The organism is Providencia sp. PROV202 (assembly GCF_028479565.1).
Classification (GTDB): Bacteria; Pseudomonadota; Gammaproteobacteria; order Enterobacterales; family Enterobacteriaceae; genus Providencia; species Providencia zhijiangensis.
In genome coordinates this window covers 1-57,671 of sequence record NZ_JAMPNV010000017.1, presented here as the reverse complement: position 1 = coordinate 57,671, position 57,671 = coordinate 1, and the positions used below count along the sequence as shown (strand labels likewise).

Genomic DNA, 57,671 nt, shown 5'->3' with positions numbered 1-57,671 from the left:
GGAACGGGAAACCACTTTATTGAGCTGTGTTTGGATGAGCAAGACCGCGTTTGGGTGATGCTACATAGCGGGTCTCGCGGTGTGGGAAATGCGATTGGTAACTTGTTTATTACCTTAGCGCAAAAAGATATGCAGCAGCATATCGCCAACTTACCAGACCGTGATTTGGCGTACTTCCAAGAAGGAAGCCAATATTTTAACGACTATATGGAAGCCGTAGGTTGGGCGCAGGATTTTGCTCGCCATAACCGTGAAGTGATGATGCACCGCGTACTGGAAGCGCTATCGAAAGAAATCACCAAACCGTTTATGACCCAGCAAGAAGCGGTAAACTGCCACCATAACTATGTGCAGAAAGAGCAACATTTTGGTGAAGAGATCCTAGTAACCCGAAAAGGGGCGGTATCTGCCCAAAAAGGACAAATGGGGATCATTCCAGGTTCAATGGGAGCCAAAAGCTTTATTGTTCGCGGCCTTGGAAATGAAGAGAGTTTTTGCTCATGTAGCCACGGCGCAGGACGTGTAATGAGCCGAACAGAAGCTAAAAAACGTTTTTCAGTGAGCGACCAAAAGATAGCGACGGCGCATGTTGAATGTCGAAAAGATAGCGATGTAATTGATGAAATTCCAATGGCTTATAAAGACATTGATGCAGTTATGGCAGCCCAATCGTCGCTAGTAGAAATTGTGCATACGCTACGCCAAGTGGTGTGTGTGAAGGGGTAATTTTCCCCAATTAGGCGTTCAAATGGAAAATAGCTGCATGGAAAAAATAAGTGATGGCGTATCCATGCTTATGCAAGAAAGGATACGTGAAACATTAAGCGAGATAGAACGCACTCACCAAATCAAAATATTATTTGCCTGTGAATCCGGTAGTCGTGGTTGGGGATTTGCCTCGCAAGACAGCGATTATGATGTGCGCTTTATCTATGTGCATTCACTTGAGTGGTACCTAACACTCGATAGAAAACGTGATGTGATAGAAAAGCCGATTGATGACGAGCTAGATGTATCGGGTTGGGAATTATCAAAAGCCTTAAAACTGATGCGTAATTCCAACCCCGCATTAATTGAATGGTTACAATCACCGATTGTTTATCATAAAGATGAGGGCTTTTTTACTCAGTTAGCATCTCTGGCTGAACAATTTTACTCGCCGTTAAAAGCGCGTTATCACTACCTTTCTATCAGTAAAAGGAACTTACACTCTGATTTTAAGGGCGAAGAAGTGAGATTAAAAAAATACTTTTATATCTTACGATCAGTATTAGCCTTGCGATGGATAGAGAACCATAAAAATATGCCACCGATGGCTTTTAGTGATTTAGTCGCAGCATGTGTTAGCCAAAAGGATGTATTAGCAGAAATTAATACGCTGCTAGAGATAAAAGGTCGAGGCAAAGAAAGCCTTTATGGTGCGCGCAGACCCGCTATTGATGCATTAATCCAAGAAACGATAGACAACATGGAACGCTACCAATTTCCAGAGCCGTCTTGTAGAGATAGTCGCCTGTTAGATGCGTTCTTACAGAAAACCATCTTAGAATTTAGTGCTAAATAGCATTTTTCGTTATCAAACAAAGGGCATCGATTTCGATGCCCTTTTCACTATTCCACACTATTTATCGCCAATTCTCACTTTTCACCACGGAATATTTCCCGGCACCGAGCAAAGCAATCGCCAGCGCACTTACAAAGAAATAAACGATACTCTCAATCGCCCATGCCCCTGTTTTATCCAGTAAAAACGTTTTATCTAATCCCACCATTAACCATGCAACAACCATCGTGAACGCCACTAATAACGCAGATGGCCGGGTTAAAATACCCAACACAATAAAAATAGGGGCAACCACTTCACCCAAAATTGTGCCGTAAGCAATAAATTCAGGTAAACCATAAGAGGCTAACAACCCTTTGATGCCACTCGCACCTGTTAGCAACTTGCTCATTCCGTGAAATAGCATTAACCCACCCACCGCTAAGCGCAACAGCAATTTTCCTGCGTCTTCATGTGACAAACAACGATTGAAAAGTCCGACCATTTTGCACCCCATCTCTCTACGTTATGTTACTTATCATTATGGTTCAAAAATCAGAAATGAGAATTGTTTTAATTTTCATTTTATTCATCTATATCAAGGTAATTTTAGTTATTTTTAATCCACTATTTCTTATTCAAAAATAGCGTTTATGCTCTCTTTTTTTGAACTAATTTTTTGAACCCCCACAACTCAATGTGCAGTTAAATTGAAAAACATCCCATCAAAAATTAACCACATAATTAACAATGCTAATCACTCAATAAATTTTTAATTAATTAAACAAAAATATTCGAAAAAAATAATACTCCTTTTGCTTGTTTAAACATTGAAGATAAATAAAAACAAAAAATTCCAGAATAAAAATAAAATATAAAAAAACCAAGAAATAAAATCTTCCTTATATTATCTATACTTAACTAAGTAGCATCACTCATTACAAGCAAAAAAACAGTACATAATATAATTAAAAATAAAAAATTCAGATTTTTAATCTGAAAATTTAAAATCATTGGCTTTATAAACCTAAGAATTCCACTTTACATATCTTGAAGATCTTTAAACCTTGTCTAAGCTTAAAAAGCTAGCCAATTCTGGTTAGCGAAAAAAATCACTTATTTTAATTAATCGAGAACCTCGATGGGGTTAATTATGCCTAGACATATACTTTCTCTATCAATACTGTCCTTATCCGTATTATCTGGCTCAGTAATTGCTGCCACAAATAGCCCTGGAGGTATTATTTCTTTCTCCGGTGCAATTAGTGATACTACCTGTACGATTAATGGTAATAACAGCGCTGATATGTCGATTGCTTTAGATCCGATTATATCTTCTGATGCAGGAACAACGGCAAGTACCGTTATTACAAAAAACCAAAAAGCCTTTGGGCTTACCTTTTCAAACTGTGCAATTGTTGGTGGAGGTACACCAGCAGGAACATTAAAACTTCACTTCTCTTCAAGTAATATTTCGCCTTCAGGCCTGTATTTAATGAATACAACAGTGAACGAAAATGATCCGGCCGTTGCTCGTAACGTGGGTTTTAGCTTGTCACAGACTGGATCACCAACCGTTGCTATTCCATTAAATACGACCTTTGATACTCAGTTAACCGCAGCCAATACCACTTCAGCTGCGGGTGCAACATTGAACTTAATTGCTAGCTACTACAAAACAAATGCGACTGCCGCATCTGTCGGTGCGCTGCAATCAAACGTTGTTTATACCGTTTCATATCTATAACAATAAACTCAAGCTAGGTTCCTCTGAACCTAGCTTTTAGTGAGAATTTATTATGAAAATAAAATTATTATTCTTACTTCTTTTATTATTTTCTAAAGAAACATTTTCAAACGTTATTATTACAGGAACAAGAATTATATATCCTGAAGATGCACAAAGCATGTCCGTGCAATTAACTAATAACAGTAAAACACCGTCATTAGTTCAATCTTGGATTGATGATGGCAATATAAATTCAACGCCTGAAAATTCAGATGCACCGTTTTATCTTTATCCTCCTATTATCAAAATAGAGGGTTTGCAAGGTCAACAATTAAAAATTAAAAAAACAGATAGAAAACTTCCAGATAATATTGAAAGTGTTTTTTATTTAAATGTCCTAGATATTCCTAAAGCGCCAGATTCAATGAAAGGAAAAAATGTCATTCAATTAGCGGCGCGTTCAAGAATAAAATTATTTTATCGACCTAAGGGATTAACTGAATCACCTGAAAATATCACGGACAATATTAATTACCAGCTAAATAATAACGGTATTGTCGTGAATAATAATTCCCAATACCACTTTACAATTGCTGCTATTACAACGCCTGAAGATAAAAAAACAGCGCTTGTTGATTCAGAGATGGTTCCACCCCACACATCCAAAACACTGCCGTTAAAAAAGCAGTTAAAAGGTAACAATCTTATTCTGACATATGTTGATGATTATGGTGTTTTCAAATCTAAAAACCTTCAGCTTTAACAGAAGAAACCATCATGAAAAAAGAAAATTATCTCTACATCCTTATTTTAATAGGGCTACAGACTTATCTAAAAAATGCATTTGCAGATGAATTTGATACCTCCCTTTTGGTGGGTGAATCTGCAAAAGGAGATATTTCTCGTTTCTATTCTGATGGACAAATTCCAGCGGGCAAACAGCTTGCGGACATCTATGTTAATCAGGTTTGGAAAGGACAGTTTGACATCAATGTTGAAGATAATGGGAAGCAAATCAGCATTGCGCAAAGTGATGTCCCTAAGCTCGGCTTAAAAACCACGCCTAACCAAACAGAGAAGACTGAGGCTAACGCATATGTTCAACTCAATTCACTGGCACCCAACCTACATTACCAATTTAAAATCAGTGATTTGCGACTAAACATTACTGTTCCACAAGTGTCGATTAAACAATCTGAATCTGGTTATGTTGATCCCAGCTTGTGGCAACATGGCGTACCAGCCATTATTTTTGCTTATAATACAAACTATTACAGTTATAAAGAGAAGAAACACGAGAAGAGAAATAATGAAAATTTCTATGCCACCCTCAACTCGGGTGTCAATTTAGGTGCATGGCAATTTCGTGATGAATCAAGCTATCGCTATTCATCCCATGGCTCGCAAAAATGGCGCAATAACACCCGTTATGTATACCGCCCAATCAGCCAGATTAATTCAGGGCTGAAGGCAGGCGATTTTTATACACCAACGGCGCTATTTAATAGCATCCGTATGCGAGGTGTAATGCTCGCAACCGAAATAGGCATGTTGCCGAATTCAAGCCAAAACTTTGTGCCTATTATTCGAGGCGTCGCACAAACCAACGCCTTAGTCACCGTTTATCAAAATGGGTACTTGGTCTATCAAGAAAACGTGCCGCCAGGAGAGTTCGCGTTTAACGATATTCAACCTAGCGCGGGAAGCGGTGATTTATTGGTGGTCATACAAGAGGCTGATGGTCGAAAAGAGTCATTTTCTGTTCCCTACTCCGCCGTGCTAGACATGCTCAAAGAGGGTGTTTCCAACTATAATGTTCTTGCTGGGCAAGCAAAAATCGACAATACCTCATACCAACCTAAATTTATTCAAGGTGAATATCATTACGGCTTGAATAACTTAGTGACGCTCTATTCAGGCGCTCTGCTCAGTGAAAAATATTACTCCGCCGTCATTGGGAGTGGTTGGAACTTTCGCTTTGGTGCTATCTCCGCGGACATCACTCACGCCAAAACTAAATTGGATAGCGGAGATAAGAGTGGTCAAAGCTATCGTTTAACCTACAGTAAATTTATTGATGCCACCTCGACCAGTTTAACTCTCGCAACATACCGCTATTCTACCAGTGGCTACTATAGCTTTGTTGATTCAATTTACTCCCATGATAACTACAAAGCGTGGCAGCGATATCAAGACGAAAATGCCAACCAAATTGGCAATAATAATAGCAATTCCGATCTCTCGCTAAGTAACTTCGATGCCTTACGAGGCTCACGGGCGAAAAATACCTTCACCGTTAACTTGAATCAGCAACTTGGCGACGACTATGGCTCTGTTTTTGTTTCTGGAACCCATCGTGATTACTGGAACACTCACGGCAGTAGCCGAGAATACCAAGTCGGTTATGCCAACAACTACAACGATATCTCCTACAGCGTATCCGTATCACGCATGCGTAACTATGATAATGACGAAGAAACCCGCATTTATATGAATATCAGCGTTCCCATTAGCCTATTTGAAAAACGCGCTAACGTGAGCTTAGGTAGCTATTTTACTGACTCTCACTATGAACAAACAGCCTTGAGTGTCAGTGGCATCGCGGGGAAAAATAACCAAATTAATTACACCGTGACAGGTACGAATCAGTCTGGGGGCAATAATGTCCTCGGTGGAAATATCACCTATAAACACCCTTACACCACATTATCCGGTTCTTATACCGAAGCGAATGATTATCGTCAGGCAGGGTTAGGTGCCCGAGGTACCTTGGTTGCTATCCCTAACCATATCGCCTTATCGGGTGATACCGGAGATACCTACACCATCATTGATGCCCCAATGGCTAATAATATGATGGTCAATGACGATAAAACCACGCTAACCAATCAGCGCGGTGTGGTGCTCGTGACCAACAGCACCCCTTATCGCGCTAACTCTTATACCCTGTCTGATACCGAAAACACGGCTGGCGCTGAAGTGCTCGGAAATATGGCAAACATCAGCCCGTACCAAGGCGCAGTTAACTACATCAAGTTAGAAACAGACACTCGACAAACCTTTATTTTACGTGGTGAAAAAACGGATGGTCATAGCCTGCCATTCGGGACAGAAGTCGTCGATCCACAACAGCAAAGTATTGGATATGTAGGGCAATCTGGCGTGCTGTACCTTAAGAGTGAACAGCTACCTTCAGCCTTGCACATCAAGCTGAAAGGGGAAAAAGAGTGCGTGATCCATCAACCGGTTAACACGATGGATAAAGGTAAAAACCGCTGTCAATAAAGGAACATCCAATGAAAAAAACCACATTGGCACTATTATTTTCAAGTTTACTTGCCGTCAGCCAGTATGCTTCAGCCAATTGTCGACAAGCGACAACCGTCACGGCGACCCCTATTACGTTTGATTTATCAAACGATTTAACTAGCTCATCGACTGTCGTAACCAAAGACTCTCGAACCATATTTTCCGGCACATTTACTTGTACCAATAATGGATTACTCCCTAATGTCGTTGGCATTGCCTCACCATTTCAAGGTCGAAAAGCGACCGTGGGATTTAATGGAGGTAAACAATTAGTCGAAGTGACCGTCACCAAATTAGAAAAAAACAATGTGTCAAACTTGTCCCCCGGTACCCACAATGCCAATGAACTCAATGTAAATTTCACCATGCAATTTACCCTTGTGACCGTCAAACCGAGCACGAACTATATTGAAATTGCAGGAAGCAGCACAACCATTAACCCCGTTGTTTTTGCTTCGGATGCATCCACTTTAGGTCTTGTACAATGGCTTCTTGATGTGGTGGCTAGACTCCTCGCATTTTTACTTGGACTCAATTGGACCACTCAACCTGATGATATCTACTTGCAACCCGTTCAAGTCATCTATAACCCCATTACCACCACGTGTAACTTTGCTAACCAAGGATTAGTGGTCACGCTACCCCCGGTCAGCATCAGTACCGTCAAATCAGCAACACGCGCAGGTTATACGCCCTTTAACCTCAACTTCACTTGCAGTGATTTTCTGGCGGGAGGCAACGCATCAAGGGATATCAATATTTTCTTATCCAGCAGCAGCTTACTCGCAACAGATAAAACCACCATGAATAACACCGCCAATCAAGGTGCCGCAGGTGTAGGTTTTCGATTAGTCACTGCAAGTAATCCCACCACCCCAATTACCCTCTCCGATAGCGTGGCTGCACAAAATACCGCAACGTCTATTTTCACTGTGGCAAAAGGTAGTCCTATTTCCCCATCATTTACCCTCAACATGGGGGCTTACTATTACCCTTATACCCCTGCTATCGTGACGCAAGGCCCTGTATCCAGCACCGCAACGGTGGTCATGTCTTATAATTAGAAGGATGAAAAAATGCGACATATTCAAGGGATTATTTACAGTTTAATGTTGATCTTTCTCAGCTCACAGACGCACGCGAGCTTAATACTCAAAAAAACGCGTTTGATTTACTTAAGCGACCAAAAATCTGCCAATATTCAAACCATTAATGACAGTGAACAAGCAAGCTTAGTACAGAGTTGGGTTGATGAGGGCAATATCCATTCCACCCCTGAAACAACAGAGGCGCCGTTTATTGTGACGCCGCCGGTGACCAAAATCGCCGCTCATGATGGCGCGCAATTACGGATTCGATTTATTGGTGGGAATTTACCACAAGATAGAGAATCTGTTTTTTACCTGAATGTACTTGATATTTCGCCAAAACCTCAAAATAAAGAAGGAATGAATATTATTCAGTTAGCGCTACAAATTCGTATCAAAGTTTTTTATCGACCCGCAGCGCTTGCCAGTGGCGTAGAGTCATTTATCAATAACGTGAGTGCCTTACATTCCGAGAATCAGCTTTCGATTAAAAACCCTACCCCTTATTTTTTGAATATTTCACAGCTCTATTATGAAAATAGCCAAAATACCCCCATCGCGAAAAGCGTTATGATCCCACCGTATTCAACTGAAAAGCTAGAAGGGAGTCATCGGCAAAATGGTAAACTTATTGCGGTGTATATCAATGATCAAGGCAGCTTAGTCACCCATGCTTTAAGCGTAAATTAGATAACCGAACCTATCTGGCTCGGTTATTCATTTTTTAAATATGGATCGTATAAAAACAGTAACGCAGCATAAATTCCGCAATCAGCGCACAAACACAACCCACCACAAGAACATAGTGGCTACGTCCAATCAGAACGCCCTGTCCCTCCCCTTTAATTCGGTAAAATGCCCCCATGCCGATAGCCACAATGGCAATAAACCCAACCACCCAACTGGCTAAACGCAGTGACCAAATCTGTTGATAAGCATTAATTGAATCAATGGGAAAAGTGATGGATTCATTGGTGTAAGCGGTTTCCAGCAAATAGTTTTCGTAAAATGGTTGATAAATCAAACGAACTACTAAGCTCACGCCCACCACCATCAATAATGCGAGCGCCCTATTTTGACCTCGATCTTTCAGTAGAAAGCTAGCCAGTAAATAGTAGCCTGCCGCCCCTAGGGTCAACATCGCCCCATAAAACATCAGGTAGGTATTGTCATTCATCCACACTAACATGGAGGTATAACGGTAAATCGACCCCATCGCATACACATCACACAGTCCCGCGATAATCGCCATCCCCAGTAACCCGTAGGACAGCCGTTTTTTAAACCACATCCACAAAAAAGTGAGGCCCAAGAACGTAAAGTAAGTCGCCGTAAAAACCACTTCACGACTGAGCCAAGAGGAGAAAATGTTTAATAACGAATTGGGTGCATTGAGCGGCACCCCCAAGTGTGTAATGGAGGATAGCAACCCCACACCCGCCAGCACACAAGCGATAAACAAATAGCGCAACAGAAAGCTCGAAGGAATATTTCCACCAAGAGTCGTCGCCAATCTTTTTGCACAAATCCCCAGCATCACGCTTAACCCGATAGAGGCTTGCATCAGCAAGGTAAATATTAATAGTGGCCATTCATTCATTTTTTCGCTCCATGGATCGCTGTATGACGCCCCGCCCCTTGGTGCGGGTGGATCACTAAATTGGGATGAGTAATGGATGAGTCTGGCAGCCCTTTCACATCCGCTTGCGAGCCAAAGCGCTCGCGCAGCTCATCAATAGGGCCAAACTGAATTGCACCGAGTGGGCACGTCGCCACACATACGGGAGTCTGCCCTTGCAGTTGTAAATCAATACAGAAATCGCACTTGGACATTTGCTTGGTTTCAGGATTCATCTGCGGCGCACCATAGGGGCACGACCACGCACAAGTTCCGCAACCCACACATTTATCCGTATCGACCATCACGATGCCATCCCCTTCACGCTTATGCATGGCAGTAGTTGGGCAATTTTTTACGCACATTGGGTCGGCGCAGTGGTTACACGAGATAGACAGGGTGTAGGCGAACACGTTGTTCTCCCAACTGCCGCAGCCATTTTCGGTAAATTCTCCGCCCGTGATTTCATAAACCCGACGAAATTTACGTCCAACTTCGAGATTATTTTTATCTTTGCAGGAAACCTGACACGCTTTGCATCCTGAGCAGCGCGCCGAATCAATATAAAACCCGAGTTGTTTGTCACTCACTGCGGGATAAACGTGGAATTTACTCATGCTTTTGCTACCTCAACCAATAAGGTTTGATGGGCATTACCGTGCGCCATTGCTGTACTGCGTGCAGATGTTAAAACGTTGGCACATCCCCCTTGATCGACACCATTTTCATCTGGCTGCCACCATGCTCCCGCTTGCAATGCCACTACTCCCGGCATAATCCGCGACGTGATTTTGACAGGCACCATCGTGATACCTCGATCGTTATGCACCTTCACGCGATCGTCCTCTGTAATTTGGCGGCGTTTCGCGTCGATCGGGTTGATCCACAACTCTTGGCGCTGCACTTCTTGCAACCATGGGTTCGCAAACTGAGTGGAGTTCGCGCGGTTGCGCCCTTTCCACGTAATCAATTGCAGCGGATATTTCTGTGTTAGAGCATCTTCAGGGCCTTCAATCGCAGGCACATAATGGGAGAGCGCTGGAATATCGCTATCATTGCGGTCATACAGACGTTTCGAGAAAATCTCGATTTTGCCCGATGGGGTTTCAAACGGGTTATTGGCCAAGTCTTTAATGTTTTTCTCAAATGCCACATGCCCTGTATGAGGTTTATGCTTCAGAAGATGGCGACGTTTAACCAGCAATTCATCAAAAGTGGGAATGCCATCTTCAGGGCGTTTTTCATGGGCATCATTCACTAGATGCTCAATCCACTGCTTTTCCGTACGTCCTTCACTGAATTTTTCACCCACACCTAATTTGTTTGCCACATCCCAGAGCCACTCATAATCACTGCGACGTTCAAATTCAGGCTCCGCGACCTTTTCAGACAGAATAATGTAGTTCCCTGTGCCCCATGTCCCGCCAACATTCCAACGTTCTAAAAAGCTGGTTTCAGGCAGTAAAATGTCGGCATATTTGGCGCTTGGGGTCATATACAGATCGCTGTAAACGATAAACTCAACCTTGTTTTCATCCTCCAGCACTTTGGCGGCATGGCGAATATCGGGGTTCTGGTTCGTCATGTAATTTCCCGCAAGGGAAAAAATCATTTTGATTTCGGTATCCAGTTTTTCTGCATTTTTTAAGCCGTTATCTGGCATGACTAGACTGGCATCCTCACAGGCTTGTACCCAGTTGGTGATATTAATTTTCGCTTTAACTGGGTTTTCAAACAGGCTGGGACCCGCCAATGTTTTACGAAGATCAGGCGTCACGGCCATGCCATAACCAGCAGCCCACCCCCCTTTCACACCGACGTTTCCCGTAATAGTTGCCAGCAATGTCGCACCACGCGCAGAGCGCTCCCCACAAATATGACGCTGCGGTCCCCAACCTTGCATTAGGGCTGCGGGTTTGGTTGTGGCATATTCACGGGCAAGCTGGCGAATGGTTTGTGCAGGCACTTTGGTAATGGGTTCCGCCCATTCAGGGGTTTTCACCACGCCATCTTTTTTCCCCATCAAGTAGGAGACTAAGGATTCATGCTCCGGTACTCCATCAGGCATTTGATGCTCATCAAAGCCAACGGTGTAAGTATCGATAAATGTCTGATCATGCAGACCTTCGCTGATGATCACGTACATCATGGCATCCATCATCGCGTTATCGGTGGTCGGTAAAATCGGGATCCACTGATCCGCCAGCGAAGAGGCAGTATCGGAATAGCGCGGATCCACCACAATAAACTTGGTGCCATTTTTCTTCATTTTTTGGAAGTAATGGTTGGTGTGCCCGAAAATAGTCTCATTCGGGTTATGCCCCCATAAAATCACCAATGGGGTCTCTTCCAATGTATCTAATGTACTGCCGCTCGCCGAGGTGCCATAAGTGTAGGGTGTCACTGCCATAGTGTTACCGTTACTGACGGAGTGGTAATTTTCCAGAAATCCTCCCGTCAAATTAAACAGGCGGCGTAGCATATTCGCCCCTGAGAAAATGCCGCCCGTCACCCCAGTACTTAAGCTCACAAAGCGTGATGCAGGGCCATATTGCTGGTTAATTCGCTGCATATTTTCAGCGATAAGCGTGGTGGCTTCTTCCCAGCTAATTCGTTCGAAATGCCCTTCACCACGTTTGCCCACGCGCTTCATTGGGTATTTTAAGCGGTTCGGATGGTAGACAAATTTGCGATAGCTGCGCCCACGCACACAGGCACGCATAATCGGCATCTCTTCATCAAGGTCGCTATCGGGACGTGTGCTGATGCGCGTAACAACCCCCTGTTTAACGTGGGCGCGAATATCACATTTCCCGCCGCAGTCAAAACTGCTGCATGTGGAAACCACTCGCTCACCGTCATTTGGCAAGGTGGTTGTCGGAATAATATTGGGGTTTTCTGGTGTTGAAGCAGCCGTATTCGTGGCAATAAATGGGACAGCCATGAGCGCAGAGCTGCCTTGAATAAACCGACGACGGGTTAATGATTCAATCAGATGTTCACTCTGATCATTATAATTTTTCATGATAACTCTACCTCTGGCATACATTAGGTTGCCGCGATAGCGTAAACATTTCCCACTGAGCCAACTTTTGAAAAACCGCCAAAGGCATTGGAATTTCAGCCAACCGCGTGAAACATGTGGTTATATCAATAAATTTTGCCTATATTCAGAAAATAATTCGTTATGTTTGAATTTCAGCCAATGAACGACGGTAACCAAAATTACGATGAGAAATATTCCACTAAGTACCATTGATAGTGTCGCCCGGAATGTTATCGCACTTGCGACGGACTACTTACCCAACGTGCTATTGGATTCTCATAAGCACCGCCGCGCTCAATTCTTATATGGTGCAACGGGGCTAATTGAGGTGAGCACTGAAGATGGTGAGTGGGTTATTCCCCCCGACAGCGGCGTTTGGATCCCAGAGAATACGGCACATGAAACACGGATGCTGAATGTCAGCACCCGCAGTTTATATATCGAACCTGCGGCAGCGCCCCGCCAAGGCAATCGATGCGAAGTTTTGCGCGTCACGCCTTTACTTCGCCAATTGTTATTAGAAGCGGTTGATGTGCCACTGGAATATGATCTTAACGGACGCGATGGATCATTGATGCAGTTAATCCTCCATGAAGTGGCACGCGCCGAGCCGCTGCCATTCTTTGCCCCTATCCCGCGAGATGAAAGCCTCGCTGCCCTGTGCCGCGAATTTTTAAAATCACCGCAAATTACCTCGCTTCCCCAAGAATGGGCTGCAAAGTTGCACAAAAGCGACCGTTCATTTAGCCGCTTTTTTGGGGCGCAAACGGGTTTGTCATTTTCAGATTGGCGACAACAAGCCTGCTTACTGAGTGCCATTAGCCAGATTTCAGCGGGTAAATCGATCACGGAAGTGGCGTTTGATCTGGGCTATAGCAATGTGGGTTCGTTCTCCACCATGTTTAAAAAATGGCTTGGACAAACCCCATCGAGTTTTATTCAGCGTATTGAGTCCTAACCTTAATCCAAGGTGGCAATCAGCCATGCAGAACCGTGATAGTCACCCGCTTGGGCATTTTCCCCTTGTAGGTGGCTACTGATTTCGAACTCTTTCATACTATGAATTTCGGCTTTGATCTCTTTGCCAGATTGCCCTGTTTCAAGATCCGTAATCAACAGTGAGCTGTAGATCGTATCATTCGCCTCATTTTTCATCGGTAAGCGCTTTTGTGGATCGTCATCTTGTGTGTAATCCAAACGTAAATTCACTTTTGTGGAGGATTGAAAGAGACAATTGTAAGTGACTTGACCACTAGCACGATTGTCATATTGCAGGCTGTTTAATTGCCCATGGCGTAGGTTCAGTATCCCTTTTTCCCCGCTGCTGGTACTGGATGTGCATTTTGCACCGATATTAATTTGCGAAGCCGCCAAGCGTAATGGCACAGAAGATTCGTGAAGCGGCCAACTATCATAAGGGGGGGCCACTTTCGGGTTGGTAAATGCACGCACGTAACCCGCTAATGGCATTTCACTAATAATCAACTGCCCATCGATAATTTGCTCTTTGATATAAAACGTCATGGTGATAGGAAAATGGTTATCAAACCTTGGGACATCAAATGTCGTATCCGCGTCAGACATTGAGCACACACCTGAGCTGCGGTTCGTCCATTCCATCATGTCGGCTTGCACTGTCATCACGAGGTTGGCATTCAACCGATACGCTTTGAGTCCTGCAATTGAAAACCCCGTTTCAGGCACATACATAAATAATCGATGAAACGCATTTGCTGGCAGAATTTGCGTACTCGTACTTCCCCAGCGGCGCCCGACACACTTCACTAACCCAGTCGGTTCCGCAAGGTTACTATCCACCACAAAAGGCTCCCCAACTTGATAGTAATTTTGACCGTCTGACCCCCTATCAGGGTGATCCGCCAGCGTGCTGCTGTTATTCACGCGTATGGTGTAACCCGTATTAGCATCGATAATTTGTGCCGCATAATCCGCATGAGCTATCATCGCCGACAGTATTCCACCGACTAAACAACCTACCCGCACGATGGATTTAATTTTCAACATATTGCTGTTCCCATTAGTGATAAGTGACTGAGATCATCATTGCCGACGTGAATCTTCCCGCAGGTAATTGGCTGAGTGGTCGTGTATTCACCAACTTTGCTTGAAGATTCATACGGTGCTCCGTCGCACTGATAGGTTGTGGCGTGATGGTTTGTAATTGATTGAGTTCTAAAGGAAATGTCAGACCATCTGTAATATCAAAAAAATCGATCCCCAACCCTTTTGCGCTGGTGGATAAAATTTGCCGACCTTGGTACTCCTCTGTTCCATAGCCTTTTGGATTGAGTAGCACCGACAGTGTTTTTCTCCCTGAGCACCCACTGATATACACCGGAAAATCTTTGGTTAACGAAATCTCCAGCGCGCCATTAATTTCAACCACCCCAAAATTAATTTGTAGCGGCGAATCGTTATTTTCACTGCGTACGTGGCAAGCAGGGTCAACCATTGTCGCCACGACATCCACAAGCACATCCCCATAAACCACCGGTGAGACAAATAACAGTAAACCCCACCAATACTTTCTGATTTTATTGATTTGCTTCACTATTTATACTCCACAGAAAACGTCGCCCAACCGGAGAACTGCCCTGTACTGACGTAGCCATTAGGGGGCTTTCGCGCCACTACACCAAAAGATAAAGACTGCTCATCATTCACCACTGCAACGCTGCCTACATCGATCGGCTCATCCCAAGCAATGGGTTTATCTTCACTATCCATAATCCCCAGCACCACGCCGCTATCGCCTTGAGTAATAAGGTAGTTATCCCCATCAATATTCACTAACTGCGTCCCATGCCACGTTACCTTAATAAGTTTTCCTAGCTCTGCACGCCGGCAATGGTCGATTTCAATGGTAAATGGCGTGATAGCGCTGATCTCCCCCTGATTAAGAGACTGCATGCGTAAATCTTCTAATGGGATCTCTTTTTTGACGGATCCGGCACTTACTTTGCAAGAGCGGTGCACTAACTCCCCGCTAAACTCCACATCCAGAAATTGCGCATTACCTTGAGTCGAAAAGCTCCAAAAAAGGGGCGCCATCAGCCACCAAAGCAGGGTTAGCTTACTCATAACTCACCTCCAGTCGCAGTGGGTGTGCTTTATCAATCACAGAAGGGAGCTGAACGGAGTTATTTCCATCAATAAGTCCCACGGGGTAACGCACCGTTTCTTCCCCCGTTAAGGCATCCACCACCCGCAAAAGTGCGGGAGTTTTTGCTCCATTCTTATTTTCACTAAATGCAACCCCAGCACCGCAGTGGGTCAATTTCAACATTTTCCCCACCTCTAAACTGCATGGCGCATTGAATAACGTGGCATTCACCAAAAACCACCCCGCATGGGAAGATTCATAATGGGATTCAGTAGGTGGCACGCTGCCTAAAAATTCCTCGCCTTGCCCCCAAGCACTTACGGTCATTGTGATAATCCCGATAACTAACCGGATAATATTCATCCACGTTCTCCCCCTTTTATGCCTTGGTTCCATTACTGTTCCCCGGAGACCGTGCAGGTGTCTCCTTGGCAACGAAATGCCAGTGTTGGCTTGCCACCATAGTCATTGATGTAGGTTAAATACGGCGTTGTCAGTGTGTGGCTGTTGATATCGAATGTGGATTTTGGGGCGACCATCACAACTTCGAAAGCGCTCTCTTCCGACTGTTTTTTGCTATTCCCCACCCCAATCACCGTTAAATTAAACGGCGTGGTGTTATTCAAACGGTAGCCTTTGGCCGTTTTTTGCAACGTAATGTTGTGCGCCCATTTAGTTTGAGCAGCTTCGAGGATTTTTTCAGGGCGATAAAACAGTTTGACGCGGGATTGCAGGGCGATTTGCAGTGTATTTTCTTCCGTGGATTTCGGCGGAACTTCACGCAAATTGAAATAGAAAACGGACTCTCTATCATCGGGTAATTGGCTTAATAACGGCGTTTTGCTCAAACGCACTAAACTGTGGCTATTGGCTTCTACGCGCTGTAACGGTGGTGTGGCAAGGATTGCGCCTTGAGTCAATTTTTTACCTTGAAGATCTTCAATCCAACTTTGTGCTAAATAGGCTTCTTCAGGATTATCATTCGCGATGCGCACATTAATAGAGTTTTCATTGCCCGGAAAAACAATTCGCGTTCTATCCAGAGTCACCGCGCTATAAGAGACTTGTGGAATTCCAATAAGCATGCTTATCAATGCTGCGGAAATAAATTTAAAATTAAGCATAATCAACCTCATAGATTAAAGATAATAAAAATTTCGTTATTTTTGGCATGCCGATTATTTTTGACATGGCAGTAACAGCATTGAGGAAGGGCTACTTAATGAGTCAGGCAAAGTTAACTGGCACTGTTTTTGGTTGCGCCAATACACCCATAACGCCGCATTTTTCTCGATACCCACCAACCAAGTCACCCCATCTTCTCCAACTATCCCTAGCTCTTGATTCGCTTCATTACGCACACTGGCGCCAAACGGTGGTTTTTTGCCATTTTGTAAGGTAATCACCGAGAAGAGTTTTTCCCCTTTCATCACGGGGAAGCTTCGATAGCCAATCGCACCTTTTGTAAGCGTGATATCGCTGGTGGCACTGAGTGCTTCAATGTTGTCCGGTAATTTACTGGTATTAATGGAAGCCGAGGATTTACGGTAACTATTCACATTCGGGATCACCGCCAAACCAAAGCGGTTAGTTTTTGTAATGCCATTATTCAGCGGAACTCCGCCAATATCCGAGGTTTCCACCATTAAGCGAGTATCACCATGGGCGGAGCGATGCAGCGCTGCTCCCTTGCCTGTTATCGTGAGCCCGCTGTTAATCGATGCCCCGACACTGCGGTATTGATGTGGGACATAGCTGCCATTGATGGACACGTTGGCATCCGAGAGATCACGGGAATAAAAGCCGCTCAAGCTCGTTTGGCTATCCACATCTTGTCCGTGGTTATACCCCATCGTTAGGCTGTAATTATCCCTATCCCCATAACCGCTATATCCCACATTATGGTTATATTGATTCTTTTTATTGGAACGAGAGTACAGCTCAGAAAACGTTAGGCTATGCCCGCTGTACAGCGGGATCGTTAAGTAGAGGTTAATGGCATCATCTTCATAACCATTACTCCGCTCCGTTCGTGTCGCAGAGATAGCAATATTGCCGCTATATTGGGAAAGAGAAGGAAAATTAAGGCTTGTATTAGCGTATAAACCGTACTGGGTTTGCGGGTCATCCTGCCAGTAAGTGCTGTATTGGTAATTTAATGAGATGTTGAAATCATCAAAGTATTTATTTAAATAGACTTGGTAATTTTCCTTGGTCGCTCGCGGGGAGTGCCCAGTTCTGCTCTCATCCATATATTGCATCAGCGTTCGATACTCTTTATCAGCGAAACGGTAGCCCGCAAAGGTAATATCGGTACGGAGATCCTCGAATGACTTCGCATAATTGAAGCGATAAGAACGCCCCTGTAAGTGGCCTTTATCGTCATCGGAATAATCAGCAAAAGATTGGGTAATATCCACCGCGACCGCCCCGAAAGAGAACAGGTCACGCCCAATCCCTAAAGCCGCACTTTGGTAATAGGCATTAAGCTGCGTTCCCCCATATAGCGACCATGCATTTGATACACCGTATGACAATTCACCACTAATGACGGGCTCCCCCGTTAAATGTCGATTGTCATATCGTGTTTTCCCCACTGCCGCTTTATAGTTTATCCGGCCGGGACGGGTTAAATAGGGTAGCGATGCGGTACTGAGGCTAAATTTATTCTCTTCCCCATTTTCTTCGCGCACTGTCACATCCAGCACACCGCGGATCCCGCTATCCAGTGTTTGAATACGAAAAGGCCCTGGTGGCACAGAGGTTTCTGAAATGATCCGATCCTGACTGCGGACGATCACAATGGCGTTGGTTTTTGCTACCCCGATAATTTCAGGGGCATATCCCACCAATTTTGGCGGCAGCATACGATCATCACTTTCAACGGAAATCCCTGTATATTGCCAAGAATCAAATACGTCCGAGTAAAAGTTATTTTCCCCGATCGTAAGTAGTGCAGCTGCTTCTTTCAATGAGCGAAATGCATATAACCGACTGAAATCAAAGTTATGTTTTTCTTGCGAATAACTGCCCCCATGCTGCTTTTGATACGTTCCATTGAAATCGCCGCGCAACCGCCAAGCCCCAATGTTAATGCCCGATGTACCATTACCGGATAAGTAAACACGCTTGTCACCATCGGTTTCTTTTGTGGCAGAAATATTCGCGCTGTAGTCCACAAATAGACCATTGATCCCCTCTTCCCATAATTTGGGGGGAACCCAATAAGGATCCCGATATTCCATCCACATTTGGGGAATGGTCATTTTTAGGGACATAGAAGGCAAATCCACTTTGGTTTGCACTCCAGCCAGAGCTGAAAAATTCAAACATTTTTCGTCATGAAATAATGTAACTTTTTCCTCTGCAGATTTTTTTAGCCCCATAAAATCCAACAACTGAGGCGCCAGACACACTTGCTGAGAACCTGCACTTTTTGCATTTTTATCATCAAAAACAGCGATATCTCGCGGCTCACCTAAGCGCAGACCATTGACAAAAACCGTCAAAATATAGTCTCCAGGTGGAACATATCCCGCAACAGAAAATTGGCTCATATCAATGTTATTCATATCTTCGGCATCTAACACATCGGTATTAAATTCAGCAGCATAGCTATTGCCAATCCCCATACTTAGCGCCAATAAAATCGTCTGTCTTAGTTTGCTATGTTTGAACATCATGCTCTATACCATCCCAAATGCGACGAGTGTGCCCCTCTCGAAAATGATTTCGAGATCATGTTTATCTACAAGTTATTGATAATCGACGTTATTGATAATCGATAAAAAAACGGATTAACCCTTGATAGTTACCCGCTTGAATAGGTTGCCCAGTTAGCTCTAGACGTAAAAAGTACTGTAGATAGAGTGCCTTGCTTGATTTATCTTGTCGCAACACATTGTCAAACAAAGGATAATATTGGTTTGGAATCAGTGTATTGAAACGGTTATCAAGGACAGAAATCCCAAGACCTTGTGATGCGCCTCGTAGTACAAATGCATCAATGTGTTCCGCTGTTTCCCCTGCAAATCGAATAAACCATGTTTTACTGTCGAGTGAAGAATAAAGGCTTCCACAGTCTCGTAACTCAATAATAAAAGGTTGGTTATGCTGCTCACGCTGCAACTTCGTACCAAGCAGAGGGATTGCCAAAGGTGAAAAATCAATCGTTTGAAATCTATTTTCCATGACAACCGAACACGGTGTCGCGATGACAATACCTTTCAGCGTTGCACTGGCATTAAGCTCTATTTTTTTATTCACTGTAGCCCCTGAAGTTATCGGGCATACCAGAATGGTCATCGTCATCAGTTGAGCTAATTGGCGAGTTACCCATTGATAAACAATCACAATTGTCTCCCTCAACGTTCTCCTTCAATCCAGTCCTGATACCGCCAGTTGTTCACTGGCGGTAGACTCAGATGCTTACTGATAGGTAATTCGGAAGTTAGTCACGGCGCTAAACTTACCTTCAGCGACATCTTTTGTGGTATCAACCGCTTTAGCTAATGCTTTGAAGGTTAAGGTGTTATCCCCCTTCTTATTGATAATGCTCGATAAAATATCTTTAGCTTTACCAAATTCAAAACCATCAATACCAATACCCACGTTGTTTGCATTGCCCGGAGAGGTTGAGAGCAAAGTGTTACCCGCATCAGCGTAGTTTTGCCCTGTAAAGACTAACTCCATGCTTTTCACCGCCGCTACTGTGCCAGTAGAATCTTTGGTGTAATCTGAAAAATCACATCCCGTTAACTCAATATTAAAATTCACTTCCGCTGTACGACCATTCTCTAAACCACGGCGAGAAAGTTGCCCAAAATCAATAGTTTGTTTTAACGATGATTGTGCAATATTGCAGGGTGAAGTCACCACTGAGCCGATAAAATTCACCGTGCCTGTATTCTCCGCCATGACACTAAAAGAAGTCGCTGATGTTGCCAGCAGTGTAATGATTGCTAACTGATTAAGTTTCATATAATGACTTTCCTTTCGTTTAAAAAATGAGAGAAACGCAATACACTATTAAATAATTAATGGGGACAGAAAAATATTTAAATAACAACAAGTTATATATTTAATGAGGGAATTTTAATTTTATTATTCGTTATTAAAGATCATGTAAGGCTTTGAACTTTAATTTATCGTAATAAGAATGTTTTGATTTTTTATCTTGAAATAAAAAATTATCTTGTAGTTTTATCTCTGCTATTTCATCTGAATAGTTAGCAATAACTTTGAAAAAGAATTCAGACCAATCCTTACCTAATTTATTTAATATGGCATCAAGCGTTTCTATATTTATGCTCGTAATTCCACGTTCATAGCGAGATATTTGTTGCTGACTAATATGAAGCATACGTCCTAATTCCTCACCAGTTAATGAACAATTAAGCCGTGCTTCTCTGATAAATGAACCAACTTCTTCACGTAATCGATATTTGTTTTTCATCATATTAAAACCAATTTAAATAGCTTTAATTTTATTTACTCAAAGGTAGCCAATTCATTGAGAAAATAGCGTAATAAAAAATGGATATATCCAAAGTGCAGGAAATTTAATTTATTAAAATATAGATACACTAAATAAATCTGTAAATACGTTTATATCGATCGAAATTATACAATTTAATAGCTAATGCCTATCAAACTTTATTTATTGATCGTTTGAATATCATGATTTTTTTCATATAACATTAAATATCAATAAATTAAAAATACTCACACGCATAATATAATTAGCTCATAATTTAAACTTATATTTATTTTAAGCATAATAAGGCATCAAAAAAATATCATTTAAAATTAAAAAAAAGAAACCATTCCAATTATAAATATCTGGCATAATAACCTAGTAAAATCTATTTAATCTTCATAACAAAAAAATATCAAAGATAAAAACTTAATATTTTCACAGAGAATAAAAAAACACTTAAACAACTCATATTACGAGTTATATAAATTCAAAAAATAAAATTTAAAATATAATTTAAATTCATTAAGATTAATAAATTTAACTATGAAAAACTGTTTACTATCCATATCATGCTTAAACTATGCATATCGTGCACTTTTCATTTTCTAATATTAACTAGAATAAATTAATCCGTTAGGATAACGAAAAAAGGAGCCAATGATGAAAACTCAGTTTTACAGTTACCAACCTCAACAAGGCCATGGGCTTCCCCATGATCCCATCCCCTCATTAATTGGTCCGCGCCCTATTGGTTGGATCTCCACATGTGATAAGCAAGGCAACACCAACCTTGCGCCCTATAGCTTCTTCAATATTTTTAACTACTCCCCCCCTATTTTGGTCTTTTCAAGTGTTGGAAAAAAAGATTCCGTCACCAATGCTATCGAAACAGGTGAGTTCGTTTATAACCTTGCGACTCTTGAACTTGGACAGCAGGTCAATTCAAGCAGTGCGATGTTACCTCGTGGAGAAAGTGAGTTTGATCTGACTGGGCTTTCCACCTTACCGTCTACATTAATTACGCCTCCACGCATCGCCCAAACGCCTGTTTCCATGGAGTGTGTGGTCACTGAATATCAGCAATTAAAGCGTGCAGACGGTAGCCTACTGGATACGTGGATGGTCATGGGGGAAGTCGTGATGGTGCATATCGATGAAGCTACCTTAGAGCAAGGCTTATATAACAGTGCTCGCCAAAAGCCCCTGATGCGGGCGGGGGGACCGGCTGATTATTACTGGATTGAAGAGCAACAAAAACTCGAAATGTATCGCCCTAAATAACGTAAAAAGCCTTAGGCCAGTTTCTATCTCGCTGGCCTAAGATGCGTTATTTGGGTACACAGGTATACACCCAAGCAGGTGGAAAATTGCGATATACGCGTTCTTTTGTAAATGAAAAATAACGTGAAAATAGAGGCTCACAACCTTGGGTATACTGAAATAACACCAATTTACCCTGATTCTTTACTAAGCTCTGACGTACCTGTTTTAATATTCGCATGCTGGTTTTTTTATTCAGGGACAGAAAAGGAATTCCTGAAATGATCAAATCATAATCACCCAATAAATATTCTGCAGAGCATGGATTAACCGCCACTCTCGGGTCATCAATCTGATTTAAAATATCAAGAAAATCACGATTAATTTCATAGAGATCTAAACGTGTTTTCGCCGTAATTTTATCCACGATATAGCGAGTCATAACGCCATTACCCGCGCCAATTTCCGCTATCTGGTTGCACTGTGCCCAATCGATATTATCGACCATGGTACTGCATAACCAACGGGATGATGGAAACACCGTCCCCATCGAAGCTGGTGATGCAATAAAATTCTTAACATAGAGTTGGTAATGATTTTTATGAGAAAAAAACGATTCCGCCATACTTCCTCCTAAATACCTTTTCTATTTCCTTAAGTTGATGCTCCACATTCACCGCAAAAATTGGCATTTGGGTCTACGGCTCTTTGGCATTGTCGGCATCTTATCTTTTGAAAATTTTGCCCCTGTGAAAAATAATTATCTTCGCTTCGACCATCATTGTATTGATAACCCCCGCCGTGTTTACCTCGAGAGTCATGTTTACTTCTAGAGTCATGTTTACTGCTAGAGTCATGTTTACTTCTAGAACCATGCTTAGAACTGCTGCCATGTCCTGAATGACCTCGATATTGACTATCGCGTTTCGAGTCATAACGATTTCTACCGAGATTAAATAACCAGCTGAAAATTGACATAATAAATATCCTCCACCGTTATTCTTGTCTCGAGTATAAACCTTAGACTTAACTCTAAAGACAACAGTAAAGCTTAATAATTACAATAAAAAACCATTTATTACGTAAACTGAATTTCGCTGTTTTTTCATGACACAATCGGTGAAGACTTAGGATTTCAGCAATGAAGTTCCATAGGAATTATCAATCACACATAGCCACTTACCATCGATCAGTTTAAAAACGTAGGTAGCATCTCGCACCGTGTTAAATGATGTACCGTCTTGCATTTACGCACTCAAAATAGTTTCAGCCAAGACTAAGGCACAATCTTCACCAAAAATAACTTTCACCGCACCTTGAGACACTTGCAGGCTGTGATTAAAAAATTCAGCGATGGCTGAAAACGCTTTCTTTAGGCTCTCTTTCCCATGGACATGTAAACCGTCTTTCACCACTAATGCGCCATTCTCAGAATAAAAACTCATTAAATAGCTGAAATTTTCTTCTGTGATGGCACGATCTGCGTTAGCAATTAGGGCTTCAAGTTCTTGCGTATGTTTTTGAGTATTTTCGAAAAGATTCATAGAGGGCTCCTTGTTGAATGCTAACCAGACAAGGACAAAAAACCCGCCTTATCTGGCGGGTTGAGGATGCAGCAAACTCCCACCAGTTAAGTGATGGTCATCATAATAATGAGGTGAGCGACATGCTGTGACATAATTTTTTCCTGAATATAATTAGAGATTACATTATCAATAATAAAATATATTTCAATGATGATGTAAAAATGGCTTAAGTTATCTTAAGCGGTTTGAGTCAACATACCATGAATCAGTGTTTTGAACTCTTATGGTGATTTAATGTTTCTTCTTTTAAATCAAGCTCATCACGTAAGCGATGATACACACGCTCATTGATGTTTTTCCCTTTACGCATTTGGTATAGCGCTTCACGTTTCGCTTTCAGAGCCGAATCTGACATCGAACGTTCCATTTCGATCATTCTATGTAAATCAAATACATCCGATTCCGTTTCATCCGTATTATCCAAACGGCGACCATAGATTTCTAACAGCTGAGCACCCACTTCGGTACGCATCGCGATCTCATCCATGTCGTCAGAAGGGTGATTCATTAATTCACGAATATGCGCCATTGCGGCTTCATTTAATGCCAAACGTGCACGAATTTCATCGTTATCGTAAGGTAAATCTTGCACCAAACCTTTGGTTAAAATCGGCAATGCGATGCTAGCAATTAACAGCGAACACAGGATCACGCCCATTGAGAGGAAGATAGCCACATCACGGTTAGGGAATAATGACCCATCTGGCATTAAAAATGGCAATGTTAAAATACCTGCTAACGTAATTGCCCCGCGAACTCCTGCCGTTGCCATCACCGCCATCATGCGAATGCGCACTTCATCCGCTTGCTTTCCGCGGCGACGATTGTGGAAAACGGTCAGGGTCATTGATACCCATACCCAAGCAAAACGCAGCGCACCTAATGCAAGGGTGATAACCGCAACATACACAAACAACATCCAAGGATGGCTAGCACCTGCGGCTTCGGCTACTTGCGGTAGATTCGTCCACATACCTGGTAGCTGCTCACCCAGCAGAATAAAGATCATGCCGTTTAAGCCTGTTTGTACCGTGTCCCAAACGGCCTTACTTTGCATACGAGTCGCTGCTTGCATGCGCCCTGCGATTTTTTCGTAGTGCATCGCAATACCCGCAACAACGGCGGCAAGGATCCCAGAAACATGCAGATGTTCAGCCAGCAGATACGCTGTAAATGGCATCAATAGGCTAATCATAATTTGGATAGCCGGCTCTTCACCCGTACGCTTGACCAAGAATTGGTTTAACCAGCCGATTGCCCATGCGACTAATAAACCAATCGCTATCCCACCAAATGCCACCAGCACAAATTGACCCGCAGCAGATGTCAGAGAAAACTCCCCTGTCAGCGCAGCCACAACCGCAAAGCTAAAGCACACTAAGCCCGTCGCATCATTGAGTAGAGATTCTCCTTCAAGAATGTGCGCCATACGCGATGGCAGTGGCGAATTCACGGTCATCGCAGATACCGACACAGGGTCAGTTGGGGAAAGGATAGCTGCCAGTGCAAAAGCAACCGCCAGTGAAATCGTTGGGATCAGCCAATGGATAAAGAACCCCATCCCAATAACGGTGACGACCACCAAGCCAATCGCCAATGACATAATTGGCTTAATTTCTTGGAATAAGGCTTCTTTGGGAATTCGCCATCCATCAAGAAATAGCAATGGAGGAATAAATAAAAATAGAAAAAGATGCGGTTCGAATTCCACTGTAAATCCGTATAACGACAAGGCAGCCCCTAGCGCTATCTGGATAATTGGTAATGGAATGATGTCTTTAAGTAATCGAGAAACAAATACGCTCACGATGACTGCAAGTAAAAAAACGAGTACAAGTGTCACTACTGACATTGAGTGCTCCATAATGGTTTATCTTAGTTATCTGCCTTGCAGTAAATAGATAAATCAAATCAATGTAAAGCATCAATTTATTACCGAATAAAAAAACAAAACAAATCAAAAACTACGATAGCAATCATTGTGTTACAGGATATTACTTAATTTCCAATACATTACATTTCTATTCAATACACTAGTGTTTTATAAGGATTTAATCTGTTCTTCTGTTATAAATCCTTATCACTCATCAAAAACGGATAATTCCGAGTATTTCAATGTAACTTATCTATTTGATTTCTGGGCTATGTCTATCAATCAATTCTTGTAAAACTTGCTTGAGCATTTTGCTTTTACGAACACCAAGAGGAGCCAAAACCTGCCTTTCGTGTTCTTCCGCAGCAATCAATAACCCTTCGACTAACTCGACGCCACTCGACGTCACACTCACGAGTGTCACACGGCGGTCACTTCCCGTATGGTTATTGTGGCGGATCACATGCCCTTGCTGCTCTAATCGTTGTAATACCCGCGTGATTGTTGGTTGCTTACTGACAGTTTTTTGCGACAGCTCGGTGATCCCCATCGAACCATTATTAGCTAATGTGGAAAGAACTCGCCACTCCAAAACAGATAGCCCATTAGCTTCCACAACTGCATGAAATTCAGATGAAACTAGCATCCATGCCTGCCCCAAAAGAGCAGGCAGGTAATTATCAACGAAGACTTTCGATTCAGGCATCAATTCCTCTTTTCTCGCTTCTGGTTTTATGACATTAGAAGCTAGCAGAGTAGCAGAAGGAAACTGAACTCTTAACATAATTTAACTAAAATCTTCCGCTAAGTAGCGAGCCAAAACCATCCACTCGCGTATCTAGCCCCAATTTTTTTAGCATCATGTAGGTTGTTGCCACAGACGATGACAACACTGGTAAACCCACTCTATTTTCAATCAGTTGAATCGATGGTAATGATGGCATTTGCACACAAGCCGATGCCACAATCGCATCCACATTGGTGTTCAGCTTTTTGGTGATTTCCACTGGCGCTAATGGGTTTTGTCTGCCCACTTCGAGGTTGTCAGGGATCTCCAACGAAATGCTATCCACCACTTCAATACCTTCATGTTCAATATAGTCGATGACCATTTGCGTTAATGGCTTCATGTACGGCGTCAAAATCGACACTTTTTTTGCGCCAATGGCATGTAACCCTTCGACTAACGCGCCTGCACTGGTGACTACTGGTGCTGGATGCCCGTTATCGATGGTGCATTGATGAAGGCGTTTTTGCGAAACACGGTGATAGCCTTTTCCCATGCTCATAATAGCAACCAAGCAGGCATACCCTAATACATCAACATCGGCATCTGACAGCTCAATGGCACAACGGTCACTGTCTGAATCCATCTTTGCTAATTCATCTTTGGTGACTTTCTGCATACGCATACGGCTAGAGTGGAACGTAAAACGCTCGGCAAACATCGCTTCACGGGCGCGCAATATGGCCGGAATTTCAGTTTCCATCGTGGTATTTGATGAAGGCACAATCTGACCAATACGAAATGTACGTGCTAAGCTCATAGTCCTTTCTCCACTGAAGAGTCATCCGATTCAGCAAACTGATTAAGTTCATCAACATCTTGTCCACCATGATGGAAACGAGCCGCCGTTAATGGGCGTCTATTGACCTGTAAGTCAAAGATATCAAAGCGATTATAGTGCCCTGTAATATCATGCATTTGGCGAGGTTGAATACAGCGATTCAAATCAATTTCAGCGTATACAATACCTTCTTTATCAATCAATGGTTCCCCAATCACTCGACCGTCGGGGCCGATAATGCCGGAAAACGCGCTATTTTGACGCGCGAGCAACTCACGGGATTCGGGATGCGACGCAGCCATAGCTTCAACGATTTCTTCAGAAACTGTTGAACACGAAATGATGGTAAACACTTTACCTTCAAAGCAGTGAGCTGAAGCTCGTAAACGAATCGCATCTGCCATATCGTAGTCTTTTGGTGCCACCGGCAGTGCAATATAACTGGCAATATGAACCAATTCACCTTGAGCCAATAACGAGAAACGCGCCAACGTATTGGTATTTTCGCCACATGCCAGCGCCCCTAAAGGCCCAATACTGGTTTGGTGAACTTTCAGCGAGGAAGCATCCCCATTTGCCCACGTCAATTTTTCCGCCCACGTTGGGACTAATTTACGGTGACGCCCTAAAATTTTACCTTCATCAGAAATCGTGACTAACGTGTTGTATAGCGTGGCAATCCCGTTCGGATTACGCTCATTCACACCCACCACCACGTTGATATGGTGACGAGCAGCGGCTTGGGCGATTCGTTTAATTTCCGGCCCCGGAACTTCAATGGCAGATTTGCACAGTTTCTCAAACCAAGGGCTGCCATCAATTGGGTTCATCACCCAGCTCCAATACGGGTAGCCAGAGACAAACACTTCAGGAAATGCCACTAATTTGGCACCATTATCAGCCGCTTCTTCAATCAACCGACACACTTTATCAACAGTCGCATCAGTATCGAGGAATACAGGGGCGGCCTGTACTGCCGCCGCCTTAAATTGAGGTAGATTCAACATATTGCTATCTCCCTTGGGTTATACCGCAACCACTGGATGGCGTAATTCACCGATTTTTTCGACATACGCTTCAATCACATCACCCGGCCATACCCACTCTTGTGGAGAACGACCCGCACCAACCCCTTCAGGAGTACCTGTTGCGATAATATCCCCCGGCTCTAAGGTAATGCCTTTGCTGATATCAGCAATTAACGCATTCACGTTAAACAGCATGTGGCGAGTATTGGAGTCTTGCTTGGTTACACCGTTAACTTTCAAACTCAGATTCAGTGAGTGAGGATCAGGAATTTCATCAGCCGTTACGATGCACGGGCCAAATGGCGCGTAAGTATCCTGACCTTTTGAGTAGATCCATTGACCCGCACGACGGCAATCACGCGCACTCATATCAATCATTAAGCTATAACCGAACACATAATTCAGTGCGTCTGCTTCAGATACCCCTTTAGCACGCGTCCCCATAATCACCGCCAACTCCACTTCCCAATCCAGCTGCTGAGTGATTTTACTGTTGTGCTCAATCGCATCACCTGGGCCAATCACCGTTGTTGGCGGTTTAGAGAAAATAACGGGCTCTTTTGGTAGCTCTTTAGAGGTATCCAGCGTACGGCTCGATTCCGCAACGTGTTCAACATAGTTCAAACCAATCCCAAAGATATTTTTTCTTGGGCGCGGGATTGGCGCTAAAATTTTCACGTTCTGAACAGGCCACGCCGTTCCTGCAGGAAATTGACCTTTATGTGCGTTTAATAATTCAGTACCTGCACGGATCCCTTGAGGGCCTAAATCAATAAAATCCAACATATTATCAGGGAGATATTGGCCGTTCTCTTCAGCTAATCTCGCTAAATCCACGACTTGCTCGTTAACAATCGCCCCTAAACGTGCTGCTGCGGTCACATCTGAACGGTAAGTAATAAGACGCATAATTTTTCTCCTTGAGTCAGGTCTTAAGACCTAACTGAAATCTTCACGTAAATAATTAAAATCAATAATCGGAATAAATAGCTAAAAAAATAAATAGTTAGAATAAAAACTTAGCTAATCACCTTTTGGCGCCCGTCATTGTCCACAAGCGCCTCTTCATAATAGAGACCAAGGGAGTGCATCACTGGCAGGTCGTTAAAACAGAACAGACACGCGTCTTCACTCTGGGATGTATTCACATGTTCGTGGAACATCCATGATGGCACGCAGAAAATATCTCGCTCTTGCCAGTCAAAGCGCTGCCCATTAATAATCGAATACCCTTTTCCTTTCGCCACTTGGTAAATAAAACTGCCCGTATGGCGATGAGCTTTACCAACAAACCCAGGGCGTAATAACTGCATACTAGCCCCAATAGTTGGCATCACAGGTCCGCCCGTTAATGGGTTGGTGTAGTTCATTAAAACATCATCAAACACCGAGCCATCCGTCACTTTTGCAGCGCGTTGCAATGCTTCATAAGTTGGCCCCCACTGATATTTGAATAATGGCGAATACGGCTTATCCCATCCCACATGGTGTGGGCGCAATGCTGTCGCTCCCCACATGCCAACGGGATAATCAATTGGGCGAGTTTGCGCTTGATGTAAATCAGGGTGAACCTTGTAGAAACCCGCTTCCATCGCATTGACTAATGGAATATCGAGACCATCCTGCCAAATACACGGTAGCCCGCCTTCTTCCACCCCATGTTCATGCCAAGTACCGTTAGGCGTTAGTACAAAATCATTGGCTTCTAGAATCATTTTTTGCCCTTCCACAATGGTGTAGGCGCCACGCCCTTCCATAATGAAACGCAATGCTGATGATGAATGAGCATGAGCAGAAGCCGCTTCCCCGGGATGCATCACCTGCAAACCCGAATATAACCAACCCACGGCAGCCGCCACATCTTGGCGCCCCGGGTTATTTAAGTAGATCACGCGGCGACCCGCTTTTTCTGGGGTCACTAAATCTACCGAACGCAAAACATGCTCACGCAAATCTTGGTAGCGCCATAACACAGGCACGGATTGTGATTTTGGCTGCCACGGCTCTATTTTGTTGGCAACCGTCCATAATGCGCCCGTCTTGAGTTCATCTAACTGTTTGTAATACTTTAACAATTCTGGTGTATCTTCCACATCTGCGCGTCCTGCGACATTTTCTCTGTATTGGTCATGGGACTGAATTTCATGGGAGTGGGCTGTCATGGTGTTTCCTCCTCTCGCATTTACGCCATTAACGGCTTTTCGATTGTTGGATTAATTGTTGGCGACCATATTCATAAGGCGCTGGCCACGTGACTGAATTCCACCCAAAGCGAGCACACTCATGGAGTAACCAAGCAGGGTCGGCAAGGAGTGGTCGAGAGAGCGCACAAAGATCTGCTCGTCCTGACGCGATAATGCTATTCACTTGATCCGCATCAGTGATCGCTCCGACGGCAATCACCGGTACCGATCCTTCATTGCGAATACGATCCGCCATTGGGGTTTGGTACATACGCCCATAAACTGGCTGCTGAAGAGGAGAAACTTCACCCGATGAGCAGTCGATAATATCCGCGCCCGCTTGATGAAGTGCCTGCCCAATTAATACCGCCTCATCGACTGTTGTGCCGCCTTCAACCCAATCTGTCGCAGAGATGCGCACAGACAATGGCTTATCGTCAGACCATACTTTTCTGACTGCGCTCACCACCGCTAACGGAAAACGCAGACGATTTTCTAGCGAGCCGCCGAACCCATCGGTACGCTGGTTAGTTAATGGAGAGATAAAGCTCGATAACAGATAGCCATGCCCAGCTTGCAGCTCTAACCAATCAAAACCAGCTTGATCTGCGCATTTTGCTGCCGCCACGAACTGGTCGATAATCGTCGCCATTTGGGCTTCGGTTAGCTCAGTGGGTGTCTGTGAAATTGAAGGTAAATAAGGTAATGGTGATGCGGAAACTAATGGCCAATTACCTTGTTTCATTGGGTGGTTTTCTTGCTCCCAGCCGCGCTGTGTTGAACCACGACGCCCAGCATGCCCCAATTGGATACCAATTTTCGCATCTGTTTTCTGGTGTACAAATTGCGTTACATTTTTCCATGCCGCCACTTGCGCATCATTCCAAATACCCGGGCAGCCTGTCGTGACTCGTGCTTCAGGAGAAATCGCCGTCATTTCCGTCATAATCAGGCTAGCCCCACCTAATGCGCGGCTACCAATATGCACCAGATGGAAATCACTGACTAACCCATCAGTTGCGCAATACAGCAGCGTTGGAGACGCTATCACGCGGTTTTTCAGTTCCACATTACGCAAGCGAAATGGCGTCAACATCGGGGTGACTTTTTGGTTAGCCACCTGCGTTGGTAAACCCGATTTTTCGGCAAACCAGTTTTCATAATGGGTTAACCAGTTGCTATCACGCACACGTAAATTTTCATGAGAGATGCGCTGAGAACGGGTTAATAAAGAATAAGCAAACTGCTCAGGGTCAAGGTTTTCATAGCGCTGCACGTTTTCAAACCACTCAGTTGAGTTACGTGCCGCATTCTGGATTTTTAGCACTTCGACACTGCGAACTTTTTGGTAGTGCTCAAGCCCCTTGCGCAAATCGCCTTGAGTTGCTTTCAAGCTCTCGCACAGCTCAATCGCATCTTCCAGAGCCAGTTTAGTGCCTGAACCAATAGAGAAGTGGGCGGTATGAGCGGCATCCCCCATCAGCACCACAGGAACTTCCTTGCTGCTTGTTGGTTGTGTCCAGTGCACCCAGTTATCACAAATTACGCGAGGGAAACGGATCCAAATCGCTGCACCACGTAAGTGCGCTGCATTGGCAATCAGTTTTTCGCCGTCCAGCCACGGGGCGAACAGCTTTTCACAGTAGGCAATCCCATCTTCTTGAGACATTTGGTCAATACCCGCTTTCAGCCAAGTTTCTTCGGTGGTTTCCACGATAAATGTGGATAACCCTTCTTGGAATTGATAAGCGTGAACTTGGAACCAACCGTGTTCATTTTCCGCGAACAAGAAGGTAAATGCGTCGAAAATCTTTTTTGTACCTAACCAAACAAAACGGCAACGACGTTGATCAATATCGGGTTTGAAGATATTTTCATAGCGAGTACGGACTGCGCTGTTGATCCCATCAGACGCAATCACTAGATCCGCATCATATTGACGTGCAATTTCTTGGTCATCCGCCACTTGGGTCTCAAATACCAATTCCACACCCACTTCAAGGCAGCGATCTTGCAAGATATTGAGAAGCTTTTTACGCCCAATACCAATGAAGCCATGCCCGCCACTACGGTTACAGCTACCTTTAAAATGAATGTCGATATCATCCCAATGGCTAAATTCAGCACTGATCGTTTCTGCTGAGACGGGATCTGCTTTGCGCAAATTACTTAATGTGGCATCAGAAAATACCACGCCCCAACCGAAGGTGTCATAAGGGCGGTTACGTTCAACCACCACCACACGGTTACTTGGGTTTTGCAGTTTCATCAGCAACCCAAAATAAAGCCCAGCGGGACCGCCGCCGATACAAACGATATTCATGGAATTTCTCCTTTATTACGTTGTGCCATTACACCGGTTGCTGCTGGGTTAAGGCGCTATACAGTGCTTCAGGGATTGGAATAGCCTGATGCGTAATCAGTGATGTAGTGACATAAGTTTGCGTCACTTCCATGCGCAACTCGCCATCAAGGCTGATACAGCGTTGACGTAAAGTTAGTGATTTACCGCCTATGCGTTCGACATGCAGCTCAAGCTGAACATCATCTCCCATACGGCTAATCGCTTTAAAATCCGCCTCTAAATGCACCGTGGGCAAACCAAAGCGCTGATCGAGGATGTACCCCGCAAATCCTTCAGGGAGTAATTCATCAAACCAACGCTCAATGAGGTTGTTAAACATCACGAAATATTGCGGGTAAAACACGATCCCAGCGGGATCACACTCTGAAAAATTGATCCGATGGTTTCGAGAAAATGTCAGTAAACTCATGATGCTATCCTTATTCCATCGCCAAACGCTGACGGCATTTTTTCAACTCATTACCATGTTCATCCGCCAGCGCCGCTTCACGTAATTCACGTAAATTAATCGGTGCTAGCTGGCTACCATGACGTTCAACAATCTCCATCAAAACTTGGAAATTGCGCAATCCACGAGCATGGGTGTCGCTATACCCCTTAACCACTCTCTGGCATTGCGCAATTTCGGTTGCCAAAGCAGGGTTACTTTTTGCGGCTTGCACGACGGTGGCTAGCCATTTTTCAATGCGATTATTTTCAAGCTGATAACGCAGCGTTGAGCGACGCCCTCTGCGCCATGCGGCTAGCACGTACAACTGTAAGAATCCCCACAAGGAACTGGTAGTGATTGTTCGTCCCCTTTGCGTCAATTTGCGAACGGCTTTGTGTACCCAATGTGGTTTCATCAACCAGTTGCCTAAACTTTTGGGAAGCGTTTCGCAAATCTCTTCGATTCTTGGATGCATAAATTCATTGATGTCGAGCAATTGGTTATCTTTCGCTTGGACTTCACTGCGTACTCGGGCAAAACGGCTATCTCGAATTTTTAAGTCTGCGACGCGAATGGTGTCCTCATAAGACATCCATAGCGCTAAGTGGCGCACTAGCGCACGCTGCAAACGCGGATCATCACCGCCTTTTTGCGCAAACAACCCTTGCAGTCGATTGAGGTACGTTTCGGCATACGCAGGGTCTTGATAATCAACCAGTCGGCGAACACCTTCTGTTGCAAGGTAGTGAACATGGTCAGGAAACTGACCTTCAATCCGAGAAAGGAGAGCAGCTACATGTTTGTTTTTTGGCGTTTTTTCTACCGATTTTACGGATTCTGCTTGATAAGCTTCTTCAGGCTGAGCCGCTTTTTCAGCGCCCAGTGCAAATGCCCGCAAGCTCGGTTTTACCCCTACGCCACCACGAACGATGGTTTCTTCAAATTGTTCACGGCTAAAGGGCAGTACCCCCGAACCAAACAGTGCACCGAACAATACGGCGCTGATCACGCTGCCACTCTCTTGCGCCGCTTGCGCCATATCAAAATGTACAAACTGACGGGCGGCTTGCCCCGCATGGCGGATCAACGCTTGGCTATCCACTCGCCCATCCCCCATAGCCGATTTTTCTGCGATGGAATAAACCCGATGGGTCGAACTAATCAGCGTGGTACGCTCCGCAGTCACAAAACCACGTTGTACAGCGCGCCCAGCCTCCATCAGCTCTGAAGCCAACACCACATCCACATCACCGGGCATTGGCATTAACGCTAAAACAGGTGAAGGCGTTTTCGGGTTATCAGCACCAGGGAATAATTCAACATAATAAATTGTTGCCCCTGTGCGCTGCGCTACTCCCGGCACAGAAGTGGTTTGCGCAAAATAACCGTTATCTTCGCCAAGATTGACAATCCAATCGGCGAGCACGCCACCACCTTCCCCCCCCATCGCGAGGATGGCGATTTTGATCGGCTGCAAAGCCATTAGCGGTTGAGAAGTCATTAACGGTTGAGAAGTCATTAAAGATTGAGTCATGTGCCCCCCTAAAAACTCAGTTGTTCACGGCGGCGTGCATCACGACGCTGCAAGAAGCCAATAAACCAGCCGCGAACACGGTGGCGCAGTTTGTCCCAACCATTTGGATTGGTAATAATCTGAGCTTTAAAGAATGAAGGACACAGCACTGCTGCATGGGAGACTTCACCGCACAGCCCACAGCCTACGCAACTATCCATCACTGTCGCGACTGGGTCTGTCCGTAAAGGATCTGGGTTAGGTTTGATTGATAAAGATGGGCAACCCGATAAACGAATACAGGAGTGGTCTCCCGTGCAAGTATCTGAATCAACACCAAAACGTTCACGGACAACTCGCTTTCCTGCTGAAACATCTTCACGGACTTTTTTCTTTTCGCGACGCTGCTTGTTCAACATACATTCGCTTTGCGCAATTAACACTTTAGGACCGCTTTCTGTCGTCGTCAGTGCCTCACGCAAGGTGTTCGTCATGGCTTTTAAATCGTAGGTACGGGTGATGGTTTTCACCCAGTTCACCCCAACACCTTTAACGGCTTTTTCAATCTCATGGCCAGTACTGCGAGTAGGATTTAGCGCCGTTGACGACAAAATATCTTGTCCACCCGTTGCTGAGGTATAACTGTTATCAACAACAATAGTTAAGTTATCGCTACGGTTAAATACGCTGTTAGCAATACCGCTGGTTAACCCGTTATGCCAAAAACCGCCATCTCCCATCACAGAAATAGCCCGTTTACCCGCTTTCGCATTCAGCGCAGCGGCACCCGCACCACCCAGCCCGTAGCCCATCGTGGTGTTTCCGAGGTTAAATGGCGGCAGAATCGAGAATAAATGGCAGCCAATATCTGCACTCACATGGTGCTCGCCCAGTTCACGCTCAATTAGCTTCATTGCAGTAAAAATCGGACGTTCAGGGCAGCCAGTACAGAACCCTGGTGGACGCGCATGTACCGTTTCATTCAGAGTAGGTTCCGCAGCGTTCACATATTCAGGTAGGTCATCATCGGCTTTCACGGCCGCGACATTAATGGTTGGAATACGAATCTGATTTGCAGCCGCTTTCACTTGTGGCTCGATTTTGCCATAGCGTTCGAAAAACGAGCGCAGCCCCGCCAATACCGTCGCGGTGTTATATTCTCCCGCCATTGGCAGCATATCCTTGCCATGCAACGCCACATCAACATTGCGTTGACGTAAAATGTTCGCCACATTTTGCTCAACAAAGTTGGGTTGCCCTTCCTCTAAAACCAAAATGGCTTTTTTATTGCGGCAAAAGCGTTCAAATTCATCATCAATCAGCGGGTACGCCACATTCATGACATACAACGGGATTTTGCTATTACCAAAAACGTCGGCGAGACCAATCTGGTTTAATGCACGGATCAGTGTGTTGTAGTTGCCACCTTGTAAGGCGATCCCCACATCTTCGGCATCTTCCGCAAAAAATTCGTTGAGTTCACGTTGCTGAATAAATTTGATGGCAGCAGGCCAGCGAGCCTCAATTTTCTCTTTTTCATGTAAAAAACTGGCAGGCGGTAACACGATGCGGCTTACGTCACGAGTTGGGTTTTCTAACGCATCTTTGACCGTAAATTTAGGGTGTTGGTTATCAGAGCATGTGAACTGTCCATGAACATGGCAAGAGCGAATGCGCATTTGCAGCATAACTGGGGTATTGCTGGCTTCGGAAAGGTCAAAACCATCTTTAACGGCTTGAACAATACAAGGTAAATTAGGGCGTGGGTCGAGTAGCCACATTTGGGATTTCATAGCAAATGCGTGGCTACGTTCCTGCATGATAGAGGAACCTTCGCCGTAATCTTCGCCGACGATAATCAACGCACCACCCAGTACGCCGCCAGAGGCTAAGTTTGCTAATGCATCTGAAGCCACGTTAGTACCAACTGTTGCTTTGAATGTCACTGCGCCACGCAAAGGGTAGTTAACTGATGCAGCTAGTGTTGCAGCCGCAGTAGCTTCACTGGCGCTATTTTCGAAACGAATACCGTAGTCCGATAGGATATCCTGCGCATCTGCCAGCACATCCATCAAGTGGGAAATCGGTGCGCCCTGATAGCCAGCCACATAGGAGACTCCCGATTCGAGTAACGCTTTTGTAACGGCAAGGATCCCTTCACCGCTGAAGACTTCACCTTCACCCTGCCGTAATTTTTGAACTTCTTGAACAAACGAGCGCTCAGCCATTTTAACCTCACCAGTCAACGTCAGCACGTTGTTATCTTTTTTGTGTTTCTTTCTTGTATCTCATTTGTTAAGAAAAGGTCAATCCATGATTAATCATGCATATTATATTTTTGCAGAGAGTGGATAAGGGGTGCATAGAGCGGACAAAATCATTGTAAAATAATGATAAAATAGAAAAATGAGAGATAGTTGATAAGAAAGTGAGCCAAAGATACTCATGACTAATTTCCCTAATTAATCAACTAATAATCCTAATTAGCCCTTACAAATAGAAGGGAATTAGAGTATTCCTCTAATAAAAAATAAAATTCCACAATAGATAACTTTTTGCTTAACTAATAGGTAGATAAATATATAAAACAATATGAATAATCATATATTTAAAACTAAAATCCAATAAAAATAACTTTATTTTTTAGTTTGTTATAGAAATCACAATCAGTGAATTCTCTCTATTTTCTTGCAGTATTCGGATAGTTTTTGCACAAATATGGCTAGGTAAGCAAATTCCTTTATGCTATGTTCGAAGCACAATTGGTTAAAAATTGTTTAATGAAATGTTAATAAAATCGACCCGTGTGATGAGTCGAAGATAATAAAAAAATAACAATGAGATATCGAAATATCCCATAGAGACCCTCAAGGATTCTAGCTTATCGCGGCACTCGCTAGTCAACCTATCAAGGGCACAGTGTTTACTTTGGAGGCACCTCCTTATGTTGAGCAATTCATGGCCTTACGCACCTGCACCTCAGATAGAGAACCAACTCTGTTCTTCTGAGCGATTATTATTCAGTTCAGCTGATCCTGAAGAGATCAAATCCATGGTGGGTCGAGTGATGAAGCCCCATCAATTTCAGTTACTTAACCCGCATCAACGTCTTGATGCTCGAATGCATTACATTCCAATGGGGGATATTTCCCTCAGCCGCCTGCGCTATGGGGCAGATGTGGCTATCACTCCCGGGCAATTGGAAGATTTTTTTCTGGTGCAAATGCCATTGTCAGGTAGTGCAATTATCGAAAGCGGCGGGAAAACCTTAGAATCCACACCGCAGATGGCTTCTTTACTTAGCCCAGAAGAGTCTACGGTGATGCGATGGAATGGTGATAATGACCAATTTATGCTGCGAATTTCTCGTTCTTTATTAGAGCGTACATTGGTTGGGCAGCTTGGACATACCTTAGAGAAACCGTTAGTTTTTGAATTAGGGTTTGCTTGGCAGTCTTGCATTGCATGGCGTACGTTGATGAATTATTTGGTTGAGTGCGCAACGCGTACGCCTGATTTACTACAACATAAACTGATAACCACCCAAGTGGAGCAATTGGTTTCTGTCACCCTACTTTCCACTCACCAGCATAATTATTTAGAAGATTCCGGTATGCGCCGAGCCACTATTCGTCCGCGTCATGTACGCCGTGTGCAAGAGTATCTCGAAGCACACGCCCACGAGCCAATTACCGTTGAACAACTCGCCCATATTGCTGGCGTCAGTTTGCGCAGCTTATATGCCGGTTTTAAAGAGTTTTTAGATATTAGTCCGATGCAATATTTACGTGATTTGCGTATGGAGCGAGTTAGGGCCGAATTGATGTCTGGGGAAGCCACCAGCGTGACTGGCGTAGCATTGCGTTGGGGGTTCGCCCATATGGGACGGTTTAGCGCAGAATATAAGCAACGCTATGGAGAGAGTCCAAGCCAAAGTATGAAAAAAGCGTAAATTCATGTAGTAAAACCAGTCTAGATAAAAATGACCGTATGGCTGATTAGCGAGTTGTACGGTCATTTTTTCATATATGGAAGACTCGACTATCACCTGAAAATGAAAATAGGTAATAGGAATTATGTACTTCAATATCAGCAGCCTTTCGGCTGCCAATATTGAAGAGGAAGGAATTAAAACGGAATAGACGCTTTGAGGTAAATTTGTGAACCTTCTGGACGATTTTTCACAGAGAAATCCTTCTCCCACTTCGCCGTAAATAGCCAACCTTGTGGGTTTGCATAACGGATTGAAGGACCCACCGCGAAAGCTTGAGCCTTACCTTGTGCTGAATTTGGGCCGCTGTCATTGGTGGTTTGCATAAATCCATATCCCCCAATCCCTGCTACCCAGCCATTACCAAAGCCCCAGCCTAATGCATAATCGGCGTGGAATGCTTGCCCTGAACGTGTGTCCGTATCATTGTTGCGGAAGTTAAAGTCATACATCATTTTTAAATCCGCATTCACCCCGACAGGTGGAATGTAGCTGATTGCCCACACCGGCTGTAATACCCAGTAATTTTTCCCTAAACTTGATGGGTCAGTTTTACTGTATTTTCCGGTTGGCGCGTAAGCATCCAGCCCTAAGACATAATGCAAGTCAGCGGAAGGATGGAAACCGAGTGCGGGACCAAAAGTAATATCCCCGAGTCCACGACTGGTTTCTTTATTCCCCGCCGCCTTCGCCGTCACATCCAACAAAGGAAGGATGGTATGAAACGCTAAATCGCCACCAAACACTTTTTGGTCAGTTACCCAGATAAAACGTGGTGCGAGTACGTTCACATTCACACTAAAACCGGGGATTGGAATTTTATCACCTTTGTTGTCACGAACACTGTCATAGTGGGCATTTCCACCATAGACCAGCACATGGACACCTTGCGGTGGCAATGCGCCAGACATAAAGTTTTCTAGCCCATCAGGGTAGATCCCAAGACCGCCCCCTTCTGTTGCGACAGCACCAAATGACAGTGCACCCAAGCACGAGCCGACGAGCAGCTTATTCACCATTTCTTTATTCATCATTTACCTGCCGCTGTAGTGGTTTTATGATATTTTTTATATGTTTACTTTTGTGTTTGCCGTGTTTTTATGATCGACATGTGTTTATGATCGATATGTTTGTCTTGCCTAGAATTGATTCAAGCCCATTCTCTATTACCGCTTTTTCTTCGCTGCTAATTTCTCAGCGACTAAATACCCAGAGCCCCCGCCAAGACCAGGGCCCGGATGGGTTGATGCTCCAATATGGAACAGATTTTTGACTGCCGTTTGGTGTGCTTTGGTCTGCCCTGAAGCGGCAAACGGTCGCAACCAAAAGAATTGATCTGGCGAACAGGTTCCTGAATACGGATCTCCCCCCACCAGATTGCAGTTATAACGTTCGAGATCGGCGGGGGAAATCGCCTTGCGGCCGACGATCAAATCAGACACACCGGGCATCACCATTTCCAAACGCTGCTGAATGCGATCGGCAACGGCTTCACGCACCTCATCATTCCAGCGTCCATCTTCAGGGATCGCAATTTCTCCCGCCGCATCCCCTTTAAGATGGCGAGGTAATTCTTGCATTTGGATCCACAAGATCCACCCGCCTTCAGGAGCACGGCTTGGGTCTAATGTGGTAGGTTGACCGATCCCAAACGTCGGGCGATCCGGCAGATAGCCATTATTGGCTTGGGTGACGGACAAGCACACTTGCTCCATGCTCTCTGTGAAATGAACCAGTGGCACATTGAGTAATTCAGGGTTGCACCATGGCGGCGGCGCGCTTAGCGCAAAGTGGATTTGCATTCCACCACGACCATAACGATAGCCTTTCGCCCGCTGCTTCACTTGTGGCGAAACCTCATCGAGCAAACCGCCATATAGCTGGGTTGGCGTCACATTGCACACCACACTTTCACTCGCGGGAATAAATTGCCCATTCACACGAACCCCTGTGGCACGGCTATTTTTACCGCTACCCTGTGTGATGATCTTCTCCACATGGGCGTTGGTACGTAACTCGCCACCATGTTGTTCAATCACTTTGGTGAACGCGTCAACAATCCGGTAGCTGCCGCCTTTGACAACGGGCATTCCACCCGCCACAACTGCGGCAAACGTCAGTTTACCAATCAGCGCCGAGCTGGCTTCATCAGGCCCTAACCCTGTATGCAGCACCCACGGCGCCATCAGTGCACGGCTAAAGTCATGCTGTAATTCTCGTTCAGACCAGCGACGAAAACTTTCCACGCCGGATTTAGCGAAATCCAGCAAGCCATCAACGCCGCGTTTGCGCCACTCGGAAAACAGTAACTTGAACATGCTACCGCTGTAGGGATTTTGCCCTAATAGACCAAATGTCAGTGCGGCATCTTCGCTAAACAGTTTTTCGGCCATTTGACGAAATGCTAAACCGTCACCGGGGGCGAGAGCATCCAGCTGTTTGGCGGCCTCCGCAATATCCCGCTTTAATGCCACAGATTTGCCATCAGGTTGCACCAATCCAGTGGAATAGTCGCATTGAGCGAATTCCAAACCCTGTTTTTGAAGCAATGGCGCTAACTCTTGGTAGCCAGGGCTACCAACGAACAATGAATACCAGCAAGAAAGTAGGTCGTGAGTGTAGCCGTCAAATAACGCTTCGGTACGAATACAACCGCCAAGGCGATCGTTACGTTCTAGAACCAAGACCGATTTCCCACGCACCGCCAATAAGGCGGCGCACATCAGCGAGTTCATCCCGCTGCCGACCACGATCACTTGGGGGTTGGATAAGGTCGCCATACCTCACCCCACCAGCGCAAGCACGCGTAATGGGCTGCCCGAGCCGCCTTCAATTTTCAGGGGCGCTGCGACGATCACCACTCCAGTAGCCGGTAGTTGGTCGAGATTTTTCAAGCATTGCAGGCCGTATTTATTGTTGCCGTGCATTAGCGTGTGGCACGGGTACGGCACAGGCCAGCTGTAAGATTGCCCTGCATCTGTATTGATGGTTTCAACCCCAAAGCCTTTAACGTCACGTTGGTGGATAAGCCATTCAACCGCTTCTTGAGAAGGCCCTGGCGTATGAGCACCATCTTCGCGCATATTCACATACGCTTCTGGATTATCAGACTTTTTCGACCAATCTGTTCGCAGTAAAACCCATGCGGCTTTTGGAATTTTTCCGTGTTTCTCTTCCCATTTTTGTAGGAAATCGACGGTTAAGATCCAATCGGGGTTTTGAGCCACTTCTTTGCTAGCATCAACAACGACCGCTGGGGCAATAAAGTGGTGGAGCGGGATAGTATCAACGGTGTTTTTTGGCTGATCTTTACCGCTGATCCAGTGAACGGGAGCGTCAAAGTGGGTACCCGTGTGTTCGCCGCAGCTAAAATTATTCCAATACCAAGCGGGGCCATTTTCATCATAACGGGAGATTTGCTCCATTTTGAATGACCACACTTGCCCAAACTCAGCTGGCAGTTGCAATGCTGGAAATGAAGGCGATAAGGTTTGTGTCAGGTCGATAATCTGAATATTGCCTTTTTGTAACTCGCTGGCGAATGACATCAAAGTTTGCTGTTCCATACTATCTCCTGCGCCTATTGCGCTTCATGTAGGGCGGTAAATGTGCCGCTGTGGAAAACTAAAGGCTTACCCGTTTCACTACCAATACGGCGCACATGCCCCACCATCAATAAGTGATCGCCAATATGATCCTGCTTGTGGTTTTCACACACTAACGTCACGATCGCGCCGTGTAAGGCGGGGATCCCTTCTGGCGTGATGTGCACGGCGACATCTTCGAATTTATTTTCAACTCGAGGGTTAGCAAAACGCATCGCCAACTCTTGGTGATCTTTGCCTAAGATATTGATCGTGAAATGTTGGCAATCACGAAATACCGCGAGGTTGGGTGAATGATTCACTAAGCTCCACAGTACCAAAGGCGGATCTAACGACAGTGATGCGAATGAATTGATGGTCAATCCAACGTCACGTCCATCAGGGGTGCGAGTGGTCACAACCGCTACCCCTGTGGGGTAGCAGCCTAGTAAATTGCGTAAGGTTTTCGATTCAAACTCGGTATGACCCCATTCGCTGTCGCACATAAGCGTGTCCTCTGCAATCATCGACATACTGATTTCTCCTACGAAGCGCGAACTTCTTCTTGCATCAGCGATTGAATATACGCATCGCAGGCATGGGCATCGTGCCACCATGGTGCAAGAACCGGTGGATAGTTAAAGGCATTCGCGATGGTGTGCGCTAAGGTTGGCAGCTGTTGCGCTGCGCCTAATGCATTAAGAACATGTGGCTGTGGCGGTGCTAATAGAGCGTTAGTCCACTCCACAACATGGCGACCGTATTTCCAGAATTGTTCAAATGTCTCATTCATCCATTCCGCGGTATACGGCTTGTCGCCACGGGCTAAAATGGCGTCGTAATAGACTTTGCTGGCTTTCGTGGCGTTATTCGATCCTTGCCCAGTGAGTGGATCGTTGGTGACTAATGCATCCCCTAAACCGAAGACAATTTTGCCTGATGGTAAAGTGAGAACTGGCTTACGGACTGTTGGGGCAAAGCGCCCTGCCAAAATGCCGTTTTCGTCTGTTAACTCCACATGGCGGCAGCGCTCTGCTTCCCACGGTAAATAGGTATCGATGATTTTTTTGCTGTAGGCCAAATGCTCTTGTGGCGTACGCGCTTCTCCCCATTGATCCATCGGCCCACCTGGCACACCTTCAAAAACCATGATGTGGCAGTCGCCGCTGTTGGTAAGGGATGGGAACACAAAATATTCCCCCACACCCGGTATTAGGTTGAAGGAGACTTGTGAAAACTCAGGGGTTGGCAGCATGCCGTGAACGTACGTGAGCGCTAACGCACGCTGAGGTTTATCATACGGAGAACGAATAGGGTCACGTTCTAGCAGCTTAACAATTTCCCCTTTTCCTCCCGCTAAAATCACTAAATCGTGAGTTTCAGCGAGTTTTTCTAACTCGGCGACGCCCACATCTTCAATCATCAAGTTGCCACCGCGAGCGGCAAATAACTCCAGCCAGTAAGGCATTTTGATACGCTGGTCAACGGCTTGAGCGTAATTATCGATACGTGAGCGCCAGCTAATGGCTTTTTCACCCGCCTTTTCAGGATGCGGGACAGTAAAACCAATACCTTCTACTGGCGGACATTTGTCTTCCCAGAAGTTGATCCCTAAATCGCGCTCAAATTGCAGCGAAATATCGAACATACATTGGCTAGACATTACACGGCCATTTTTCACATCATCTGGGGTACGGTTGGTGGCAACCGTCACGTCATAACCTTTGTCCAGCAGCCCTAATGCCAATGGCATACCCGCCTGACCACCACCTACGATTGCAATACGACGCATAGTGAATTCCTCGATAAAATTAAAATCAGGGTGTCTTATTCAGCAAGACGGGGAATGGCGGGTTTCGCCTGTTCAGGTCCCATGGCGGAGTATCCACCATCGACCGCGTAATCTGCGCCAGTGACAAAACTCGCCAGCTCAGACAGTAGGAATGCCACAACTTGAGCCACCTCTTCAGGGTCGCCAACACGTTGTAAAAGATGATAATCCGCCGCGACGCGGTCGGTTTTTTGGCGGTCGCCGCCGGTTAATTCGTCCATCACCCGAGACCATGTCCAACCGGGGGAAACAGAATTGACGCGAATACCGTCGGGGGCATAATCCATCGCTTGGCTACGCGTCACTTCTAGCATGGCGGCTTTCGATGCGGGATAGAGCCAGCGACCTGTTTGCGCCACCGAAGAGGAGATACTGGTGAAGTTTACAATTGCCCCTTTACCTGCTTTGGCTAAATGGGGCTTGGCAAATTGCGCAGCCATCACGGCGCTCACCACGTTGATATTTAATGCCGTTAGCCAGTCTTGACGTGAAGAGGCTTGGCCGTCATCCAGATAGGTTGCGGCCAAATTAACCAAAAAATCGAGTTGACCATATTTTTGCGCAACGCGATCAATGCCTTGCTTTAATTGTTGGTCATCGGTGATATCCACGGGCAGAAAGTCAATATTGGGCTCCGATTGCGCCACATTTTCCCCATTGGTTTTGTCGATATCAAAAATGGTGACTTTGACCCCATAGGAACATAAGATTTTTGCCACGGTTGCGCCGATTTTGGTTGCACCACCCGTCACGATGGCAATTTTGTTGTTCAGACCTTTCATCACTGTGCCCTCTTTGCTCTCATTCGTTCACAAAAAATTAACATGACGAATCATTACGCAAAAAAGGCAAAAATCGGTAGCCCATATGCGCAAAGATTATCCACACAGCGCGGCTATTTAGTTAATAACATGATGATAATAATGGATAAATAGCCACATTTTGCAGTGGCTATCCAGATAGTGAAAAGTGTGATTTAAGGACGTTCGAGGATTTGGGCGCCGGAGCCTTGGTTGCCTAAGATATCTTCAGGGTTGCGCAAAGGGCAATCTTTGAGAGACAAACAACCACAACCAATACAGTGATCCAACTCATTGCGCAATCGAGTTAACTGCTTGATTCGTCTATCTAATGAACTTTTCCACTCCGTTGACATCCCTTTCCATTCTTCCGCCGTCAATTTGCTGTTTGCCGGAAACTGGCCAAGTGCATCTTGGATCTCTTTGAGGGGAATACCGGTACTTTGTGCCACTTTGATAATGGCAATGTAGCGTAAAACCACCGGTGGAAAACGCCGCTGATTTCCTTGTGTTCGGGTACTTTGAATCAGCCCTTTCGCTTCATAAAAATGCACTGTAGAGACCGGAACGCCTGCACGTTTCGCCACTTCCCCTACCGTCAGGGCCCGTGAAAAATCTACCTTTTCAGCGGCAATTTCCCGCGTTTTTATCGTATTCATGGTTTTGCCCACCATTTTTGCTCACCCCCTATTGACCTCAACTTAACTTAAGGTTTTATAGTGCCAGCCTCTTTAATTGTCAATTTAAGATGCCAATGATAATGAATAAAAAAACGCTAACGTTGCTATGTGCAGGGCTTCTTTCCGTAGGTGGCGGAGCCGCCATTTACTCGACTTACGCCAGCTCAGACGATAAGCCACAAGCGGCTTATCAGTATCCCCCCGTGAAAGTGGCACTTGCCCCCGTCACCTTGGCTAATGCTCCGCGCACTTTTTACGGTGTGGGGGAATTAGAAGCGGGTAGTCAGGTGTTTGTCGCCGCAGAAACCAGTGGGCGCATCACCAAAATTGGGTTTGAATCCGGTCAACAGGTCAAAAAAGGGCAATTACTGGTGCAGCTCAATGACGCAGTGGAACGTGCGGATTTAGCTCGCTACCAAGCACAATACCGTAATGCCGCCCGCCTATATGACAGAACCCGTTCTCTGTCTGCGCAACATTTAGTGGCAGAAGCGCAGGTGGATAGCACCCGTGCCGAGCGCGATATGGCGCAGGGGCTGATTCAGCAAACCCAAGCATTGATTGCGCAAAAAGCCATTCATGCCCCATTCGATGGCACCATTGGTATTCGCCAAGTCCATGAAGGGCAATATCTTAGCCCCGGCGAAGCGATAGCCAGCCTTGTGGATACCCAAACCTTAAAACTGAATTTCTCTCTGGATGAACAGGCATCCCCTGAGTTGCATCAAGGGCAAGTGGTGGACATCACTGTCGATGCTTACCCCGAAACACCATTTCCTGCCAAAGTGACGGCGATTGATCCATTGATTGGTAAGTCTCGAACGATTGCGTTGCAAGCCACTCTGGATAACAGCAATGGGAAGTTAAAAGCGGGAATGTACGCCAATGTCACGGTCGTGCGACAAGCCAACAATGCGGTACTGACCATTCCTGAAACCGCAGTCACTTACACCGCTTACGGGGATACAGTGTTTATCGCCGAAGGTACCGGTGATGCAATGACGGTAAAACGCGTTTCCGTGAAAACGGGGCAGCGTTTTGATGGCAATATTGAAATTGAGCACGGACTTGCGGAGGGCGACCAGGTGGTCAGTTCTGGGCAGCTACGTCTGAACAATGGCTCTGCCATTACCCCTGTCGCTCAAAATACATTATCTGAAACCCCGCAAGGCTCATAAGGACGAACGATGAAATTTACGGACTTGTTTGTGCGCCGACCGGTATTAGCGTTAGTGGTCAGTGCCTTAATTGTGTTGATGGGGCTGTTTGCGCTAAGCAAATTACCCATTCGCCAATACCCTCAGTTAGAAAGCTCGACAATTACTATTACCACCCAATATCCGGGCGCCTCGGCAAAATTAATGCAGGGATTTGTGACTCAGCCGATTGCCCAAGCGGTCTCTTCCGTTGAAGGAGTTGATTACTTATCGTCATCCTCTGTTCAAGGCAGTAGCCTTGTGACGGTACGCATGGAGCTAAACCGCGATTCCACCCAAGCTCTCACCCAAGTGATGGCAAAGGTCAACCAAGTGCGTTATAAGCTGCCAAAAGAGGCCTATGACCCTGTGATTGAGCTCTCTTCTGGGGAGTCTACTGCCGTCGCTTATATTGGTTTTTCCAGTACCGAACTGTCGATTCCCGCACTGACCGATTATCTTTCCCGCGTGGTGGAACCGATGTATTCCGCCATTGATGGCGTGGCGAAAGTGCAAGTATTTGGCGGGCAACAACTGGCGATGCGTTTATGGTTGGATGCGGATAAACTCGCTGGTCGCGGCATTTCAGCGGCTGAAGTCGCCCAAGCGGTACGCCAAAATAACTATCAAGCGGCTCCCGGTAAAGTGAAGGGAGAGTTTGTCATTTCCAACGTGTATGTGAATACTGATTTAACCAATGTGGATGAATTTCGCGATTTGGTGATCCGCAATGATGGTAACGGATTGGTGCGCTTAAAGGATGTGGGCACCATTGAGCTGGGGGCCGCATCCACAGAAACCAGCGGTTTGATGAATGGGGAACCTGCCATTTACTTAGGTTTGTTTGCCACCCCAACTGGTAACCCGCTGGTGATTGTAGATGGCATGAATAAGTTAATGCCAGATATCATCAAAACCCTACCGCCAGGGGTAAAAGTAGAAATGGCCTTTGAAACTTCACGGTTTATTAAAGCCTCCATCGACCAAGTGATTCATACCCTCGTTGAAGCTCTGCTAATTGTTATCGCCGTGATTTATCTCTGCCTTGGCTCGATTCGCAGCGTAATTATTCCTATCCTTGCCATCCCGCTGTCCATGTTGGGTGCGGCGGCATTGATGATGGCGTTCGGCTTTAGTATTAACTTGCTAACCTTACTGGCGATGGTGCTGGCGATTGGGTTGGTGGTGGATGATGCCATTGTGGTGGTGGAAAACGTGCATCGCCATATTGAAGAAGGGAAATCCCCTGTATTGGCAGCCTTGATCGGCGCCCGAGAGGTAGCAGGTCCCGTTATCGCGATGACTATTACCCTCGCCGCAGTGTATGCGCCGATTGGCTTAATGTCTGGATTAACAGGGGCATTGTTTAAAGAGTTTGCGCTCACGTTGGCGGGCGCGGTGATTGTATCTGGCATCGTGGCGTTAACCCTCTCCCCTGTCATGAGTTCGTTTATGTTGAACTCGAAACAGAATGAAGGGCGTATGGCGCGAATGGCAGAAACCTTCTTCGAGACCCTTGCCCATTACTATACAGCGGTACTGAATTTCTCATTGAAGAACCGCTGGATCACCGGAATTTTGGCTGTTGGTGTCGTGATCAGCCTGCCGATGTTGTATCAATCCGCACCGCGAGAGCTGGCACCAGTTGAAGACCAATCTAGCGTCTTAACCGCGATTAAGTCTCCGCAACATGCCAACCTTGAGTATGTGGAGCGTTTCTCCCGTAAATTACACGATGTGTTTATGGAGCTGCCCGAAACCGAAAGTACGTGGATTATTAACGGCACCGATGGCCCTTCCGCCAGCTTCGGGGGGACAAACTTAACGTCTTGGGAGCAACGAGAGCGCCCTGCATCGGTGATCCAATCGGATTTACAAAATCGCGTTGGCGATGTGGAAGGTAACAGTATCTTTGTATTTCAGTTACCTGCATTACCGGGTTCGACGGGCGGTTTGCCTATTCAGATGGTACTAAAAAGCCCGCAAGATTATCCGGTGCTATATCGCACCATGGAAGAGATCAAACAGCAAGCTCGTGAAAGCGGCCTGTTTATGGTGGTAGATAGCGACCTCGACTACAACAACCCTGTGGTTGAAGTTCGCATTAATCGTTCGAAAGCTAATAGTTTAGGCATTCGTATGCAGGATATTGGTGAGTCCCTAACGCTGCTGGTGGGTGAGAATTATATCAACCGCTTTGGCATGGATGGGCGCTCTTACGATGTGATCCCACAAAGCCTACGCAGCCAGCGACTGACGCCTGAAGCGTTATCCCGCCATTATGTTAAGTCCGAAGATGGCAGCATGATCCCGCTGTCGACGGTGGTGGATATTTCAACACAAGTAGAGCCGAATAAACTGTCTCAGTTTAATCAGCAAAATGCCGCTATTTTCCAAGCGATCCCTGCACCGGGCGTTACCTTAGGGCAAGCGGTGGCGTATCTCGATGAGATAGCCAGCGAGCTGCCAGCCGGTTTTAGCCATGATTGGCAATCCGATTCACGCCAATATAAACAAGAAGGAAACACCCTCGCCTTCGCGTTTATGGCGGCGCTGATCATCATCTATTTAGTGCTCGCGGCTCAGTATGAAAGTTTAGTGGATCCGTTGATTATCTTAATTACCGTTCCGCTGTCTATCTGTGGTGCCTTGATCCCGCTGGCGCTGGGTTATGCCACCCTCAATATTTATACCCAAATTGGCTTAGTCACTTTAATCGGGCTTATCAGTAAACACGGGATCTTAATGGTGGAGTTCGCCAATGAGCTACAAGCTAACGAGGGGTTAGATAAACGCCATGCCATCTTAAAAGCAGCACAGATCCGTTTACGCCCAATTTTGATGACGACGGCAGCAATGGTTATTGGTTTAGTTCCCCTTCTGTTCGCAACTGGCGCCGGAGCAAATAGCCGCTTTGGGCTGGGTCTGGTGATTGTCACAGGCATGCTGGTGGGGACGCTATTTACCCTGTTTGTGTTGCCAACTATCTATTCCGTGCTCGCACGTAATCACAGCGCGACAGCGTTAACCCCAAGACGTTATGAGCTGGCTGAAGCTAACCGTTTAATTAAGCACTCTGAGGAGACGGCACCATGAATTTATCATCGTTAAACCATCTTTCGCTTGTTCCCGCTCGCAAGGAAAAGCGAACAGTTCACGACAGCAAATCAACGGATTTTTCGACCAATCCTATGAGCAACAGTGTGGCAATGATGATGATTTATCATCCTTATCCATCAAGGAACACGCACTCCGACGTCACGAACCGATGGCGTAAATAGTGTTCTTAGCCATGTTTTAATCAATAGAAAAAAGAGCCGCATACTTTCGTAGTGCGGCTCTTTTTCAATAGGTTCTCAAGAATAGATCATCAGGCTATTAATTTACTGACCTTCATAGAAAGCCATCACCAACTTACCTTCTTTAATAATGATTGGCGTACCCGGTAAAGCATCAATGACTTCATTTTGTGAAGCATCAACCACCACCGCGACGTTGCGGTTATTTTGACTCGCCAGCAAGCTTGGTAGCTGCTCTAAACGGTAAAAACGGTTTTCTGCATCAGGGTAATTCAATCCGTAGCCTAGCTCACCCGTTTGATACAACATGGTAATGTCATCGCGTTTTAGTACCCAAGCCAACGCAGTGCCTAATCCCACATTATTGGTTAAGAGTATCGCGCGGTTTTGTAGCTGATCTTGGTATTTAGTTAGCACGCCTTGCGGGGTGTTATTGCTCTCAATGTATTTAGGGATCACATGCCCAATACTGAGGCTGAGTACTAACGTACAGGCAGCGGCCAATGACCAGAATTTACGGTTAAATGACACCACACCCATCACAGCCCAAAATAGAAATGCCCCTGCGGCAATCCACATTTTGTAGCTTTCATCCCCTTGATATAAATTCATTTTAGGGAAGTAAGGTGAGGCAATAAATGCCCCTGCCGCCGCGACACCCAGCGTAATGTTTATCAGCGCATTCAGACGAATGGTAGCCACTTTATTCTGGGTTAAAATCTGCTGCAAATAAGATGCCATCAAAATCGCGATAGGTGCGATGCATGGCAGAATATAGGTGAGTAGCTTCCCTTTAGTGACACTAAAAAATAGGAAAGGTAGCACCGCCCACAATAAGAAATAAAGGTTCATGCCTCTCGCGCGGACTGCGTGTGCAAGGGATGAAAAGAGGTATCCGAGCCACGGAAGCACTGCCGCCAATAAAATCGGCATATAGAACCAGAACGGAGATTTGTTTTGTGCGTTATCCGCCATAAAACGCTGAATATGCTCAACCCAGAAAAAGTAGCTCCAGAAATCTGGCTCTAGGCTGGCAATCGTGAGCGCCCACGGTAAGCAAACTAACACAGCGACAAGAATCGAAATTAATGCGTACAGGCAGACGTCTTTGAGCTTTTTGAAGTAAATTGCGCTAACGGAACACACTAAAACAGGAAGCACTAAGACTAAAAAGCCTTTTGTCATGACCCCTAAGCCGCATGCCACGCCAATCAAAATATAGGCATACAATTTATGAGCGCGTTGTGTCGTGGTTATCCCCCATTGGAAAAAGAAGATAATCATCGTAATAAAGGCGGTCACAATTGGGTCAAGGATATTGTAAGTCCCAATGGTCAAAATCATAAACATGGAAAGATAAATAAGCACCGCATTAAACGCGAGGTCTTTATTTTTCCATGCCATCTTTGCGCTGAGATAAACAAATAACCCGCTGATCAGGGTGCTAAACACCACGCCTAATCGAACCGAGACATTGTTTTCACCAAATAACATTTGGAAGAAAGAACCGACCCAATAACCAAAAATCGGTTTTTCAAAATAGCGGATACCGAGCAGCTCAGGTACACTCCAATGGCTACTTAATATCAGCTCACGGCTGATTTCTGCATAGCGTAGCTCATCGGGCTGCCATAGCATTCGCCCATTGAGAGGAAGAAAATAGGTTATGAGTACAAAACCGAATAATAGGCACCACTTAAAGTAGGCAACTTTATTATTTGCCATCATCATTTAATCTCAACCATTATTGTCATAAATATTTAATAATTATTATGTTCGCCGAAGCTTCAGGCGCTTTTGATTAATCAAATCAGGGTTCTATTATCGTTAGTTCGACTAAACCCAGTATAAACCAATAAACATTTTCGTATTTCATACGCCCATATGAGATAAACAATCAATAAATGAATATTTTATTTCAACATTAAGATAACAGGATGAACTGCTTGTTAAGACTCGATTAAAAAACAATAGTTCAGCAATTTCCATTTATTTTTAACAGAATGAAAAATAAATTAAAAAACAGTGCTGATTACGAATAGTTATTAATTCTAGAAAGAAGAGTAAACCCCAATAGTTAATCACGCAGGAAACAATAAAGGCAGTTATTGCAATATATTCTTCACAATAACCACCTTTATTTATCGGTCGCTGCTTAACAAGATTTACTTAGCTGCATCCAAGGCTTGGATTAAGTCAGCAAGAATGTCATCGATATGCTCAATACCAATGGATAAACGGATCATATCGCGCGATACCCCTGCACGAGCTAGCTCCGCATCATTTAATTGACGATGGGTGGTAGATGCTGGATGGCACGCTAATGATTTTGCATCTCCAATATTGACCAAACGAACAATCAGGTTCAGTGCGTCAATAAAACGCGCACCGGCTTCCTGTCCGCCTTTGATCCCAAAAGACATGATACTGGCAGGTTTGCCTTGCATATATTTTTGCGCAAGTGCGTGCTCAGGGTTGCTTGGCAGACCCGCATATTTTACCCATGCCACTTGAGGATGGTTTTCAAGGAATTGAGCCACTTTCAATGCGTTTTCAGTATGGCGTTCCATTCTTAATGCGAGTGTTTCCAGACCTTGTAAGATCAAGAAGGCGTTAAATGGCGATAGTGCTGCTCCCGTCCCACGCAGCGGTGCTACGCGGCAACGGGCAATAAAAGCCGCCGCGCCGAAGTGCTCAGTATAACTGACGCCGTGATAGGCGATATCCGGCTCAACCAGCAGAGAAAAACGCTCTGCGTGCTCCGCCCACGGGAATTTACCTGAATCAATCACCATTCCGCCGATTGAGGTGCCGTGACCACCAATATATTTAGTTAACGAGTGCACCACGATGTCCGCACCGTGTTCAAATGGGCGACATAAATACGGGGTTGCTACGGTATTGTCGACAATCAGAGGTACGCCATGGCGATGCGCAACCTCTGCCAGCGCCACAAGGTCAACAATAAAGCCCGCAGGGTTAGAGATAGATTCACAGAAAACGGCTTTTGTTTTCTCATCAATCAGTGCTTCTAGTGCAGTTAAATCATCGTGTTCAGCAAAACGGGTTTCGATACCAAGGCGCGGCAGAGTATGCGCCAGTAAGTTATACGTACCGCCATACAGTTTTGCCACCGAAACAATGTTATCGCCGACTTGGGCAATAGTTTGAATTGCATAGGTGATAGCCGCCATACCCGAAGCCACCGCCAGCCCGGCAATACCGCCTTCAAGAGCAGCAACGCGCTTTTCTAGCACATCGTTGGTCGGGTTCATAATGCGGGTATAGATATTACCTGCAACTTTTAAGTCGAACAGATCCGCGCCGTGTTGTGTATCGTCAAATGCATAAGAGGTGGTTTGATAAATAGGCACCGCGACAGACTTGGTTGTAGGGTCTGGAGAATAGCCTGCGTGGATTGATAATGTTTCTAATTTCATTGCGTTATCCTTGTTATACCCGCACTGCCAATTGAATGGGTTCTTGTTTTTATTTCACGGTAATCCTTTCCAATATCCCCCAAGTAGATCCCTCACACAACCATCTAGACTTGAAATAATTTCATCTATAGTTATTCACAAAATAAATAAGCCCACTTTAGAAACAAAAAAACCCATATTGCCGAAGCAATATGGGTCAGACCATTGACAAAACCATCGGGTTTGGAAATGGTTCTTTTGGGTTGTAAAATTAACAAGAAAAATCAATTTATTGATTTTCGCCTGATAACACAAAGAGGGAAAAACCACGCTTTTATCCCTCTTTGTCATCAACCTTCCCATATTGCCGAAGCAATATGGGTCTCGGTACAACTGAATTTAATTACGCGAACGCGCCATAAATCACAGAGGTAATTGATGCTAAACCGCATAGCAGCGTAAAGATTTGCGCTGGCTTAGAGGTACTGAACGGCTTCATTGCAGGAACAATACGCATCGCCACAACGGGTAGGATGAACAGGATTGCCGCAATCATTGGGGCACCCATGGTTTCAATCATGCCTAAGATACTTGGGTTGATAATCGCGACGATCCACGTGGTGATCACGATGAACAGTAAAGAGATTAATTCAATTTTCTTCACTGAAACTGAAGAGCGTGATTTCACTAATCCAACCAGACCTTCGTGCGCACCTAAGAAGTGACCAAAGTAACTAGAAACGATAGCGGCGAATGCCACGATAGGCCCTAAGTAAGACAGGATTGGTGATGGGTTAATGTTCGCAATATGGGATAACACGCTGATGTTTTCTTTCTTCGCGATTTCTAACTCAGCTGGGCTCAGTGACAGTACTACAGAGAATACGAAGAACATCACGAAGCCAGTTAGCATAAACGCTGCACCGCCAGTGATCATGTCAGTTTTAATCACGGCTTGGTCACCAAATTGCTGACGTTGGTCTTTTGCAAATTGGCTGATGATTGGGCTGTGGTTAAAAGAGAATACGATGATAGGAATTGCCATCCAGACAACAATCGGCATTGCGCTCCAATCTGGTGCGACTTCTAACATCGACGTATTCCACTCAGGGATCAGGTACAGAGACAATGCTAATAAGATGAAGACTAATGGATAAACCATCATAGAAGTGAGTTTCAGCATTAAATCACGACCGAATACCACACCTGCGGTCATTGCTGCAATTAACACACCTGACAGTAACCAACGTGGCAGTGGGTCCATACCAATTTGGTTAATTAAGAATGAGTCTACGGTGTTGGTGATACCCACGCCGTAAATTAATACGATTGGATAAATCGCAAAGAAATAAGCAAAAGTGATGATATTCGCACCTGTTTTACCGAAATGTTCTTCCACAGTATCGGTGATATCAGCATCGTGTTTCTTAGCCGATAAAACAAAACGCGCTAACCCTTTATGAGCTAACCAAATCATTGGTGTTGCAATTAAAGCTAATACAACTAATGGCCAGAAACCACCCGCGCCAGCTTTAATTGGCAGAAAAAGAACCCCCGCACCAACGGCGGTACCAAAAAGAGATAATACCCAAGTGAAGTCTTTATACGTCCACTTACTGGCAGGTTTGTCTGTCGTGTTTACTGCGGTTTTTATTGTGCTCATACCGTCACTTCATCGTTTTAAAATGGATAAAAAAAGATGCGCGAATTTTGCATTAAATGCGTTAGAGCAACTAGCTTATTTTGATTAATCTTTCTGGCTTTTTGGTGTAGATCTCATATCTGAATCTAAAAAAATGACAATTTGTTAATAATCGCAAATAAATTTTTATCATTTGATTGAAAATACCCAAACACCACATCAAAAAAGCGTAGAGTTTTTTTCTTTTAAACCGAAGTATTAACCGAAATAAATATCGATAAAAAATGGCTAGAATAATTTCTAGCCATTTTGGATGGAGAAATACCTATTTTGTTACAAATAAACAGGCACTAAAATCTCGGTAGCAATCACAACAACGATAAGCCCAACTAATACGGGAACCGAGGTTCTTTTCACCACTTCAAACGGTGAAATCTTCGCCATCCCTGATACCGCAACTACCACCCCAGAAACCGGTGATAATGTACGACCTAAGTTAGATGCCTGTAACATTGGGATGACAAGGTAAGCTGGGTTGACGCCCATTTGCTTCGCTAAATGAGGGATCAATTCAACGAATGCGTAGAATGGTGCGTTACCAGAACCTGTCGTCATCGCCGCTAACATGGTGATCACCACCAGCGCAATCATCATCACAATCGCGCCTGAACCAAAGGATTGTGCTAAGTCTATCAAACCTTTAATAAAGCCGATGGTGCTTAGACCCTGCGCGAAGACGCCGGCTGCCACTAACAGCATCACGACGGTTGCAAACGCATCCGCCATGCCTCTATAGCAAACTTCTAATCCGCCATAGACATGTTTTGCACTGAAGCTACGAATAAATTCAATGATTGCAGCCATAATAATACAGCCAACAATAATGGTGACGATATGCAGTTCAGGTGCCCATTTACCATCAAACACTAATACACCGATGATTGGGGTAAACGGTAAAATCGCGTAGAAACCCGGTGCGTGGGTTTTGATTTCATTCACATCCAGCATTTCGGTTTTAACGTGCTCTTTTCTATCCAGAAAACGCTGCCAGAAGAAGTGAGCCACTGACATCGCAACAATTGCAGCGATGGAGATAGGCAGTGTGGTTTTGAATGCGAAATCAATCAGAGGCATTTCCGCTGCTTTCGCCGCTAAGATAACGTCTCCAGACGTTGGTGCCAGAATGATAGCGGCAGGTGACGCACAGATAGCCGCCGCTGCGCCACGGCTGATCCCGACGTTAACCATCACAGGGAACAGAGTTGCCATCAATAACACCCCTAAACCTGTTGCCGATGAAACTGCCAGTGACATCAAGCAAGCAACAATATACGCCGCAACCATCAATAAGTATGGGGAGTTGATCATTTTCAATGGCTTGGAGGCAATTTTAACCACCACGTCATTCGCACCAATGTGAGTCATATAAGACGCAAACCCACATAGCACCATGATCATCATACCGAGGTCACCACCTCGGCTCATTAATAAGAACTTGATGTATTCCAGAATATCAGTAACGCGCCATCCCGTTGCTTTCACTGATTCTGGTAAAATACTTTTACCCATTAACGCGGTAATAATCAGGAGTAAAATACCCCCCGTCATTAATACCCCTGTTGCAGAGTAACCCTTTATTATATAGCGCCCAACTCCAACGGCGACCAATACGCCTATTAAGAGCTCAATCATGTGTTTCTCCTGCCCGTCTCATTTTGTAATTATTGGAGGTACTCTGCCTAAAAAAAAAGCGAAATACACTGATAATGATCATAGTGGACAATATTTTTAATCTAGAAATAGATAAAAACACAAGTCAAAAAAATATTATTTTTTGACTAAGCAAAAGAAATGAAACTCAGGGGCGTTAATCATTTAAACTAAAGTCAAATAATAGTCATTTGAACGATATTAAATGGCGTGATTATTTACATAATGACAATCATAAATAATGTAGGATTAACTGCAAAAATTAGCGTGAAAATAACTCAAATATCATATCGCCAAAAAAACCACGGTATTGCAGATAACGAATTTGTTTGCCTTTCTCTTTAAAGTCAGTTGGGATTTCATCACCAAATTTTTTACTGCGCACCTCAGATGCCTTTTCAAACCAATCCACATCAAGCTCGGCAAAATGATGTTCGACTAATGTCTCGGCAAATCCTTTTTGGCGCATTTCTTGTTTGATCCGCAAAGGTCCATAACCTTTACGCGCATACCCCTGCAATAACAGCGACACCACGCGGTCATCATCCAGAAAATGCTGCTCACTCAGTTTGTCTAACACCCCTTCAATCAACTGCTCATCGATAATACCTTCATTTTTCTCATACATACGGCGCTTCATACGGGCAAATAACTCCGCTTTGCCATAATCGCGTCTGGAAAGTAAAAATAGGGCGTATTGGTACAGTTCAGGTTGGGTCATTGTCACATTTAGCTCATTAAAAAGGGCACTGAATTCAGTGCCCTCAGACCATAGAC

General features: G+C 44.9%; 48 protein-coding genes and 1 pseudogene (1 of these 49 running past the window's edge). 12 read left to right on the top strand and 37 right to left on the bottom strand.

All coding sequences use genetic code 11. From position 1 onward, the window contains the following. Together PR799_RS13055 and PR799_RS13050 are read left to right on the top strand one after the other, a co-directional pair. Positions 1–726 carry the 3' portion of an RtcB family protein gene (locus tag PR799_RS13055; RefSeq protein WP_272522338.1) on the top strand. 501 nt of this gene lie to the left of the window's left edge, so the window shows 726 of its 1,227 coding nt (coding positions 502–1,227); its start codon lies beyond the left edge, outside the window; its stop codon occupies positions 724–726. Between the two features lie 22 nt (positions 727–748). Beyond that, a complete protein-coding gene (locus PR799_RS13050) occupies positions 749–1,564 on the top strand; it encodes a nucleotidyltransferase domain-containing protein (RefSeq protein WP_442959921.1) in 816 nt (271 codons plus the stop codon). Positions 1,565–1,625: 61 nt separating this feature from the next. Here the strand turns inward: PR799_RS13050 and PR799_RS13045 are convergent, their stop codons facing one another. Continuing rightward, on the bottom strand, positions 1,626–2,048 hold the full coding sequence (locus PR799_RS13045; RefSeq protein ID WP_006663313.1) for a DoxX family protein: 423 nt from the start codon (positions 2,046–2,048) through the stop codon (positions 1,626–1,628). A 648-nt stretch (positions 2,049–2,696) separates the two neighbouring features. Between PR799_RS13045 and PR799_RS13040 the strand changes: the two genes are divergently transcribed. Genes PR799_RS13040 through PR799_RS13020 form a run of 5 tightly spaced genes read left to right on the top strand, consistent with a single transcriptional unit; the run spans position 2,697 to position 8,359 of the window. Then, positions 2,697–3,290, top strand: coding sequence for a fimbrial protein (locus PR799_RS13040; protein ID WP_006663314.1), 594 nt, complete (start codon positions 2,697–2,699; stop codon positions 3,288–3,290). Between the two features lie 52 nt (positions 3,291–3,342). Beyond that, a complete protein-coding gene (locus PR799_RS13035; protein ID WP_272522337.1) occupies positions 3,343–4,035 on the top strand; it encodes a fimbrial biogenesis chaperone in 693 nt (230 codons plus the stop codon). A 14-nt stretch (positions 4,036–4,049) separates the two neighbouring features. Beyond that, entirely contained in the window at positions 4,050–6,557 is a 2,508-nt protein-coding gene (locus PR799_RS13030) for a fimbria/pilus outer membrane usher protein (protein WP_272522336.1), read from the top strand. 11 nt (positions 6,558–6,568) lie between these two features. Continuing rightward, positions 6,569–7,645: a fimbrial protein gene (locus tag PR799_RS13025; protein ID WP_272522334.1), complete on the top strand. Its 1,077-nt coding sequence runs from the start codon at positions 6,569–6,571 to the stop codon at positions 7,643–7,645. Positions 7,646–7,657: 12 nt separating this feature from the next. Continuing rightward, positions 7,658–8,359 carry a fimbrial biogenesis chaperone gene (locus tag PR799_RS13020; protein WP_272522333.1) on the top strand — a complete coding sequence of 234 codons (702 nt, stop codon included), beginning with the start codon at positions 7,658–7,660 and terminating at the stop codon, positions 8,357–8,359. 34 nt (positions 8,360–8,393) lie between these two features. Here the strand turns inward: PR799_RS13020 and PR799_RS13015 are convergent, their stop codons facing one another. Genes PR799_RS13015 through PR799_RS13005 form a run of 3 tightly spaced genes read right to left on the bottom strand, consistent with a single transcriptional unit; the run spans position 8,394 to position 12,312 of the window. Further along, a complete protein-coding gene (locus PR799_RS13015; protein ID WP_272522332.1) occupies positions 8,394–9,269 on the bottom strand; it encodes a dimethyl sulfoxide reductase anchor subunit family protein in 876 nt (291 codons plus the stop codon). Further along, positions 9,266–9,904 (bottom strand): DMSO/selenate family reductase complex B subunit, encoded by a 639-nt coding sequence (locus PR799_RS13010; protein WP_272522331.1) that lies wholly within the window; start codon positions 9,902–9,904, stop codon positions 9,266–9,268. The genes PR799_RS13015 and PR799_RS13010 overlap by 4 nt, the downstream gene beginning before the upstream one ends. Next, positions 9,901–12,312: a DMSO/selenate family reductase complex A subunit gene (locus tag PR799_RS13005; RefSeq protein ID WP_272522330.1), complete on the bottom strand. Its 2,412-nt coding sequence runs from the start codon at positions 12,310–12,312 to the stop codon at positions 9,901–9,903. Before PR799_RS13005 ends, PR799_RS13010 begins: the two co-directional genes overlap by 4 nt. A 205-nt stretch (positions 12,313–12,517) precedes the next feature. Between PR799_RS13005 and PR799_RS13000 the strand changes: the two genes are divergently transcribed. Continuing rightward, positions 12,518–13,291 (top strand): AraC family transcriptional regulator, encoded by a 774-nt coding sequence (locus PR799_RS13000; protein ID WP_272522328.1) that lies wholly within the window; start codon positions 12,518–12,520, stop codon positions 13,289–13,291. A gap of 2 nt (positions 13,292–13,293) precedes the next feature. On the opposite strand, the gene PR799_RS12995 is transcribed toward PR799_RS13000, so the two are convergent. From PR799_RS12995 to PR799_RS12955, 9 genes are all read right to left on the bottom strand, one after another. Then, positions 13,294–14,358 carry an adhesin gene (locus PR799_RS12995; RefSeq protein WP_272522327.1) on the bottom strand — a complete coding sequence of 355 codons (1,065 nt, stop codon included), beginning with the start codon at positions 14,356–14,358 and terminating at the stop codon, positions 13,294–13,296. 13 nt (positions 14,359–14,371) lie between these two features. Continuing rightward, the gene (locus PR799_RS12990) at positions 14,372–14,905 is read right to left on the bottom strand and encodes a fimbrial protein (RefSeq protein WP_272522325.1); all 534 of its coding nucleotides are present in this window, start codon (positions 14,903–14,905) and stop codon (positions 14,372–14,374) included. Next, complete coding sequence (locus PR799_RS12985) at positions 14,905–15,435, bottom strand: fimbrial protein (RefSeq protein WP_272522323.1); 531 nt, start codon at positions 15,433–15,435, stop codon at positions 14,905–14,907. Before PR799_RS12985 ends, PR799_RS12990 begins: the two co-directional genes overlap by 1 nt. Next, the gene (locus PR799_RS12980; protein WP_272522321.1) at positions 15,428–15,820 is read right to left on the bottom strand and encodes a hypothetical protein; all 393 of its coding nucleotides are present in this window, start codon (positions 15,818–15,820) and stop codon (positions 15,428–15,430) included. Before PR799_RS12980 ends, PR799_RS12985 begins: the two co-directional genes overlap by 8 nt. A 32-nt stretch (positions 15,821–15,852) precedes the next feature. Then, positions 15,853–16,542 (bottom strand): fimbria/pilus periplasmic chaperone, encoded by a 690-nt coding sequence (locus PR799_RS12975; protein WP_230088546.1) that lies wholly within the window; start codon positions 16,540–16,542, stop codon positions 15,853–15,855. 93 nt (positions 16,543–16,635) lie between these two features. Then, positions 16,636–19,140: a fimbria/pilus outer membrane usher protein gene (locus PR799_RS12970; RefSeq protein ID WP_154626193.1), complete on the bottom strand. Its 2,505-nt coding sequence runs from the start codon at positions 19,138–19,140 to the stop codon at positions 16,636–16,638. Positions 19,141–19,228: 88 nt separating this feature from the next. Then, complete coding sequence (locus PR799_RS12965; RefSeq protein ID WP_442959922.1) at positions 19,229–19,768, bottom strand: fimbrial protein; 540 nt, start codon at positions 19,766–19,768, stop codon at positions 19,229–19,231. Positions 19,769–19,885: 117 nt separating this feature from the next. Then, on the bottom strand, positions 19,886–20,437 hold the full coding sequence (locus tag PR799_RS12960; RefSeq protein WP_272522320.1) for a fimbrial protein: 552 nt from the start codon (positions 20,435–20,437) through the stop codon (positions 19,886–19,888). A gap of 133 nt (positions 20,438–20,570) precedes the next feature. Next, positions 20,571–20,915: a helix-turn-helix domain-containing protein gene (locus tag PR799_RS12955; protein ID WP_272522319.1), complete on the bottom strand. Its 345-nt coding sequence runs from the start codon at positions 20,913–20,915 to the stop codon at positions 20,571–20,573. Between the two features lie 681 nt (positions 20,916–21,596). On the opposite strand from PR799_RS12955, the gene PR799_RS12950 reads away from it, so the two are divergent. After that, positions 21,597–22,217, top strand: coding sequence for a flavin reductase family protein (locus tag PR799_RS12950; RefSeq protein ID WP_224060037.1), 621 nt, complete (start codon positions 21,597–21,599; stop codon positions 22,215–22,217). A gap of 46 nt (positions 22,218–22,263) precedes the next feature. Here the strand turns inward: PR799_RS12950 and PR799_RS12945 are convergent, their stop codons facing one another. The 12 genes and pseudogenes from PR799_RS12945 to PR799_RS12885 form a co-directional block, all read right to left on the bottom strand. Next, positions 22,264–22,821: a class I SAM-dependent methyltransferase gene (locus PR799_RS12945; protein WP_272522316.1), complete on the bottom strand. Its 558-nt coding sequence runs from the start codon at positions 22,819–22,821 to the stop codon at positions 22,264–22,266. Between the two features lie 502 nt (positions 22,822–23,323). After that, a pseudogene (locus tag PR799_RS12935) lies at positions 23,324–23,740 on the bottom strand (YybH family protein). A 247-nt stretch (positions 23,741–23,987) separates the two neighbouring features. Further along, positions 23,988–25,634: a Na+/H+ antiporter gene (locus tag PR799_RS12930; RefSeq protein WP_154627254.1), complete on the bottom strand. Its 1,647-nt coding sequence runs from the start codon at positions 25,632–25,634 to the stop codon at positions 23,988–23,990. A 274-nt stretch (positions 25,635–25,908) separates the two neighbouring features. After that, positions 25,909–26,361 (bottom strand): MarR family winged helix-turn-helix transcriptional regulator, encoded by a 453-nt coding sequence (locus tag PR799_RS12925; protein ID WP_036955244.1) that lies wholly within the window; start codon positions 26,359–26,361, stop codon positions 25,909–25,911. Between the two features lie 85 nt (positions 26,362–26,446). Next, the gene (locus PR799_RS12920; protein ID WP_154602044.1) at positions 26,447–27,202 is read right to left on the bottom strand and encodes a maleate cis-trans isomerase family protein; all 756 of its coding nucleotides are present in this window, start codon (positions 27,200–27,202) and stop codon (positions 26,447–26,449) included. Next, positions 27,199–28,230: a carbon-nitrogen hydrolase family protein gene (locus PR799_RS12915; protein ID WP_272522311.1), complete on the bottom strand. Its 1,032-nt coding sequence runs from the start codon at positions 28,228–28,230 to the stop codon at positions 27,199–27,201. Before PR799_RS12915 ends, PR799_RS12920 begins: the two co-directional genes overlap by 4 nt. An 18-nt stretch (positions 28,231–28,248) precedes the next feature. After that, positions 28,249–29,160, bottom strand: coding sequence for a fumarylacetoacetate hydrolase family protein (locus PR799_RS12910; RefSeq protein WP_154627252.1), 912 nt, complete (start codon positions 29,158–29,160; stop codon positions 28,249–28,251). A gap of 110 nt (positions 29,161–29,270) precedes the next feature. Then, positions 29,271–30,413, bottom strand: a complete 1,143-nt coding sequence (locus tag PR799_RS12905) for a cupin domain-containing protein (RefSeq protein WP_272522309.1) — start codon at positions 30,411–30,413, stop codon at positions 29,271–29,273. Between the two features lie 28 nt (positions 30,414–30,441). Continuing rightward, the gene (locus tag PR799_RS12900) at positions 30,442–32,757 is read right to left on the bottom strand and encodes a bifunctional salicylyl-CoA 5-hydroxylase/oxidoreductase (protein ID WP_272522308.1); all 2,316 of its coding nucleotides are present in this window, start codon (positions 32,755–32,757) and stop codon (positions 30,442–30,444) included. A gap of 28 nt (positions 32,758–32,785) precedes the next feature. Beyond that, positions 32,786–33,208: an acyl-CoA thioesterase gene (locus PR799_RS12895; RefSeq protein WP_154602039.1), complete on the bottom strand. Its 423-nt coding sequence runs from the start codon at positions 33,206–33,208 to the stop codon at positions 32,786–32,788. A gap of 10 nt (positions 33,209–33,218) precedes the next feature. Continuing rightward, entirely contained in the window at positions 33,219–34,763 is a 1,545-nt protein-coding gene (locus PR799_RS12890) for an indolepyruvate oxidoreductase subunit beta family protein (protein WP_272522307.1), read from the bottom strand. Between the two features lie 8 nt (positions 34,764–34,771). Then, a complete protein-coding gene (locus PR799_RS12885; RefSeq protein ID WP_336298635.1) occupies positions 34,772–36,970 on the bottom strand; it encodes an indolepyruvate ferredoxin oxidoreductase subunit alpha in 2,199 nt (732 codons plus the stop codon). A 716-nt stretch (positions 36,971–37,686) separates the two neighbouring features. Here PR799_RS12885 and PR799_RS12880 point away from each other — a divergent pair. Further along, positions 37,687–38,694 (top strand): AraC family transcriptional regulator, encoded by a 1,008-nt coding sequence (locus tag PR799_RS12880; RefSeq protein WP_224060025.1) that lies wholly within the window; start codon positions 37,687–37,689, stop codon positions 38,692–38,694. Between the two features lie 176 nt (positions 38,695–38,870). Here PR799_RS12880 and PR799_RS12875 read toward each other — a convergent pair whose 3' ends face one another. The 7 genes from PR799_RS12875 to soxR form a co-directional block, all read right to left on the bottom strand. Beyond that, the gene (locus PR799_RS12875) at positions 38,871–39,767 is read right to left on the bottom strand and encodes a SphA family protein (RefSeq protein ID WP_154627248.1); all 897 of its coding nucleotides are present in this window, start codon (positions 39,765–39,767) and stop codon (positions 38,871–38,873) included. A gap of 132 nt (positions 39,768–39,899) precedes the next feature. Further along, positions 39,900–41,513: a phytoene desaturase family protein gene (locus PR799_RS12870; RefSeq protein ID WP_154627247.1), complete on the bottom strand. Its 1,614-nt coding sequence runs from the start codon at positions 41,511–41,513 to the stop codon at positions 39,900–39,902. Positions 41,514–41,516: 3 nt separating this feature from the next. Continuing rightward, entirely contained in the window at positions 41,517–42,299 is a 783-nt protein-coding gene (locus PR799_RS12865; protein WP_154627246.1) for a cyclase family protein, read from the bottom strand. A 14-nt stretch (positions 42,300–42,313) separates the two neighbouring features. Next, a complete protein-coding gene (locus tag PR799_RS12860) occupies positions 42,314–42,850 on the bottom strand; it encodes a flavin reductase family protein (protein WP_230088591.1) in 537 nt (178 codons plus the stop codon). Positions 42,851–42,861: 11 nt separating this feature from the next. Beyond that, positions 42,862–44,109, bottom strand: a complete 1,248-nt coding sequence (locus tag PR799_RS12855) for a styrene monooxygenase/indole monooxygenase family protein (RefSeq protein WP_154627245.1) — start codon at positions 44,107–44,109, stop codon at positions 42,862–42,864. A gap of 35 nt (positions 44,110–44,144) precedes the next feature. Further along, positions 44,145–44,930 carry an SDR family oxidoreductase gene (locus PR799_RS12850; RefSeq protein WP_272522304.1) on the bottom strand — a complete coding sequence of 262 codons (786 nt, stop codon included), beginning with the start codon at positions 44,928–44,930 and terminating at the stop codon, positions 44,145–44,147. Positions 44,931–45,124: 194 nt separating this feature from the next. After that, the gene (gene soxR, locus PR799_RS12845; protein ID WP_272522303.1) at positions 45,125–45,607 is read right to left on the bottom strand and encodes a redox-sensitive transcriptional activator SoxR; all 483 of its coding nucleotides are present in this window, start codon (positions 45,605–45,607) and stop codon (positions 45,125–45,127) included. Between the two features lie 101 nt (positions 45,608–45,708). On the opposite strand from soxR, the gene PR799_RS12840 reads away from it, so the two are divergent. Both PR799_RS12840 and PR799_RS12835 read left to right on the top strand, forming a co-directional pair. Beyond that, entirely contained in the window at positions 45,709–46,806 is a 1,098-nt protein-coding gene (locus PR799_RS12840) for an efflux RND transporter periplasmic adaptor subunit (protein WP_211887883.1), read from the top strand. Between the two features lie 9 nt (positions 46,807–46,815). Next, complete coding sequence (locus PR799_RS12835) at positions 46,816–49,920, top strand: MexW/MexI family multidrug efflux RND transporter permease subunit (RefSeq protein WP_272522301.1); 3,105 nt, start codon at positions 46,816–46,818, stop codon at positions 49,918–49,920. Between the two features lie 287 nt (positions 49,921–50,207). Here the strand turns inward: PR799_RS12835 and arnT are convergent, their stop codons facing one another. The 5 genes from arnT to PR799_RS12810 form a co-directional block, all read right to left on the bottom strand. Continuing rightward, a complete protein-coding gene (arnT, locus tag PR799_RS12830) occupies positions 50,208–51,854 on the bottom strand; it encodes a lipid IV(A) 4-amino-4-deoxy-L-arabinosyltransferase (protein ID WP_272522300.1) in 1,647 nt (548 codons plus the stop codon). 434 nt (positions 51,855–52,288) lie between these two features. Further along, the gene (locus PR799_RS12825; protein WP_272522299.1) at positions 52,289–53,563 is read right to left on the bottom strand and encodes a bifunctional O-acetylhomoserine aminocarboxypropyltransferase/cysteine synthase; all 1,275 of its coding nucleotides are present in this window, start codon (positions 53,561–53,563) and stop codon (positions 52,289–52,291) included. A gap of 382 nt (positions 53,564–53,945) precedes the next feature. Further along, positions 53,946–55,205 (bottom strand): aromatic amino acid transport family protein, encoded by a 1,260-nt coding sequence (locus PR799_RS12820; RefSeq protein WP_272522297.1) that lies wholly within the window; start codon positions 55,203–55,205, stop codon positions 53,946–53,948. 312 nt (positions 55,206–55,517) lie between these two features. Further along, on the bottom strand, positions 55,518–56,876 hold the full coding sequence (gene dcuC / locus PR799_RS12815) for an anaerobic C4-dicarboxylate transporter DcuC (protein WP_036955315.1): 1,359 nt from the start codon (positions 56,874–56,876) through the stop codon (positions 55,518–55,520). A 280-nt stretch (positions 56,877–57,156) separates the two neighbouring features. Then, positions 57,157–57,615 carry a regulatory protein RecX gene (locus tag PR799_RS12810; protein WP_272522377.1) on the bottom strand — a complete coding sequence of 153 codons (459 nt, stop codon included), beginning with the start codon at positions 57,613–57,615 and terminating at the stop codon, positions 57,157–57,159. Positions 57,616–57,671 lie beyond the last annotated feature (56 nt).

Excerpts from the sequence above, each read along its gene's own strand:
- PR799_RS13050 (WP_442959921.1), top strand. The coding sequence starts at position 749 with ATGGAAAATAGCTGCATGGAAAAAATAAGTGATGGCGTATCCATGCTT.
- PR799_RS13045 (WP_006663313.1), bottom strand. The coding sequence starts at position 2,048 with ATGGTCGGACTTTTCAATCGTTGTTTGTCACATGAAGACGCAGGAAAA.
- PR799_RS13040 (WP_006663314.1), top strand. The coding sequence starts at position 2,697 with ATGCCTAGACATATACTTTCTCTATCAATACTGTCCTTATCCGTATTA.
- PR799_RS13035 (WP_272522337.1), top strand. The coding sequence starts at position 3,343 with ATGAAAATAAAATTATTATTCTTACTTCTTTTATTATTTTCTAAAGAA.
- PR799_RS13030 (WP_272522336.1), top strand. The coding sequence starts at position 4,050 with ATGAAAAAAGAAAATTATCTCTACATCCTTATTTTAATAGGGCTACAG.
- PR799_RS13025 (WP_272522334.1), top strand. The coding sequence starts at position 6,569 with ATGAAAAAAACCACATTGGCACTATTATTTTCAAGTTTACTTGCCGTC.
- PR799_RS13020 (WP_272522333.1), top strand. The coding sequence starts at position 7,658 with ATGCGACATATTCAAGGGATTATTTACAGTTTAATGTTGATCTTTCTC.
- PR799_RS13015 (WP_272522332.1), bottom strand. The coding sequence starts at position 9,269 with ATGAATGAATGGCCACTATTAATATTTACCTTGCTGATGCAAGCCTCT.
- PR799_RS13010 (WP_272522331.1), bottom strand. The coding sequence starts at position 9,904 with ATGAGTAAATTCCACGTTTATCCCGCAGTGAGTGACAAACAACTCGGG.
- PR799_RS13005 (WP_272522330.1), bottom strand. The coding sequence starts at position 12,312 with ATGAAAAATTATAATGATCAGAGTGAACATCTGATTGAATCATTAACC.
- PR799_RS13000 (WP_272522328.1), top strand. The coding sequence starts at position 12,518 with ATGAGAAATATTCCACTAAGTACCATTGATAGTGTCGCCCGGAATGTT.
- PR799_RS12995 (WP_272522327.1), bottom strand. The coding sequence starts at position 14,358 with ATGTTGAAAATTAAATCCATCGTGCGGGTAGGTTGTTTAGTCGGTGGA.
- PR799_RS12985 (WP_272522323.1), bottom strand. The coding sequence starts at position 15,435 with ATGAGTAAGCTAACCCTGCTTTGGTGGCTGATGGCGCCCCTTTTTTGG.
- PR799_RS12980 (WP_272522321.1), bottom strand. The coding sequence starts at position 15,820 with ATGAATATTATCCGGTTAGTTATCGGGATTATCACAATGACCGTAAGT.
- PR799_RS12975 (WP_230088546.1), bottom strand. The coding sequence starts at position 16,542 with ATGCTTATTGGAATTCCACAAGTCTCTTATAGCGCGGTGACTCTGGAT.
- PR799_RS12970 (WP_154626193.1), bottom strand. The coding sequence starts at position 19,140 with ATGATGTTCAAACATAGCAAACTAAGACAGACGATTTTATTGGCGCTA.
- PR799_RS12965 (WP_442959922.1), bottom strand. The coding sequence starts at position 19,768 with ATGACGATGACCATTCTGGTATGCCCGATAACTTCAGGGGCTACAGTG.
- PR799_RS12960 (WP_272522320.1), bottom strand. The coding sequence starts at position 20,437 with ATGAAACTTAATCAGTTAGCAATCATTACACTGCTGGCAACATCAGCG.
- PR799_RS12955 (WP_272522319.1), bottom strand. The coding sequence starts at position 20,915 with ATGATGAAAAACAAATATCGATTACGTGAAGAAGTTGGTTCATTTATC.
- PR799_RS12950 (WP_224060037.1), top strand. The coding sequence starts at position 21,597 with ATGAAAACTCAGTTTTACAGTTACCAACCTCAACAAGGCCATGGGCTT.
- PR799_RS12945 (WP_272522316.1), bottom strand. The coding sequence starts at position 22,821 with ATGGCGGAATCGTTTTTTTCTCATAAAAATCATTACCAACTCTATGTT.
- PR799_RS12930 (WP_154627254.1), bottom strand. The coding sequence starts at position 25,634 with ATGTCAGTAGTGACACTTGTACTCGTTTTTTTACTTGCAGTCATCGTG.
- PR799_RS12925 (WP_036955244.1), bottom strand. The coding sequence starts at position 26,361 with ATGCCTGAATCGAAAGTCTTCGTTGATAATTACCTGCCTGCTCTTTTG.
- PR799_RS12920 (WP_154602044.1), bottom strand. The coding sequence starts at position 27,202 with ATGAGCTTAGCACGTACATTTCGTATTGGTCAGATTGTGCCTTCATCA.
- PR799_RS12915 (WP_272522311.1), bottom strand. The coding sequence starts at position 28,230 with ATGTTGAATCTACCTCAATTTAAGGCGGCGGCAGTACAGGCCGCCCCT.
- PR799_RS12910 (WP_154627252.1), bottom strand. The coding sequence starts at position 29,160 with ATGCGTCTTATTACTTACCGTTCAGATGTGACCGCAGCAGCACGTTTA.
- PR799_RS12905 (WP_272522309.1), bottom strand. The coding sequence starts at position 30,413 with ATGACAGCCCACTCCCATGAAATTCAGTCCCATGACCAATACAGAGAA.
- PR799_RS12900 (WP_272522308.1), bottom strand. The coding sequence starts at position 32,757 with ATGAATATCGTTTGTATCGGCGGCGGTCCCGCTGGGCTTTATTTTGGG.
- PR799_RS12895 (WP_154602039.1), bottom strand. The coding sequence starts at position 33,208 with ATGAGTTTACTGACATTTTCTCGAAACCATCGGATCAATTTTTCAGAG.
- PR799_RS12890 (WP_272522307.1), bottom strand. The coding sequence starts at position 34,763 with ATGACTCAATCTTTAATGACTTCTCAACCGTTAATGACTTCTCAACCG.
- PR799_RS12885 (WP_336298635.1), bottom strand. The coding sequence starts at position 36,970 with ATGGCTGAGCGCTCGTTTGTTCAAGAAGTTCAAAAATTACGGCAGGGT.
- PR799_RS12880 (WP_224060025.1), top strand. The coding sequence starts at position 37,687 with ATGTTGAGCAATTCATGGCCTTACGCACCTGCACCTCAGATAGAGAAC.
- PR799_RS12875 (WP_154627248.1), bottom strand. The coding sequence starts at position 39,767 with ATGATGAATAAAGAAATGGTGAATAAGCTGCTCGTCGGCTCGTGCTTG.
- PR799_RS12870 (WP_154627247.1), bottom strand. The coding sequence starts at position 41,513 with ATGGCGACCTTATCCAACCCCCAAGTGATCGTGGTCGGCAGCGGGATG.
- PR799_RS12865 (WP_154627246.1), bottom strand. The coding sequence starts at position 42,299 with ATGGAACAGCAAACTTTGATGTCATTCGCCAGCGAGTTACAAAAAGGC.
- PR799_RS12860 (WP_230088591.1), bottom strand. The coding sequence starts at position 42,850 with ATGTCGATGATTGCAGAGGACACGCTTATGTGCGACAGCGAATGGGGT.
- PR799_RS12855 (WP_154627245.1), bottom strand. The coding sequence starts at position 44,109 with ATGCGTCGTATTGCAATCGTAGGTGGTGGTCAGGCGGGTATGCCATTG.
- PR799_RS12850 (WP_272522304.1), bottom strand. The coding sequence starts at position 44,930 with ATGAAAGGTCTGAACAACAAAATTGCCATCGTGACGGGTGGTGCAACC.
- soxR (WP_272522303.1), bottom strand. The coding sequence starts at position 45,607 with ATGAATACGATAAAAACGCGGGAAATTGCCGCTGAAAAGGTAGATTTT.
- PR799_RS12840 (WP_211887883.1), top strand. The coding sequence starts at position 45,709 with ATGAATAAAAAAACGCTAACGTTGCTATGTGCAGGGCTTCTTTCCGTA.
- PR799_RS12835 (WP_272522301.1), top strand. The coding sequence starts at position 46,816 with ATGAAATTTACGGACTTGTTTGTGCGCCGACCGGTATTAGCGTTAGTG.
- arnT (WP_272522300.1), bottom strand. The coding sequence starts at position 51,854 with ATGATGATGGCAAATAATAAAGTTGCCTACTTTAAGTGGTGCCTATTA.
- PR799_RS12825 (WP_272522299.1), bottom strand. The coding sequence starts at position 53,563 with ATGAAATTAGAAACATTATCAATCCACGCAGGCTATTCTCCAGACCCT.
- PR799_RS12820 (WP_272522297.1), bottom strand. The coding sequence starts at position 55,205 with ATGAGCACAATAAAAACCGCAGTAAACACGACAGACAAACCTGCCAGT.
- dcuC (WP_036955315.1), bottom strand. The coding sequence starts at position 56,876 with ATGATTGAGCTCTTAATAGGCGTATTGGTCGCCGTTGGAGTTGGGCGC.
- PR799_RS12810 (WP_272522377.1), bottom strand. The coding sequence starts at position 57,615 with ATGACCCAACCTGAACTGTACCAATACGCCCTATTTTTACTTTCCAGA.